The organism is Cupriavidus sp. 01T418, from assembly GCF_056398885.1.
Window position 1 is genome coordinate 1 of record NZ_JBFTQG010000043.1, and the last position, 53,026, is coordinate 53,026.

A 53,026-nucleotide genomic window follows, 5' to 3' on the forward strand; every position below is an offset into this window, starting at 1 on the left:
GAGCTGTGCCGCACTTGCCGAAAACACGGCCAGCGCCAGCGACAGCATGACCATGAGGATCTGGCATCCGGAGATCAGTCTGGAACGAGTGCGAGTTGGCATATCTGTCTCAGTGTCGTGCGCTTGCGATTTGCTGGCCGGCGCACGGGACATTGCACCTGCGCGCCAGCAGTGTTTCTAGGGTCGGAAAACTTCCTGGATCAGAACCTTGGTGTTGGGGTTGGCACCATAGCCGATCGCCGAAATGCGGTACACATAGTTAATCGGGCCGGCCTTGATACTTCCAGGACTGCTGTCGGCGATCGGTTCGATCAGGTAGTGCGGCTGCGCGGCTACGCCACTCAGGGGCGGCGCGCCGGTGATCGCCCCCAGGATGACGGAGTGATCAGAGTCCTCGATATACTGGTTCCATACAGGCTGACCTGTTGTGGCCGCCGTGCAGAATCCCTTGAATCCGGTGTAGTCGCAAGTCGGTGTGGCACCCGTGGCACCGGCGATGCCACGCGTCGTGGTGATATCTATCCGGGCATCGCGCAACGCGGCCTCCGCAGCCTGCAAAGCGATATTCTGGTCGCGCGAGTTGCGGGCCATGCGTTCGCCGGAGGTGCTCAGCAGGCTGGATGACACGCCGACCAGCGTCAATATGACGAGGAAGAGCAGCACCACTACCAACGAGGCACCTGCCTGCCTGGATGCCGGTGCCTGCTTCATCCCGTTACAACCTTTCGAGGCTCGCAGCGTCATCTGCCTGATCTCAGTTCAATCGATTGCGCAAGGCCACGTAGTAGGTAAAGTGCTTGCGCAGACGACCGTCCGCAGGCACCACCGATACGCTGCCGGTATCATTGTTGGGAGCGATGTTGCCGGGCGCATATTCGGTGCCGAAGTGATTCACGGTTGCCGAGGCTGCTGTCACATTCGAACGGTTGGTGCCACGTATCACGACCGAGATCTGGGCAACCCTGACGTTCGCCATATTTGCCACGCCCGCTGGGACGTAGCGGTCTATGGAGAGGTCACCATCGGTATCCTCTCCGAACAACACCTGAAATTGTTCCACGCCTGGAAACAGGGGCACGGCATTGCCGTTGACGCTGCACTGCAGCCAGGGTTCGCCAGTGGTCACGTTTGTCACCACGGAATAGGTCTCAAAGACCAGCGTCCCATTCTGGGCCGCGGTGCCCGTGCAATCGACAATCGAGCCGTCGGCCGTTGCCGCGCCCGGCGTGGACGAACCGTAGAAACGAAAGGACAGCGTATCGCTGCTGTTCGTGCCCAGGTCATTGACCGCATCGATGATATTGGTGGCGGCGTCGAAGCGGTTCAGGGTGACATAGTCGGTATAGCCTGCCTGGCGCGCATCGCGCTGAAGCAATTGTCCGATGGCGCGCGCGCTCTCCTGAATCAGGGACAAATCGGACTGGGTGTCGTAGGACCTCAGCTGGCCGAGGTAGAGCGACGCGATAGCAATGATCAGTAGCATGCTGATGATCATCGAGACCATCAGTTCGACCAGCGTGAAGCCAGCGGAAACGCGCACTCTGCCTGGCCGGGTTGGGTTCATGGCACTAGTGTCGTCACGAAGAGGGACAGCGGGGGAGTAGCGGAAGTGCTTGTGGTACCGCTATGCGTCAGATCGTCCTGCCACCAGATCTTGACAACGTAGGGCGCGCCGGGCGCATTGTCGCACTGGGGATTCGCGGGTGTCCCACCGCCGGGGGTCGAGTCGATGCAGACGGTGCCATAGCCGCCGGGCAGGGCAGAGCCCACTTCGTCGAGCCAGACCTTGTAGCTTGTGGCCGCCATCTGCTGCGGGGTGCAGCCCGCGGCGCTGTAGCACGCCGCCGTTGGCGTCGCGCCGGGAAGATTGTAGTATCCGGCGATTTGAGCGGTTGCATTGCTCCTGACCTGGTCCGCAAGGTTGTACGCCAGCATGGTGGCAATGTTGCGCATGGAGGCGCTTCTGCCGTCGACCAGGGTCTGGGCCTGCAGTCGTGCCAGTGCCAGCACCCCGATCGACATGATCACGATCGCGATCAGGGCCTCGATCAGCGTGAAGCCAGCCAGGCGTCTGGCTGGCTGGGACGGGCGGCGAAGGTGAAGTGCGCGGCGTGCCATGGTTCAGGGGCAGGCAACGGATTGGACAATGGGGCGCCCGCTACCGGATAGCGACAGGGCAGTGCCGCTGACAGTGGTGGCGGCGGTGCAGAGCTTCCAGTTTGCGAATGCGTCCGGCGGACCGTAGCTATTGAAGCGGATGATGCCCGGGTTGGCGAAGCCGCTGGCTGTGTATGTGATGTACGTGCTGGGCGTGTCGCTGACGCGCAGCAGCTCTTTAGTCGCATCGATAAAGACAATGCGGCGGTCGCTCCAGTTGCTGGTGCAGGTGGAGCCGTCGGACGTCGGGCAGACTGTTACCCGCGTGTTGCGCCGGGCGGCTTCGCTGCGGGCCAGCTCAATATCGGCAACCAGTGCGCTCGATTCGGTTCGCAGCCGGGAGCGTTGCAGGAACGTGGAAAAGTTGGGAATCGCGGCAGCGGCCAGTATCCCCAAAATGCTCAGGGTGACCAATAGTTCGATCAGGGTAAGGCCATTCGCGAAGCGTGCGGGCCGAATGCTGGCAATGCGAGAGGTCAGGCGAGGAGGCTCAGCGGAGAAGCGGGCAATCTTGCACGATGATACTTGTGGGAATTGCCGGTCAACGCAGCACGGCCCGAGGCAGGCCGAGGGCGTGAGCTTGCTCTTGGTGCTGCGTGCACAGACGGTGCACGCGAACGCCGCCGGCGCGCCAAGCATGGCGTAGCCGGCTGCCCCCCGGCAGCTAGACTGACCCATTCTGACCCTCGTCCGAAAAATGCTTCGTTATTTTTTCTGTTTGCTCTGACCGGGCTTGTTCATTTTGTTGGAGTATCAGCCCCGGACGTCGGCGAAATCAATTTAATTACGTTTTGGCAATTTTTGCTACCCCTTTCGCGGGGTGGACGTTGAAAACTCATCCAGCATGTCGCGGAATTCCGACACGTCCTCGAAGCTCCGGTACACCGAAGCAAACCGGATATAAGCAATCTTGTCGAGCCTGCGCAGCTCGCGCATGACCAGTTCCCCGACCTGACTGCTTGGGATTTCCTTCTCTCCCAGCGCCAGTAGTTTTTCTTCGATACGGGTGATGGCGGCGTCAATCGCTTCGGCCGAGACCGGGCGCTTGCGCAACGCCAGGCGCATGGAGTCCTTCAGCTTGTCGCGGGTGTAGTCCGCGCGGGAGCCGTTTTTCTTGACGATGGCGGGGAAGAACAGTTCGATCCGCTCATAGGTGGTGAAGCGGCGGTCGCAGGATTCGCAGCGGCGGCGGCGGCGGACGGTATCGCCTTCCTCGGACATGCGCGTGTCCAGGACCTGGGTATTGGAATGGGCGCAAAAGGGGCATTTCATGCCTGACCACCTCGAAGTTTGAACCGGGGCGCGGGGCTGCGCATGCAGCGTCTTGTCATTCTGTGTCGCGCCGGGCTGGGTTGGCAAGGCTCGCCAGCGGCGCTCGCGCGCCGCGGCGGGTTGCCGGGCCACCCGCGCGTGGGCGGGTGGCGCAGGGGGGATCAGCCGATCAGCCGTAGACCGGGAAACGCTTGGTCAGGGCCGCCACTTGCTCGCGCACGGCGGCGATCCTGGCTTCGTCGTGCGGATTTTCCAGCACGTCGGCAACCAGGTTGGCCACCAGGCGGGCTTCTTCTTCCTTGAAGCCGCGCGTGGTCATGGCCGGGGAGCCCAGGCGGATGCCCGAGGTGACGAACGGCTTTTCCGGATCGTTGGGGATGGCGTTCTTGTTGACCGTGATGTGGGCCTCGCCCAGGACCTTCTCGGCTTCCTTGCCGGTGATCTTCTTGGCGCGCAGGTCGACCAGCATCACGTGGCTCTCGGTGCGGCCGGAGACGATGCGCAGGCCGCGCTCGATCAGGGTTTCGGCCATCACGCGGGCGTTCTTGACCACTTGCTGCTGGTAGGTCTTGAATTCGGGCGACAGGGCTTCCTTGAACGCCACCGCCTTGCCGGCGATCACGTGCATCAGCGGGCCGCCCTGGATGCCGGGGAAGATGGCCGAGTTGATGGCCTTCTCGTGCTCGGCCTTCATCAGGATCACGCCACCGCGCGGGCCGCGCAGGCTCTTGTGGGTGGTGGTGGTGACGAAGTCGGCGTGCGGCACCGGGTTGGGGTACTCGCCGGCGGCGATCAGGCCGGCGTAGTGGGCCATGTCGACCATGAACAGCGCGCCGACCGCCTTGGCAACCTTGGCGATGCGTTCGAAATCGATGCGCAGGGCGAAGGCCGAGGCGCCGGCGATGATCAGCTTGGGCTTCTTTTCATGGGCCAGCTTTTCCAGCGCGTCGTAGTCGATGTCTTCGTTGGCGTCCAGGCCGTAGCTCACCACGTTGAACCACTTGCCGCTCATGTTGAGCGCCATGCCGTGGGTCAGGTGGCCGCCTTCGGCCAGGCTCATGCCCATGATGGTGTCGCCCGGCTTCAGGGCGGCGAAGAACACGCCCTGGTTGGCCTGCGAACCAGAGTTGGGCTGCACGTTGGCGGCTTCGGCGCCGAACAGCTGCTTGACGCGGTCGATGGCCAACTGCTCGACCACGTCGACGTATTCGCAGCCACCGTAGTAGCGCTTGCCGGGATAGCCCTCGGCGTACTTGTTGGTCAGTTGCGAACCCTGGGCGGCCATCACGGCCGGCGAGGTGTAGTTCTCCGAGGCGATCAGTTCGATGTGCTCTTCCTGGCGCCGGTCTTCCTTCTGGATAGCGGCAAAAAGCTCGGGGTCGATCTGGTCGATCGTATAGCGGCTGCGTTCGAACATGGCGAAAACTCGTCTGAAAAAAGGGGGATCCGAATCGGCTTCGGGGTAGGGCGCGCGGGGAAGGCACATGCGACCGGCACCGGCAGCCATGGCTGATCCGGCGCAGGGCGCACCCTGCTTCCCATTCGCTGCCCAGGCGAGCGGCAGGCGCTTGATACATCGCGCCAGAGAAACTTGCGCTTCCTCGTGGTAGTGCCCACTGACTTCGCCAGTCGCGCAAGATGGAATGGTTGGCGGCAGTTTAACGCGAGGCGCTGGCCTGCTGCAAGACGGTCGAGGCAGGGCTTTAACCCGGAAGTCAACGGCTAGTCTGTCAGCCAATGTAATTGTTGTAATGTCAGGCAAGGGTTAACACCGGGTTTGGCCTGCAGTCCGCTACAATCGCGGCCATGAGCAACAATGTGTGGGCCTTGCGGGTGTACTGGGAAGACACCGACGCGGGCGGCGTAGTCTTCTACGCCAATTACCTGAAATTCTTCGAGCGTGCCCGGACCGAGTGGCTGCGCTCGCTTGGCGTCGAACAGCAAGCGCTGGCCGACGAGGCCGGCGTCGTCTTCATCGTCAGAAGCACGGCGGTGGACTACAATGCCCCCGCCCGTCTGGATGACTTGCTTGAGATCCGGACCCGGATTGAACGGGTCGGCCCAGCGTCTGTCCAATTCGCCCAAGAAGCCTGGCGTGGCGAGCAATTGCTGGCTACCGGCGCCATCCGGGTCGGATGTGTCGATCGCAGCACGTTTCGCCCGGCGCCCATTCCCGCTCCCGTCCTAGCAACCATCAAGACCGCTCGATGAATCCCGTGACCGTCACGCAAGACCTGTCGATTATTTCGCTGGTGCTGCACGCCAGTGTGCTGGCGCAGGCCGTCATGGCCCTGCTGCTGGTGATGTCCCTGTTCTCGTGGACTTATATCTTCCGCAAGCATTTCTCGCTGCGCTCGGCGCGCACCCAGACCGAGGGCTTCGAGCGCGACTTCTGGGCCGGCGGCGACCTGCAGGCCCTGTACCAGAGTGCGGCCAACAACCGCCACAGCACGGGCGCGCTGGAACGGATCTTCGAGTCCGGCATGGGCGAATACCTGAAGGCGCGTGAACGCAGCAACGAAGCCGGCGCACTGCTTGACGCGGCGCGGCGCGCCATGCGCGCGGCCTACCAGCGCGAGATGGATGTGATGGAATCGCACCTCCCGTTCCTGGCTTCGGTGGGCTCGGTCAGCCCGTATATCGGCTTGTTCGGCACGGTGTGGGGGATCATGAACGCCTTCCGTGGTTTGTCCAACGTGCAGCAAGCGACGCTTGCCGCGGTTGCCCCGGGCATTGCCGAGGCGCTGGTCGCCACCGCCATCGGCCTGTTTGCCGCGATTCCCGCCGTGATCGCGTACAACCGCTACGCTACCGAGGTGGATCGCCTGGCGATCCGCTTCGAGAGCTTCATGGAAGAATTCCTGAATATCCTGCAACGGCAGACCCGCTAAAGCGTAGCGCGCCGAAACCACCAACGTCATCGGTCAAGGAGAACCCTGCAATGGCAGCGATACAGCGCCGCGGCGGCTCGCGCCGCCGGGCCAGCGCCGACATCAACGTCGTGCCTTACATCGACGTGATGCTGGTGTTACTAGTCATCTTCATGGTGGCGGCACCGATCGTGAACCCTGCCGTGGTCGACCTGCCGAGCGTGGCCAATGCCGCGCAGCAGCAGAAGGCGCCGCCCATTGTGGTGACCGTGCACGAGGATGGCGGGCTGACCGCGCGCGGCAAGGATAATGCCGGCAATGCCTTCGAGCGCAAGCTCGACAAGCAGGGCCTGATCGATTTCGTGCACCAGCGCCAGAACGAGAATCCCGACCAGCCGGTGGTGATCGCCGCCGACCGCTCGGTCAGGTACGAGGCCGTGCTCGACGTGATGTCGGTGCTCAAGGCCGACGGCGTGAAGCGCGTCGGCCTGATGGTCAAGCCCAAGTAAGCGCCGCCGCCCGTCATGAAGACCGCCGCCTATCCTTATCAGCCGGCCCCGGAGCGGGGAACCCTGCGTTCCTTCCTGCTCGCGGTTTTCATGCATCTGCTGCTGGGCATCGTGCTGTATTTCGGCGTGCACTGGCAGAGCAGCACGCCCGTCGGCGCCGAAGCCGAGCTTTGGGACGAGATCCCCGCCACCATCGCGCCGACGCCGCCTCCCGCTGCGCGGCCCGCGCCCGCCCCCGAGCCGGTGGTGCAATCGCGCCCGGCGCCGCCCGCGCCCGCGGTGAAGTCCCGTGCCGAGGAAGACGCCGAGATTGCCCTGCAGCAGCAGAAGCGCCGCCAGGCCGAGGCCGCTGCCCGCGAGGAGGCACGCAAGCAGGCCGACCTGCGCGCGCGCCAGGAAGCCGAGCGGCAAGAGGCGGCTCGCAAGGAAGCCCAGCACAAGGAAGACCTGCGCCGCGAAGAGCAGAAGAAGGACGAACTCAAGAAGGAAGCCCAGCGCAAGGAAGACGCGCGCAAGCAGGCCGCCATCCAGCACGAGCAGCAGCGCAAGGAACAGGCCGAGCGCGAGCGCAGGGACGCCGATGCCAAGGCCCGTGCCGAGGCCGATGCCAAGGCGCGGGCCGAGGCGGAAGCAAAGGCGAAGGCCAACGCCGAGGCCAAGGCGGCAGCCACCGCCAAAGCCAACGCCGAAGCCAAGGCCGCAGCCACCACCAAAGCCAACGCCGAAGCCAAGGCTGCCGCCAACGCCAAAGCCAGGGCGGATGCCGATGCCAAGGCCAGGCGCGACGCCGCGGCCAGTGCCCAGCACCACAGCGAACTGGCACGCCTGCAGGCCCTGGCCGGTGGTTCGGGCGCTGCCGGTGGCGCTGGCGGGGTCGGCAGCAGCGCAGGCAGCGGTGCTGGCTCGGGCGGCAAGGCATCGCCCGGCTACCCGGATCGCGTGCGGCGCCGCGTCAAGCCGAATATCGTGTTCACCGAAGACGTGCCTGGCAATCCGGCCGCAGTGGTGTCGGTCCAACTCGCGCCGGATGGCTCCCTGATGTCCTCCCGGCTGGCCAGGTCCAGCGGCAATGCCGCCTGGGACAACGCGGTGTTGCGCGCCGTCGAGCGCTCGGACCCGCTGCCCCGCGACGAGAATGGCAAGGCGCCGGCCAGCTTCACTATCACTTTCACGCCGAAGGGCTAAGGGCGACGGGATACGGGTGACGGCGATGACGCGGAAAATGACAAAATGCAACAGATTGCAACCTACGTCGATCCACGGTAGTCCCAGGGCTAGGATGACAGGTTGCCTGACGCAGCCGGCAAATGTGCCTGGTGCACGCGATACGGGCATGCGACATGCCTTCCGTATGCCTGCCCGTACCACGGCTCCAGTTTGCCGGCCGCGCTCGATGAATATTGATCTCGACTGAGGAGCAGCATGCGAAAGCTTTGGGCCCCCCTTTGGCTAGCCGCACGGCGCCACAACATCCGCGCGCACGCCGTGCTTGCCTGGCTGGCAGTGGCGCTGGCCTGTTCGGCCGGCAGCGCACAGGCGCAACTGAACGTTGAAATCACCGGCGTGGGCGCGAGCCAGTTCCCGATCGCCACCGCCAACTTCCAGGGCGAAGCACAGGCTCCGCAAAATATCACCGCCATCATCCGCAGCGACCTGCAGCGCAGCGGGCGCTTTCGCAATGTCGATCCGGCCGGCGCCACCGTGGCCGAGTCCGCCAATGCCGACCTCGGCAGCTGGAAATCGCGCGGCGCCGACGCCTTCGTGGCCGGCAGCGTGACGCCCACCGGCAACGGCCAGTACGACGTGCGCTTCCGCCTCTACGACACCGTCAAGGGTCAGAGCCTTGGCGGCCTGGCTTTCACGGTTGGGGCTAACCAGCTGCGCGTCACCGGCCACAAGATCGCCGACTACATCTTCGAGAAGCTGCTGGGCGAGCGTGGCGTGTTTGCCACCCGCCTGTCCTATGTCTCGCGCGTGGGCGGACGCTTCCAGTTGCTGATCTCGGACTCCGACGGCCAGAACTCGCAGGTCGCGCTGACCAGCAACGAGCCCATCATCTCGCCTTCGTGGTCGCCCGACGGCACCAAGGTTGCCTACGTGTCCTTCGAGGCCAGGAAGCCCGTGGTCTACGTGCATGACCTGGCGACCGGCCGTCGCACGCTTGTGTCCAACCAGAAGGGCAACAACAGCGCGCCCTCCTGGTCGCCCGACGGCCAACGCCTGGCGGTGGCACTGTCGCGCGACGGCAATACCCAGATCTATCAGGTCAACGCCGATGGCTCCGGTCTCAAGCGCCTCACGCGCAGCAGCGCCATCGATACCGAGCCGCAATATGCGCCGGACGGCCACAACATCTACTTCACCAGCGATCGCGGCGGCGCGCCGCAGATCTACCGCATGCCGGCCAGCGGGGAAGAGGGCGGTGCAGCCCAGCGCGTGACCTTCAAGGGCAGCTACAACGTGAGCCCGCGCATTTCCCCGGACGGCAAGCAGCTGGCCTATATCACCCGCAGCGGTGGCTTCAAGCTGCAGTTGATGGACCTCGGCAACGGCGATGTCACCTCGCTGACCGACACCGCGAACGACGAGGCACCCAGCTTCGCCGCCAACGGCAAGTACATTCTTTATGCCACCCGGGTGGGAGGTCGCGCGGTGCTGGCGGCAGTGTCCACTGACGGGCGTACCCGGCAGGTTTTGTCGCTCCAGTCCGGCGAGGTTCGCGAGCCGTCCTGGGGCCCATTCATGCAATAAACGAGGAGTTCCTAGCCATGACCCAAACGATGATCAAAACCCTTGCCGTTGCCGCCCTGCTGACCCTCGGCGCTTGCAGCTCCGGCGTCAAGCTGGACAACACCGGCGCCGGTACCAAGGGGGGTACGCCTTCGGCCGACGCTCGCAACGTGGCGCCGGTCGACGTCTCGCGCGATCCGCTGAACGATCCGAACAGCCCGCTGGCCAAGCGCAGCGTGTACTTCGACTTCGACAGCTACAGCGTCAAGCCCGACTATCAGGGCATGCTGTCGGAGCACGCCAAGTATCTGGGCGGCAACAAGGGCCGCCGCATCCTGATCCAGGGCAACACCGACGAGCGCGGTACCAGCGAGTACAACCTGGCACTGGGCCAGAAGCGTGCCGAGGCTGTACGCCGCTCCATGTCCTCGCTGGGCGTGCCGGAAAGCCAGATGGAAGCCGTCAGCCTGGGCAAGGAAAAGCCCAAGGCGACCGGCCACGACGAAGCCTCGTGGGCGGAAAACCGCCGCGCGGATATCACGTACTAATCTGCGGATAGTCACCCCATGAAAGCACGCGTCTCCAAATTGGTGTTGCTCACCGCGATGTCTTGCGCCAGCCTGCTGCCGTTGGCACAGGCGCGGGCCGGCGTGTTCGACGATGACGAGGCGCGCAAAGCCATCGTGAACATGCGGGACCAGTTCAACGGATTCCAGGCAACGGCGTCGCAGCGCATCGACCAGAACAGCCGCGCGCAGCTCGAGATGCAGAACCAGCTCGAGGGYCTGCGCCAGGAAGTGGCGCGGCTGCGCGGCCAGAACGAGATGCTGCAGAATGAGGTGACCACGCTGCAGAAGCAGCAGAAGGACTACTACGCCGACCTCGATGCGCGCCTGAAGAAGTTCGAGCCGCAGCAGGTTACCGTGGATGGCCGGGAAGGGCTGTCGCAGCCCGGCGAGAAGACGGAGTACGATGCCGCGCTCAAGCAGTTCCAGACCGGGGACTTCAAGGGCGCCGGCAGCGTCTTCTCTGCCTTCATCAAGAAGTACCCGCAAAGCCCGTATGTCCCGCTGGCGCAGTACTGGCTAGGCAACTCGCTGTATGCGCAGCGGGATTACCGCGGTTCGACCTCGGTGCTGCAGAACATGGTGCAGGCCTATCCGGATCACCCCAAGGTGCCGGATGCGCTGATCGCCATCGCCAACAACCAGATCGAATCGGGGCAAAAGCCCGCGGCCCGCAGGACCCTGGAGCAGGTGGTAGCCAAATACCCCGGTACCGAGGGCGCGCAGGCAGCGAGCAATCGCCTCAAGACGCTGAAGTAAGCGCCGCGCCGGCACCTGAGCCGGTGGCAGACTGAAAGACGAAGGCCCGCTTGCGCGGGCCTTTTGTCGTGGGCGCGCTAAAATACACGATTCGCCTCGAATTTTTGCGTGGTGCCGCCAGGCGCYGCGCCCTGCCATCATGAAAAAACGCGCTATCGTCCTGCTTTCCGGCGGCCTCGACTCCGCCACCGTCCTTGCCATGGCCAACGCGCAGGGCTTCGAGACCTACGCGCTGTCGATGCGCTATGGCCAGCGCCACTCCTCGGAACTGGAAGCCGCCAAGCGCGTGGCCGCCGCCCTCGGCGCGGTGCGCCACGAAATCATCGACCTCGACCTGCGCCGCTTCGGCGGCTCGGCCCTGACCGACGACAGCCTGGATGTGCCCACCGACGGCGCGGTCGGCGGGATTCCCATCACCTACGTGCCGGCCCGCAATACCATCATGCTCTCGCTGGCGCTGGGCTGGGCCGAGGCCGTTGGCGGCCGCGACCTGTTCTTCGGCGCCAACGCGGTCGATTACTCCGGCTATCCGGATTGCCGGCCCGAATACGTGTCCGCCTACGAGACGCTCGCCAACCTGGCCACCAAGGCCGGCGTGGAAGGCGAGCGCATCCGCGTGCATGCGCCCATCATCGACATGACCAAGGGCGAGATCATCCGCGCCGGCGTCAGGCTCGGGGTGGACTACGGCATGACGGTGTCGTGCTACAAGGCAGACGACGACGGCCGTGCCTGTGGCGTTTGCGATTCCTGCCGCATCCGCCGCGCGGGTTTCGAGGCCGCCGGCGTGCCCGATCCCACCCGTTACCAGGACACCGCCTGAGGGTGGCCGCAACGAGCGCGCGCCTGTTCGCTTGTTGCGTTGCGCGCTCGCCCTTGACACCGCACTCACCCGTTCCGTTTCCCCCGCCGGACACCCATGCCCGATATCGATATTGCCGCACTCAGCCATACCATCCTGGCGAGTACCTTCGTCCTGACCTTTCTGTTTGGGGTGGTGCTCCAGCGGACACATTTCTGCACCATGGGCGCGGTTTCCGACGTCGTCAACATGGGCGACTGGAGCCGCATGCGCATGTGGGCGCTGGCCATCGGCGTGGCCATGATCGGCACCGCCGCGCTGGCCGCGGGCGGCTACATCGATCCCACCAAGACCATCTACGCCGCCAGCAAGCTCAGCTGGCTATCCGCCCTGGTGGGCGGGCTGATGTTCGGCTTCGGCATGGTGCTGGCCTCGGGCTGCGGCAGCAAGACGCTGGTGCGCATCGGCGCGGGCAACCTGAAATCGCTGGTGGTGTTCATGTTCCTCGGGCTGTCCGCCTACATGACGCTGCGCGGCCTGTTTGGCGTGATCCGCGTGAATACGGTCGATGCGGTGGCGCTCACGCTGCCCACCACCCAGGACCTGCCCTCCGTGCTGGCGCATGCCAGCGGCATGGCGCGCGGCACGCTTCAAGTCGGCATCGCGCTGGTGCTGGGCGGTGCGCTGGTGACCTGGGCGCTGGCGGGACGCGGCTTCCGTACCTTCGATAACCTCTTGGGCGGCCTGGCAGTGGGGCTCATCATCGTGGCGATGTGGTACGTCTCGGGTCACCTTGGCTATGTGGCCGAAGATCCCAACACGCTCGAGGAACTGTTCGTCGGCACCAACAGCGGCCGCATGGAGAGCCTGAGCTTCGTCGCGCCGTATGCCTACACGCTCGACTGGCTGATGATGTTCAGCGACAAGAGCAAGGTGCTGACCATCGGCATCGTCAGCGTGCTTGGCGTGGTGGCCGGCGCCGCCGCCTATGCGCTGGTGACCCGCACCTTCCGCTGGGAAGGCTTCGGCGGTGCCGAGGACGTCGGCAACCATCTGGTGGGCGGCATCCTGATGGGCGTGGGCGGCGTGACCGCCCTCGGCTGCACCATCGGCCAGGGCCTGTCAGGCGTATCCACGCTGGCGATCGGCTCATTTATCGCGCTGGCCGGCATCCTGGCCGGCTCGTTGCTGGGCTTCCGCTATCAGATATGGCGGCTTGAGCGCATGATCTAGCACGAACTTCCGGCGGGTTAAGGTTGACTTTGCGGCCAAGATCTTCCTATAATCGCGGCTTCAGTTTTTCCGGGTCGTTAGCTCAGTCGGTAGAGCAGCGGACTTTTAATCCGTTGGTCGCGTGTTCGAGTCACGCACGACCCACCAGCATTGCGAAAAGGCGTAGCGGGCGACCGCTACGCCTTTTTGTTTTGGTGACCTGGTCAGAAAAACAGCCGGCAGGGAACAATCCAGCAGCGATCAGCCCTGCATTGCCAGATGCCTGGCAAGAAACGCTTCCATCGCCTCGTAGAAGTCGAAGCGGTTTTCCTCGTTGTGGAAGCCGTGGCCCTCGTTTTCCTTGAGCAGGTACTCCACATCCACACCGCGCGCGCGCAGTGCCTCGACAATCTGGTCGCTCTCGGCCTGCTTGACGCGCGGATCGTTGGCGCCTTGCGCAACCAGCAGCGGCGTGCGGATCCGGTCCGCGAAGAACACCGGCGAGGCATCGTGCATGGCCTGGCGGTCGGTTTCGTCGTTGGGGTTGCCGATCATCTCGTACAGCATGTCGAGCATCGGCGTCCAGTACGCAGGGATGGTCTCCAGCAGCGTGAACAGGTTCGACACGCCGACGTAGTCGATGGCCGCGGCGTAGCGGTCCGGCGTGAACGCGACGCCGGCAAGCGTCGCATAGCCGCCATAGCTGCCGCCAAAGATCGCGATGCGCTTCGGGTCCACGGTGCCCTGCGCGACGAGCCAGTCGACGCCGTCGTCGATATCGTGCTGCATCGTCTTGCCCCACTGCTTGAAGCTCGCCTCCCAGAACTTGCGGCCGTAGCCGGTCGAGCCGCGGAAGTTGATCTGCAGCACCGCGTAGCCGCGGTTCGCCAGCAGTTGCACCTCGGGGTTGAAGCCCCAGTCGTCGCGCGTCCAGGGGCCGCCGTGGGGGTTGACCACGAGCGGCAGGCCCCGGGGCGCGGCCTCTCCGGCGGCGGCGACCGGCAGCGTCAGGTAGCCGTGGATCCGCAGGCCGTCGCGCGAGGTGAACTGGATCGGCTGCATGGCGGCCATATCGGCTTCATCGAGCCACGGCAGTACCTTGCCAAGCGTGACCAGCTTGCGCGTGCCGCTGTCGTACAGGTAGCGCGTGCCCGCGGTCTTGTCGCTCGACGCGGAGACGATCATGCGGGTTTCGTCGCGCGTGAGGCTGGTGATGTGGTGCTCGTAGCCCGGCAGCTGCCGTTCCAGCTCGGCATGGATCTGCTCGGCGTGCGCGTCGAAGAAATGCCGGTGCGTCTTCCAGTCGGTGTACCAGGCGGCGCTCAGCACGCGGCGGTGGCGCGAGTAGCTCAGGCCGCCGGCATCGACTGCATCGTGCTCGAAGACCAGCCGGCCTTCCTGCGCCGTCTGCGGATCGAATTCGAAGATGGCCAGCTTGTCGCGGCCGCGGTTCGATTGCACATACAGCTGCTTGTTGTCGAAGGTGAAGAACAGCGGCGCGACCGTCTCGCGGAAATCGGTGGTCAGGATCGGGCGGAACGCCTGGTCCTCGGCGTCGCGATAGAGCAGGGTGGTATTCACGCCGTCGCTGGCGGTCGCCACGCGCAGGCGGCCCGCATGATCTGTGCCCCAGCTCATCACATTGCCGGGGTTCTCGGCGATCTGCACCGATTCGCCGGTCACCACGTCGACGCGCAGCACATCGAACACCTGCGGGTCGCGCTTGTTGTGCGACAGCAGGATATGCCGCTCGTCGTCCTCGAGGTCGTCGACGATCTCCGCCCGCACGCCCGGGTAGGGCGTCAGGTCGACCGGATCGCCGCCATCGATTGGCACCGACAGCACGTGGAAATTCTCGTCGCCGCCAAAATCTTTCGCATAGAGGATGTGCGCGTTGCCTTTCCAGGTGTGAAAGGGCAGGTCGCGCTCGGTTTCGCGGGTCAGCGGGCGGGCCTCGCCCAGCAGGTTGCCGTCAGCATCGATGGCTTGCACGAAGATGTTCTGGCGCCCCTCGTGCCTGGCGAGAAACGACAGGTGACGGCCATCCGGCGAAATCGAGAACTGGGAACGCTCCGGCTTGCGGAACAGTTCACGCACGCTGTAGTGCTTTGCCTTCGCGGGTGCCTGCGCACCGGATGTCTGTTGGTCTTGACGCAATGTTCACTCCTTGGTGGATTCGGGGCCGGCAACGGCGGCTACGCCCGGTGCCGGCGCGGGCGGCGCTGGATCCTTGTCCTGGGCGGCCTCCCGGCGCTCGATTTCATCGCGCGTCGAGGTGGAGAGGTCCCAGCTGGCGATAAACAGCGCGGCGATCAGCGGGCCGATGACGAAGCCATTGATCCCGAACAGCGCCATGCCGCCCAGCGTGGAGATCAGCACCACCCAGTCGGGCATGCGGGTGTCCTTGCCGACCAGGATGGGGCGCAGCACGTTATCCACCGTGCCGATCACCAGCACGCAGAAGCCGATCAGGATCGAGCCGTTGCCTATAGCGCCGGTCAGCAGGAAATAGATCGCTACCGGTCCCCAGACCAGGGCCGCGCCCACGGCCGGCAGCAGCGACAGGAAGGCCATCAGCACGCCCCAGAGCAGCGCGCCCTGGATGCCGAGTATCCAGAAGATCAGGCCGCCCAGTGCGCCCTGCACCGCGGCTACCACGATATTGCCTTTGACGGTAGCACGGGCCACGGTGGTGAACTTGCGCAGCAGGTGTTGCTTTTGGGGCTCGCTCAAAGGGATGGCCCGCATGATCAGCCGCGAAATCTGCGGACCATCGCGCAGCAGGAAGAACAGCAGGTACAGCATCACGCCGAAGCTGACCATGAACTGAAAGGTGTTCTGCCCGATGCTGAGCGCCTGCGTGGCGATGATCTGGCTGGCCTGGGCGGCGCTTTTGGTGAGTTTCTGCTGCAGGTCGCTGAGTTCGGTGAGCCCGAAGCGATCCAGCACCCGTCCCACCGAAGGCGGCAGCGCGTGCACGGCCTTCTGGAAGAAGGCGCCGAAGTTCAGCTGCCCCGACCTGATCTGCTGGTAGACCGTGCTGCCCTCCTGTATCAGGGAGCCGGTGACGAAGATCAGCGGCAGCACCACGATCAGCATGCACAGCGTCAGCGTGGCCAGCGACGCCAGGTTGCGCCGGCCGCCCATGCGGCGGGTCAGCCAGTTGTTGAGCGGCGTGAAGATGATGGCCAGGATGGTGCCCCAGAACACCGCGCCAAAGAAGGGCCAGAGGACAAGGCAAAAGGCGATCGAGACTACCGCCAGGAGCAGGTAGAACGCTTTCTGTTGCATATCCGCGCGTTGGGTCATTGCGCTTTCACCTCTGCATCAGGTTGCCTGTGCGCCGCGCGCCGAGGCGCATCGCGCACGCCGCGGGGCGGCGTGCTCCCGGAGCGCAAGGCCGGTGTGCCGGATGGCCTTGCCTGGGAGGATTGCGGGGCTAGCGTCCCAGCGGGTCGCGCAATCCGGTATCGGTATCGGTGGCGGGCGGAGTTTGCCGGGCGGCTGCCGCGCTGCCTTTCTGCCAGGTTTGATAAGCCCAGTAAACGGCCCCGGCCAGCATGCCGACCTTGGAGGCCTTCCAGGTCCAGCGCAGCACCGGCGTCTTGCGCAGCAACGGCAGCGCCAGGGATACGGCCGCGCTGAGCAGCGGGTAGTCCTTGGCCAGCCCCAGCAGCTTGAGCCAGGAGTTGGGCCTGATCAAGCGCGGCAGCCAGGCGCTGAACCGGCCGAGCCGGACCGCGTTGTCCCGCAAGTGGTGGAGTGCCTGGGCGCAGTCGTAGCGTTCCAGCGCGGCGCGCGTGATCAGCAGTTCCTTGCGCACGGCGAGGGGCAGGCGCACCTCGCCTGAGAAACGCACGGGGCGCCGATGCTCCCGGTGGGGGGTGCCGGCCACGTGTTGCGCGGGCTCGCTGGGTGTATTCGGGTTGCTCATCGGCGCAGGATCTCCCGGTCTTTATCGATCTCGGCCAGCGTGGCCTCGAACAGGGGCGGGGCATTGCGCGCCAGGTGGCGGGCGATCAGCAGGCAGGCCGCGCAGGCGGCCAGGTAGAACGCGATCAGCACGCAGAGGGCCTGCCAGCGGTAAGTGTCCCAGAACAGGATGGCGATCAGTACGGTCAGCGTGAGCATGGCCAGGCCAAAGAACACCAGGCCGAAACAGGCCAGCAAGGCCATCTTCATCAGCCGCGTGCGCTCTTCCGCGAGTTCCACGCTGGCAAGTTCGAGGCGCGTCTGCACCATCGCCGCCAATGATCCTGCAAGGCTGCGCAAGGCATCCATAAACTTGGGGGAAGAGGTGGGGTCGCTCATGCAATTCCGGCGAAGGCGTGCAGCGGCAAGGCGCTGCACCATCTGCAGACGGGTAGCCTCGCCACCGGTCTCGGACCACGGGCGGGACTATGCCCGGCACCGCCTCGCGAGCTACGGCGGGCTGGGTGCGGGGCCTTATGGTTCATACGCCAGGCTGGTGGCCTTGCGAATTACTTGCGGTTCAGCAGCAGGCCGATCAGCAGGCCAACACCGGCAGCCACGCCGACGGCGCGCCAGGGGTGGTCGTGTACGTAGTCGTCGGTGGCGCGTGCGGCCGCCTTGCTCTTGGTGACTACTGCGTCTTGCAGGTCCTGGGCCTTTTCCTTGGCTTGTTTCAGCAGGCCCATGCCGCGTTCGCGCAGTTCGGCAGCTTTCTCGCCGGTGGTCGAGGCCGCTTGCTTAAGCAGTTCTTCGGCATCGGACAAAACGGTCTTGACATCGCTCATCAGTTTCTCCTGTTTGCGGGCGGTGGTTTCGGATTGTGACATTTTGCCTTCCTCGCACGTTGTCGGGCAGCTTCTCGCCCTCTTTACTAGCATATGCGGGGAACCGCCGTGGTTTCAACACCACGAGTCCGACACCCTGTGTAGGACGGTGACGCAGGACAAAGGTCTTAATGCACAAAGGTGATTTTGTAGTGACTTTATATTCGTTTTGGTTGGATCGCAATCTCGCTGCACTGGTTCAACCCGAATTTGCGCTCTTGAGGACATAACTATGACCCTGAGTCCTGGCGACATCGCACCGGATTTCGAGTCGACAGCCATGGCGTGGCCACGCCGGGCAACTGGCAGGACGGCGGACGATGTGGTGGTTGTGCGCTCGCTGAAGGACGAGGCAGTGACAGGGCGGAAGTTTTCGAAGGGGTATACAGCCGTGCGGCCTTGCCTGCGGCTGACGCCGCAACCCTGCAAGTAAGCGACAGGCCGGCCGGGGACGCCGGCCGGCCTGTGCTGTAAAACGATGGTCGCGCCCGTCGTCTCCCCTTGGTCGTGTGCCTGGCCCGGCTTCGCAGCCGGATTTTTTATTTCTACGGGAGAACGGGCGGCTCCGGCGGGCGGACTTTAGAAGAACGCCTGGATGCCGGTCTGGGCACGGCCCAGGATCAGCGCGTGGATGTCATGGGTGCCTTCGTAGGTGTTGACCACTTCGAGGTTGACCACGTGACGGATCACGCCGTACTCGTCCGAGATGCCGTTGCCGCCGAGCATGTCGCGCGCGACGCGGGCGATGTCGAGCGACTTGCCGCAGGAGTTGCGCTTCATGATCGAGGTGATTTCCACTGCGGCGGTGCCCTCGTCCTTCATGCGGCCCAGGCGCAGGCAGCCTTGCAGGGCCAGCGTGATCTCGGTCTGCATGTCGGCCAGCTTTTTCTGCACCAGTTGGGTGGCTGCCAGCGGGCGGCCGAACTGCTTGCGGTCCAGCGTGTACTGGCGCGCGGTGTGCCAGCAGAATTCGGCGGCGCCCAGTGCGCCCCAGGCGATGCCGTAGCGGGCCGAGTTCAGGCAGGTGAAGGGACCCTTCAGGCCGGACACGCCCGGCATCAGGTTCTCTTCCGGCACGAACACCTGGTCCATGACGATTTCACCGGTGATCGAGGTGCGCAGGCCGACCTTGCCATGGATGGCGGGAGCCGACAGGCCCTTCCAGCCCTTTTCCAGGATAAAGCCGCGAATGGCTTCCTTGCCGTCGTCGCCGACCAGCTTGCCCCACACCACGAACACATCGGCGATCGGCGAATTGGTGATCCACATCTTGGCGCCGGTGAGCTCATAGCCGCCCGCCACCTTCTTGGCGCGCGTGACCATGGAGCCCGGGTCCGAGCCATGGTCGGGTTCGGTCAGGCCGAAGCAGCCGATCCATTCGCCGGTGGCCAGCTTGGGCAGGTATTTCTGTTTTTGCGCTTCGCTGCCGAATTCGTAGATCGGCACCATCACCAGCGACGACTGCACGCTCATCATCGAGCGGTAGCCCGAATCCACACGCTCCACTTCACGCGCGACCAGGCCGTATGCCACGTAGTTCAGGCCGGGGCCGCCGTATTGCTCGGGAATGGTGGGGCCGAGCAGGCCGAGCTCACCCATCTCGCGGAAGATCTCGATGTCGGTCTTCTCGTTGCGGAACGATTGCAGCACGCGGGGGGCGAGCTTGTCCTGGCAGTAGGCCTGGGCAGCGTCGCGAATCGCGCGCTCGTCGGCGCTCAGTTGCTGGTCCAGCAACAGCGGGTCAGTCCAGTTGAATTCGGCATTGGCAGCCATGTTACGTCTCCTTCGATAGTGCAGTTCGTAGTGCAGTTCGGCATGGGCGGCCGCGCGGGCCGGCCCGGGATCGATCAGTTATCGGCGCATTCCGCGGTCTGCCAAGCACTCTTGCAGTTCCGCATTGCGGAACTCTGTTCCGATGATGTAGTATATCGCAATGCGCGATCCGTGCAATAGGCACGCGCCTTCATCCCACCCGCGGAGACTTCTTTTGGCCACTGAATCGCAAGCCACGCCCGCAACAGATGCCGCCGGCGCCACACCGCGCGAAAGCGACCCCAATTTCGTCACCGCGCTGGCGCGTGGTCTTGAGTTGCTGCGGTGTTTCCGCACCGGCGAAGCGATGCTGGGCAACCAGGATTTCGTGCGCCGTAGCGGCTTCCCCAAGGCCACCGTGAGCCGGCTGGCCGGTACGCTGGTGCAACTGGGCTATCTGCGCTACGACGATAGCCTGGGCAAGTACGCGCTGGACGCCGGCGTGCTGGCGCTGGGTTATTCCTAYCTGTCCGCATCCAATGTGGTCGCGCTGGCGCGCCCGCATATGCTGGCGTTTGCCCAGGCGTATGGGGTGTCCGTGTCGCTGGGCAAGCGCGAGCGGCTGGAGGTGATCTATCTCGAATCGATCCGCAATGATGCGGGCGTGATGCTCGGGCTGGGTGTGGGGTCGCGCCTGTCGCTGGTGTCGAGTTCGATGGGGCGCGCCTACCTGGCTGCCTTGCCGGCGGTCAAGCGCGAGCGGCTGCTGGCGGAGTTTGCCCAGGCCTATCCCGAACAATGGAAAACCCAGGAGGCGGGCATGCGCACCGCGGTGGCGGAGGCTTCGACCCTGGGTTACGCGGCGTCATTCCGCGACTGGCACCCGGCGATACACGCGTGCGCGGTAGCGTTCCGGCCGGTGGGAGAGAAGGAGTTGCACATGCTGAGTTGCAGCGCATCCTATGGTTCGGTCGAGGAGGCGGTATTCCACGACAAGCTGGCGCCGGCATTGCGCGCGCTGGCGGCGCGGATGTCGGATCCGGCGCAGTGAAGTGCGCAAGGCGGTACCGGCCCGGCCGCTACCGCCTTGCGCTGGCTTACAGATCCGTGCGCAGTTTCCACAATTCCGGGAACAGCACCACGTCGAGCATCTTGCGCAGGTAGCTGACCCCCTCGGTGCCGCCTGTGCCGCGCTTGAAGCCGATCACGCGCTCCACGGTCGTGACATGGCGGAAGCGCCACTGGCGGAACGCATCCTCCAGGTCGACGAACTTCTCGCCCAGTTCATACAGTTCCCAGTGCGCTTCGGGCTGGCGATAGACCTCGAGCCACGCGGCTTCCACCGAGGCATTCTCGCCGGCCGGCCGGGTCCAGTCGCGCTCGATGCAGGCCGCATCGATGGCAAAGCCGCGCCGCGCCATCAGCCGGATCGCCTCGTCATACAGCGATGGCGTCTTCAATGCTTCTTCCACCAGCGCCAGGTGTTCGGGCTGGTGCGCGTGCGGGCCCAGCATGGCCGCGTTCTTGTTGCCGAGGATGAACTCGATCTCGCGGTACTGGAAGGACTGGAAGCCGGACGACATCCCCAGGTACGGTCGCATCGCCGAGTATTCTGGCGGTGTCATGGTGGCCAGGACATTCCACGCCTGCACCAGTTGCTCCATGATGCGCGAGACCCGCGTCAGCATCTTGAAGGCCGGCGGCAGCTGGTCCTGGCGCACGCATTCGCGCGCGGCGCGCAATTCGTGCAGCGCCAGCTTCATCCATAGCTCGCTGGTCTGGTGCTGCACGATAAACAGCATCTCATTGTGCTCGGGCGAGAGCGGATGCTGGGCGTTCAGAATCTTGTCCAGGCCCAGGTAATCGCCGTAGCTCATGTCCTTGGCGAAATCCATCTGGGCGTCGTGCCAGCTGGCGTCGCCGCCGCTGGTTGCATTTGCGTCCAGGCCCGCGCCCGACATCGGGCATCCCTTGTTGCTATTCATGTTGCATGCTCCTGCTCAGGTCACCAGGCCACGGGTCTGGTGGCGTTCGGCCTTGTGGCTCCCGCTGTCCAGCACGTCGCGCAGGATCTCCACCGCATCCCATGCCTCGGTGAAGCTCGTGTACAGCGGGGTGAAGCCGAAGCGCGCGATGCGCGGCTCGCGGTAATCGCCGATCACGCCGCGCTCGATCAGGGCCTGCACCAGCGCGAAGCCATCGGGATGGGCAAAGCTGACATGGCTGCCGCGGCGCGCATGGGCGCGCGGCGTCACCAGTTCGAGCGGGTGATGGCCGCAGCGTTCTTCCACCAGTGCGATAAAGAGGTCGGTCAGCAGCAGCGACTTGGCGCGCAGCGCCGTCATGTCGGTCTGGGCAAAGATGTCGAGACCGCATTCGATCATGGCCAGCGAGGTGATCGGCTGGGTGCCGCACAGGAAGCGGGAGACGCCTTCGCGCGGCCGATAGCCGGGTTCCATCGCGAACGGCGCGGCGTGACCCCACCAGCCGGACAGCGGCTGCCAGAAGGCGTCGCGCAACGCGGGCGCGACCCACAGGAAGGCGGGCGAGCCGGGGCCGCCGTTCAGGTATTTGTAGGTGCAACCGACCGCGTAGTCGGCCTTCGACGCATTCAGCGCCACCGGTACCGCGCCGGCCGAGTGCGCCAGGTCCCATACCGTGAGCACGCCGCGAGCGTGCGCCATCTCGGTCACGCCCGCCATGTCCAGCATCTCGCCCGTCTTGTAGTTGACGTGGGTCAGCATCAGCACGGCGGTGTCGGCGTCGACCGCCGCTTCGATTTCCTCGGGCGCATTCACCAGGCGCAGCGAGTAGCCCTGCTGCAGCAGGTCGGCCAGCCCCTGGGCGATGTAGAGGTCGGTGGGGAAGTTGCTGGCTTCCGACACGATGACCTTGCGCCTCGGGTCGCGCGCCTGCTGCACGCGCAGCGCGGCCGCCAGCACCTTGAACAGGTTGATCGACGTGGTGTCGGTGACGACGATTTCATCCTTGCCCGCGCCCACCAGCGGTGCCAGCATATTGCCCAGGCGTTGCGGCAGTTCGAACCATCCGGCCGTGTTCCAGCTGCGGATCAGGCCGGTGCCCCATTCCTCGGTCACCACGTCGGCGGCGCGCGCCGCGGCGCTGCGCGGGCGGGCGCCCAGCGAGTTGCCGTCGAGGTAGATCACGCCCTCGGGCAGTGCGAATTGTTCGCGCAGTTTGCGCAGCGGATCCTGCTGGTCAAGGGCGAGGCATTGCTCGCGGGTCAGTGCGGTCATGGGTGAGAGGTTTCCTGGGGGGCGATTCGGTTGGGCTCAGGTCAGGCTGCGCAGCACGGCGCGCACCGGGCTTGCATCGAGTCCGGCAAAGCGCAGGGGCAGCGCGATCAGTTCGTAATCGGCTTCGGGCACGGCGTCGAGCACGAGTCCTTCGAGGATGGCGAGGCGGTGCCGGCGCACCGCGCGGTGCGCGTCCATGGTCTTGGATTCCTGCGGGTCCAGCGAAGGCGTATCGATGCCGACCAGGGTCACGCCGTGCGCGGCGAGCAATGCGATCGTTTCCGGCGCGACCGCGCAGAAATGCGGGTCCCACTGCGCCACCGGGGCCTGGCGGTAAGTGCGCAGCAGCACGCGCGGCGGTACGCCTGCCAGCGCATGGTCGATGTGGCGGGGTTCGACCACCGGGGTGGCGCCGATGCAGTGGATCACCCGGCAAGGGCCGAGATAGGGCGTCAGGGCCACTTCGCCGATCGGCTGGCCGTCCGCGGCGTAATGCAGCGGTGCATCGGCGTGGGCGCCGGTGTGCGGCGACAGCGTGATGCGGCCGACATTGACCGGGCAGTGTTCGTCTATCTGCCAGGCGGCTTGTTGCTGGAAAGGTGTATCACCCGGCCATACGGGCGTGCCAGGCGAGAGCGGCGGGCTGATGTCCCACAGCTGGCGCTCGATGTCGGGGGTGCGGTGGTTTGTCATGAGTGGCTGACGCCGGGAGGCGGCGTTCCAGTGCTCTGCGTGGAGCGGATGACGGCATGATAGTCAATATTCCGGGCAAGAGGCTTGCTAATTGGCTGGGTCTTTCCCACAAATTTCGCATAGAATTTCAGTCGAGAAGAAAATTATGGAAGAATCTGCGAAATGAACCTCGACCCCATCGATTTGCGCATCCTGAGCTGCCTGCAGGAGAACGGGCGCATCAGCAACCAGGACCTGGCCGACCGCGTGGCGCTGTCGCCCTCGGCCTGCCTGCGGCGGGTCCGGCTGCTTGAGGAAAGTGGCGTGATCGGCGGCTACCGCGCGTGGTTCGACGCCGAGCGGCTCGGCCTTGAACTGGAGGCGATCGTGCAGGTGTCGATGCGCCCGGAGACGCAGGGATGGCACGACACCTTCAACGCGGCGGTGCAGTCCTGGCCCGAAGTGGTATCGGCCTACATCATCACCGGCGACAGCAATTACATCCTGAAAGTGCAGGCGCGCAACCTCAAGCACTACTCGGATTTCATCGTCAACCGGCTCTATCGCACGCCCGGCGTGATGGATATCCGTTCGAACATCGTGCTGCAGAAGATCAAGACCGATGGCTCGCCGCTGGCGGTGATCAAGGGCGAGCCGCTGGGCTGAGGCCGGGTCAGCGCGGTGCGTGCAGCGCGATCAGGCGGCGCAAGATGTCCTTGAGCTGGTCGGCTTGCACGGTGCCGAAGTCGTTCACCACCTGCTGTTCGTGCGCGGCGGCCTGGTCGAGCAGCGCGTGGGCGCGGGCACGGCCGCGCGCGGTGATCGACACCAGCGCATGGCGGCGGTCCCGGGCGCCGTTGCGACGCATGACGAGGCCGTCGGCGGCCATGCGGTCGACCAGTTTGGTCAGCGTGGGCTGCTTGGTGAGCGTGATATCGGCCAGCGCGCCGATGGTGCAGTCCGGCCGGTCTGTCAGCGTGGCCAGCACGCGCCATTCGGCCACGGAAAAGCCCGCTGCTTCCACCTGCCGGTGGAAATCGCCCGACACAAGGTGGCTGGCCCGCGCCAGCAGATAGGGCAGGTAGCCGTCAACAAAGGCAACCGAGGCGGCCGAGGCGGGTTTGGGCGAATCGGTCATGGCGGTACGCCGGGACGTCAGTCCGTCAGCGGCCTGGTGGTGGCAAAGCGGCCGTCGTGGAACACCAGCGGATTGCCGGCGTCGTCGTGCGCGCCGCAACGCTCCACCTCACCCACGAAGATGACGTGGTCGCCCTCGTCGTAGCGGCTGCGGTTGTGGCATTCGAACCAGGCCAGCGCACTGGCCAGGATCGGCAGGCCGTTCTCGGAGAGGCGGTAGTCGACACCGGCAAAGCGGTCGCCCTTGAGCGTGGCGAAGCGCTGGCACAGGTCCAGCTGGGATGCCGACAGCACATTGATGATGTAGTGCGAACCGTCGCGGAACATCGGCAGGCTGTTGGCGCGCGTGGCCATGCTCCACAACACCAGCGGCGGATCGAGCGAGACCGAGTTGAACGAGCTGGCGGTAATGCCCACGAAGGGCGCGCCCGGCGGCGAGCCGGAACCCGCACGGGTGGTGATGACCGTCACGCCGGTGGCGAACTGGGATAGTGCACGCCGGAAGTGCTGCGTATCGAAATCGGGAGAGGCGGCCTTGCGGGAGGCCTCAGGCATGCCCATCTTGCGGGCTCCACTGGAATTCATGAAATTTCATATATTATTTGCGCCCGCGACAAGACGCACAAGTACAAGCTAATGCGTCCGGCAGGCGCAATCGGTGGGCTGGCCCACCAAGCGCTTCCGGGACCATGCCAAGACACACGGCAGGATCGCTCCTGGAGGCGACAAAGGCGCATCGAGCAAATCGAGCTCCGCTGGCTGGCGGCTTTTCGGCGCACCCTTGAACTGTGCGCCCTGACCGCCCAGGAAGTCGTTGGGATTGTAACGGAGTCCCAATCCCGACTTGCCAATGTGGGGTTGGCGGAACTGGCGGTGCAATCGCCCGGCAAAGCGCTGCCACCTGGTGATCGATTGCATCGTGGAAGGACTGCTGCATGCGTCCGAACCGCCGCTGATGCTGAAAGGTTCGCACGGTATCTTCCCGGCCATACTTCGGCGGCAGGCCGGTTGCCGAACGAGTATGCTAACTAATGTCATAAGTCATAAGCCGGAGAGATCGCGATGGATAACGAGCGGGAAATTGCCACCCTGGGGGGAGGTTGCTTCTGGTGCCTGGAAGCGGTGTACCAGCAAGTCAAGGGCGTGCGTGCCGTTGAGTCGGGTTACACCGGCGGCCACGTGAACCATCCGACTTACGAGCAGGTGTGCGGCGGCGACACGGGACACGCCGAAGTGGTGCGCGTGAATTTTGACCCGACGGTGATCAAGTATCGCGAGATACTCGAGATCTTCTTCGCTATCCACGACCCCACCACGCTGAACCGGCAGGGCAATGACGTGGGCACGCAGTACCGCTCGGCCATCTTCACCCACACCGAGCCGCAACGTGCCATGGCCGAGTACGTGATGCGCGAGGTGGCCGCGCAGAAGCTCTACGATGCGCCGCTGGTCACGCAGATCGAACCCGCGCAGCCGTACTGGCGCGCCGAGGAAAGCCACCAGAACTACTACCAGAATCACCCTAGCCAGGGCTACTGCTCCTTCGTGATCTCCCCCAAGCTGGCCAAGTTCCGGCAGAAGTTCGCTCACCACCTGAATCGCTGAGGCACGGGCCGGCGGCTGGCTAGAGCCGGTCGGCGATGGCCTCGGCCAGACGCAGGCAGGTCAGCGGCGCGCTGCCTTCGGCCTTGTTGCTGACGATCACATAGGCCGGTTGGCCCGAGTGCAACGTGCGTACGACCTGGGCGGCGATCATCGCGCGGGTATCCGGGTCCTCGTCGATCAGCCGGTCGAACGGCGCATAGCGCGATTCGGCCTGCTGGTAGGCGAAGCCGGCATGCAGCATCCAGCGCAACACCAGTGGGCCGGGCTCGCCTTCGTCCATCAGTGCTTGCGCCGGCAATTGCCGTTGCGTGGGTGGCATGCGTTCGCGCGCCGACAGGCAAAAGCGCACGCCGCGTGCGCGCAGCAGCTTGATGAAGCGAGGTGTGAGCAGGCTGGCGTCGCGCAGTTCCACCGCGTAACGGGCGTGCGGCGTGGCGACGGGATCGAGCGGGGGCAGGGCGCCAAGGAATGCGTCGAGCCGCGCCAGGAAGCTGGCACTGTCCGCGGCCATCGCGCCCAGCGGCGAGAGCTGGAACAGCAAAGGCCCGCACTTGGCGCCAAGGCCCGCCGTGGCGGGGGCCACGAAATCCCGCTCGGCGATCCCGGCATCCAGGAAGCCGGCATTGGCGAGCCGCCCCGCACCTTCGGACGTGCGCAGCCACGGATCGCAGACGCTTGCGGGCGCCTTGACCAGGAAGCGGAAATGCGCCGGCACCTGGGCCGCATAGGCCACATAGTCGGCCAGCGGGATCGGCGCGTAGAAGCCGCGATCGATGCCGGCGGCGCGCAGCAGCGGATGCTGGGAGTAGGCGTCCAGGCCTTTGCGCGAGAGCAGGCTGTCGCTGTATTCCCCCTGGTAGACCAGTCCGTTCCAGCCGCCATAGGACCATGACGACGTGCCCAGATGCAGRCCGGGCGGCAGGCGTTCCGCCAGTGCCAGCAGGGCCGGGTCCGGCGGCGGCGCCTGCACGCTCTTGCCGCGCGCGGGTTTGGTGGCTGTGGTTGCGGTAATGCCGGGAGCGGGCGGTGCCGGTTGTTCCGGCAGGCCGCCGAACAGGTCTTCAGTCAAGCGGATTCAATCGAGCGCTTTGTCATAGATGTAGCGGCGCGACCAGGGCAGGCTCTGCGACGAGAGGCTGGCCCTGTGGCAGACCACCTGGTAGATCGACATCTGGTCGGTGTCGAAGGCATGCCCGCAGCCTGCCAGGTAGACGCGCCAGATGCGGTATTTCTTCTCGCCCACCATGGCGCGGATGGTCTCGCCCCGGGCCTCGAAGTTGTCCGCCCAGTGGCGCAGCGTGCGCGCGTAATGGCGGCGCATCAGCTCGACATCGGTGGCCTCCAGGCCGCCGCGCTGCAGCGTGTTGAGCACCATGCCGATGTGCGGCAGCTCGCCCTGCGGGAAGACGTAGCGATCCATGAACTCGGAACCGTCCATGGGCGTGGAGCCGCTGTCGGGATCGGGCGATGTAATGCCATGGTTCATGGCGAAGCCGTCTTCGGCCAGCAATTCACGCATGCGGCCGAAGTAGGCGGGCAGGTTGCTCTTGCCCACATGCTCGAACATGCCGACGCTGGTGATGCGGTCGAACTTGCCGGCTATGTCCCGGTAATCCTGCAAGCGGATCTCGATGCGGTCCGCAAGCCCTGCCTGCCTGACGCGCTCGGTGGCCAGGTCGAACTGGTTCTGCGACAGCGTGATGCCCACGCAGCGCGCGCCGAATTTTTCCGCCGCGCGCATCACCAGTGCGCCCCAGCCGCAGCCGATGTCGAGCAGGGTCTGGCCTGGCTGCAGCCGGATCTTGGTCAGGATGTGGTCGATCTTCTTGCGCTGGGCGGTGGCGAGGTCCTCGTTGCCATGCTCGAAATAGCCGCAGGAATAGACCATGCCCGGATCGAGCCAGAGCCGGTAGAACTCGTTGGAGACGTCGTAGTGATATTGGATGGAGGCCTTGTCGGCCGCCTTGGTGTGCGTGAAGTGCCGTGCCACCCGCGCCAGCGCGCCGCCGGCCTGCGCACTGGCGGCTGCCGAAAAGCGGTAGGCCACGGCAATGATGTCGCTCAGCTTGCCGTCCAGGTCGATCTTTTCCTGCACATAGGCTTCGCCGAGATTATCCAGGCTGGGGGTGAGCAGCAGGGACATCGCGCCCGCCTCGCGTACCGTGAGCGTCACCGCCGGCTGCTCGAAGCGGCCGAGCGGATACTCGTTGCCGTTCCACAGGCGCAGCTTGACGGGGAGATTGGCCCGCTCGCGCAGATCGGCGATCCAGTGGTCCAGTTGCTTGTCCAGTGCTTGCTTGAAAAACATGCGGCCTCCCTCCTGATGGTTGCGGCACACTCCTCGAACTCACAGCGGGCAGGTGCAGCCTGCTCGTGACGGCCGCCTCCTTGCAAAGGCGACCTCCATGCACTTTACGATAATTCCCAATTTTGTGCAGTGTGCGACCTTGATAGCCGGCACTGCGTTCATTCAGGGCGACAAGCGCACGATCTGCCAGGCGCCATCCGCCTGCAGCCGGTAGGCGATCCGGTCGTGCAGGCGCGACGGCCGCCCCTGCCAGAACTCGATCCGGGTCGGCACCACGCGATAGCCGCCCCAATGCGCCGGGCGTGGCGGGTTGTCGCCGAATTTGGCGCGGAAATCCGCTTCGCGCTGCTCCAGCACCGTGCGATCCGCTACCTCGCGGCTCTGCTCCGAGGCCCACGCGCCCAGGCGCGAACCGAGCGGCCGCGACGCATAGTAATCGTCGCTCTCGGCGTCGGTAACTTTTTCAACGCGTCCTTCCACGCGCACCTGGCGCTCCAGTTGCACCCAGTGAAACAGCAGCGCCGCGCGCGGGTTGGCGGCAAGGTCCAGGCCTTTGCGGCTTTCGTAGTTGGTGAAGAAGGTGAAGCCCGTTGCATCCATGCCCTTGAGTAGCACGATGCGTGCCGAGGGCTGGCCATCGGCGTCGACGGTGGCCAGTGTCATGGCGTTGGGCTCGGGCAGCTTGGCGTGTATGGCTTCATCGAACCAGCGCTGGAACTGGCTGATGGGATCGGGCGCCACATCGGATTCAGACAGCGATCCGAGTACGTAGGTGCGGCGGAGTTCGGCTAGTTGTGTCATGTCGGATCAGGTATCGAGTCAGCAGGCCGCGCGCGGGCAGGCGCCCTGCGCGTGCGGCCCGTCTGATTTGAGTATAGCGAAAGCGAAGCAAGCCGCATTTGCGTGTGCGCAAGTCACCGCCAGTGCCAGTGCCATGAGCGCACAAGAGAGATAGCGCGCGGCAATTGAATTGCGGCAATGCCCGACGCCAGGATGCCGAGCGAGCGTAACGGTAGATGCCTTGAGCGAGAGCGCGAACAACGCCACCACGCGGCAGGCATTGAGGGCCATGCGGCGTCATGCCGGGGCGGGAGCGGGGAGGGAATCGGGAAAAACAAGTGCGGCCGAGGCCGCACCCAATGGACGCCAGCTGCGAAATCAATCCGCCGCCGGACACCCGTTTCGTGCCATGTATTGAGAACTTCGTTATAAATGGCCGTTTAATTATGCGAGCGGCGTCGTCGATATACAACGACGGTCTGTGCTTACGCGCCAAAGTGTTGCGAAATCGCGTCATCGACGACGAGATGTCTCGCAGGCAGGCAACGGGCAGGTGACCAGCGCGTCGCGGCTCAGCCGCCCTGGTACATGGAGGTCCCCGGTGCCGAGCGCCGAGGCTCGCTCGGGCGCGTCGGCGCGGCTGGCTGAGACGGCGTCATGGCCGCAGGCGCTGCCTGTGCGGTGGGAGAGGGCGCGGGGCCGGCGCTCTGGCCGTTCTTGCCGGTAGCCGGATCGCGGTAGGGCTGCCCGGGCGGCGGCGCGGTGGGACGCTTGCGGATTTCCGCCAGCAGCCTGCCGCACTGACTGCTCTCGTCGGCTGTGGAAAGCTCGGTCAGCGGCAGGATGGCCGCGCCGATCGGTGCGGCCAGCGCCAACGCCGCCACGCCGCCGGCACGCAAGGCCAGCACGCCGATGTCCGGGCTGACCGATGGTTTCTTCAGCGTGCCGCCCACATAGAGCGGTGAGCGCAGCGAAAAGATGCGCAGGCCCTTTGACTCGGGCCGGATGGTGAGCGCAAGCCGCTCGCTGGCAAAGTCGACGGCGCCGCTGGTGTCGACCAACGCATCCTGGGTGTCGAGGACAAAGGTGCGCGCGCGCGCCACTCCCTTGGTGAACGTGAAGTCGCCGACGCCGCAGTTGATCTGCACCAGCTTGTCGCCGAACAGCTTGCGCACCACCACGCTGCCCACATTCAGGCCCATTGCCTCCAGCAGGAACTTGCTGACCGTGCCGTTTTCCACCAGCAGCCTGGCTTCGCCATTGGACGTACCCAGCAGCGCGGCGACCGAGTTGCCGGTAGCGCTCAGCCTGGCGCTGCCGTTGAGCTCGCCGACGCTCGCGTGCATCGTTTCGAATTTCGGGAACAGCTGCTTGAGCTTGAGGTGGCGCGCTTTCACGTCGACGGTGGCGGCCAGCGGCTCGCGCTTGCCGTCGAGCTGCAGCGACGACGTCAGGTTGCCGCCCGCCACGCCGAAATTGAGCGGGTCCAGCGTGAGCACGCCATCCTTGAGCTTGAGGTGGGTTTGGAGGTCGGTGATCGGCAGGTCGACGCTGCGGATGATGTGCTTGCCCGTGAATTTCACGTCGGCATCGATGCTGTCCCAGCGCTGCGTGCGGAATGGTGCCACGGGCAAGGCCTTGTCGGCGGGCTGGCGCACCGTGCTGTCCGAGGCTGCTTTCCCGGGCTTGGCGTCGGCGCCGATCAGCGGGGCCAGGTCTTCGAAGCGCAACTGGTTCGATTCCAGCTCGCCGGACAGCAGGGCGCGAGGCTGGCGCTGGGTGTAGGTGAGCGAGCCGTTCAGGTCGCTGCCGCCGACGCGGCCGGTGAACTTGTCGTAGCGGTACACCGACGCGCCGCTGCGCAGGGTGGCAACCAGCCGGCCACGGGTTTCGTATGGCGGGGTGCTCGGCAGCACGATGCCGGTCAGCGCATAAAGCTTGGCCATATTGTCGCCCGACAGTTGCAGGTGCATGTCGAGCGCGCCGAGGTGGGCGGGGTTGGTCAGCGTGCCTTCCACCGTCGCGCGCGTGCTGCCGACCCGCACATCGGCCTGCACGGGAAAGGGCACGTCGGCATCGCGCAGGCTCAATACGGTACCGGCCTTGCCGGTGGCATTGATAGTGGCCTCCCGGTAGCGGCCCGTGGCCTTCCAGCGGATACCGTAGCGCGGGCCGCCCGCCGCCGGGCCGGTGGAACCGGCGGCCCCCGTTCCGGCCGCGCCGGATGCCGGGGGCGCGATCAATGCGCCGTCGCGGGACTTCTCATAGAGGGCCGCGTCGCCGATCGTGTCCAGACGCGCCTGCAACTCCACCTTCATGGCCTGGTCGTTCAGGGCAAGGTCGCCGCGCGCCAGCGCCACTTCGCCGATGTCGAGCCGCCATTGCGACGGCGTCTTGCTGGCGGAGGTGGCGAAGGTCCAGTTGTTGCGCTGATCCGCCAGCCGCTCCAGCCATACCGCGGGGCTGTCGACAACAATGGCGGGAACGGAGATCCGGTGGGAAAGCAGGGGCAGGGGGCGCAGCACGAAGATCAGTTCGCGCACGGTGGCGAAGTTCGGTTCATGGGCCCAGTCGGGATTGCCAATCGTGATGTCGCGCGCGGAAAGGCGCGGCCAGGGCACCCAGGTATGCCAGCCGGTCTCGCCCTCGGCGCTGCGCCAGGTTACGGTCAGGTCGCCGTTGACGGCGAAAGGCCGGCCGATGGCCTCGGAGACTCTCTGGTTAAGCCACGGCTTGAGGCGGTTCCAGTCGAATATCAGGACAATCACGACGAGCACCGCGATGAGCACCAGCGGTGTCAGTACACTCCAGAGAACGGCCTTGCGGCGCACGGGCATGGGGTCGGGATCCTGATCGACGCGGGCAGCCGCGCGCTGTCTGCGAGACAATGCGGCGGTCGAACCACGTGTGGGTATTGTATAGTTGCGCGCCCCGCAATGCTGTCGGCGCCCGGCTGACAGGGTGCCGCAACGCACGTTTTACCAGCAGTGTCCTTCAAATCAGCAAGCTTCGAGCAAGAAATGAGCAACCACGTCCCGGAAACCGCCCTCCAGCAGGAACTGGCGCAACTGCCGCCGGCCCTTACCCACGAGAGCCCGGAGGATGACGACTATCACCGACGTTTCGGCGGTGTGGCGCGCCTGTACGGCACCGAGGGCCTGGCGCGGCTGGAGGCGGCGAACGTTTGCGTGGTCGGCATCGGCGGGGTGGGCAGCTGGGCGGCCGAGGCACTGGCGCGCAACGCGGTCGGCCGCGTCACGCTGATCGATCTGGACCATATCGCGCTGTCCAATACCAACCGCCAGATCCACGCGCTCGGCGATGCCTATGGCCGTGCCAAGGTGCAGGCGATGGCCGAGCGCATGGTGCAGATCAACCCGCGCTGCCGGGTGACGGAAGTGGACGACTTCGTAACCCCGGAAAACCTCGTCGAACTGCTCGACGGACACGACTACATCATCGATGCGATCGACTCGGTCAAGGTCAAGATCGCCATGCTGGGCTGGGCGCGCCGCGTGGGCCGGCGCATCATCACCTGTGGCGGCGCCGGCGGCCAGCTCGACCCGACCCGTATCCGCGTGGTGGATTTCTCCCGCACCGTCCAGGATCCGCTGCTGGCCAAGGTGCGCTCCAGCCTGCGCAAGGACTGGGGCTGGCCGCGTAATCCCAAGCGGAAGTTCGGCATCGACGCGGTCTACTCCGACGAGCCCCTGCGCTATCCCGAGCCCGAACAGCAGTCCTGCGAAATCGACGAGGCCCCGGAGGCCGCGGCAACCGGGCTGACCGAGCCAACCGCGCCGCCGGCCGGTCCGCAGGGGCTGGCCTGTGCCGGCTTTGGCTCCTCGGTGGCGGTGACTGCGGTGTTCGGGATGGTGGCGGCTTCCAGCGTGCTGGCCGCGCTCACGGCGCCGGACTGAGGTCCTGGCTGTCCCGGCTGTCTCGCCTCAATCCTCAGGCCGCAAGCAGCGCCAGCAGGGCGGCCAGTTCGGCCTCGCCCGGCGCGGTGTTGTCGAAGTAGGCCAGTTCGGGGTGCTGCTCGGGTGCGGGCATGAAGCGCCGCGTGCGGTAGTCATCCCAGTGCGCCAGTTTGTAGGCGTCGTTGGGGTTGCCGCGCCGGACGATTCGGGCATGGGCCTCGTCTTCCGGCAGGTGCACCCACAGTGTGCGCACCCGGGTGCCGACGGGCACGCGCAGCCACTCGGGATCGTGCAGCAGATGGTCGCGCACCTCGCGCGATAGCGGACCCACCACGATCGCGCTGATGCCCAGCGCCAGATTCTCGCGTGCGGTATCGAGCAGGCCGTGGTATTCCGCATCCCGCAGGTACTTGAGATAGGTCGGGCTGTCACGGTCGTTCGGGTCGCCGGTCAAGGCGCCCATCGCCGCGGCGCTGTAGCTGCCATAAAGCGTGTCCTTGTCGAGCAGGCAGAACGGCTCGCCGGTGGCCTGCATCAGCGGGCCGATCAGGCGGTGGGCCAGGGTGGTCTTGCCGGTGCCGGCATGGCCGCAGAAGAAGAGCAGTCGGGGCATGGGAAGCCAGGGGTCAGCCTGGTGCGATGAAAGAGCCAGTTCCGAGCATACGCCGGCAACTCTGGCGGCGCCGCGCTTTGTCCTGGAGTTTGTCGTGGATCCGGCCGAGCCCCTGCGGATTCGGTATCCTTGCGTTTTGCGCGATTTCGTCTTTCCGATATGACCGATTCCTCCATGCCGGGCACCGCCGCCCTGGCCCCCGACCTGTTGCTGGGCGAGCCCGTGACCGACGCCACCCACGCCGAATTCGTCCAGTTGCTGGATGCCGCCACGCGCGCGGACGATGCCCGCTTCCTGGCGGCGCTGGACGAGTGGATCGATCACACCCGCCATCATTTCGGGCAGGAGGAAGCGTGGATGGAGGCGATGGCCTTCGGCCCGCAGCATTGCCATCGCGGCGAGCACGAGCAAGTGCTGGCGGTGGCTGGCGCCGTACGCGAGAAGGCGGCCGCGGGCGACCTGACGCTCGGCCGGCGCCTGCTGGCGGAATTGCCGGGCTGGTTCGACCAGCATGTGAAGGGGATGGACGCGATGATGGTCAGCCACATGCGCGACAACGGCTTCACCCTGATCGAAGCGCCGTCGGAGCAGGCAGTCTAGTCTGCCTTGGCTGCCGCGCGGTCGAGCACGACAAAGTGCTTGCGCACCGCTTCGAGCACCTCGAACAGGCCGGTGAAGCCTGCCGGAATCACGCAGGCGTCGCCGGGGCCGAATTCGCGGGCATTGCCCGCGTCGTCGCTGATGCGCAGGCGTCCGCTGATGACGTGGAAGAACTCTTCCTTGCCGGCCGGAAAGGCAATGCGCCAGGCGCCTGGTTCGCAAGCCCATATGCCGCAATCGAAGTCACCCTGGCTGGCGGTGTAGTGCGTCCAGGTGGTGCGGTCCGGGTTGCCGGCGACCAGCCGGTCGGGGCGCGGGCGGTCGTGGCTGGGCAGTGGTTCGGCGTCGGTCTGGAAATCGATCAGGCGGGGCGGGGAAGCGGTCACGGCGGAACAGGATCGGGATCAGGATCAGGGGAGCGGGCACAGATGGAAAACGGCGGGCCGGGCCCGCCACGTGTACCCGCCAGTCTAATTGAGCGCCGAGGCCAGTAGCCGGCGCCAGCGCGAAACCACTTCGGGCTGGCCGCTCATCAACTTGAATATCGACAGCATTGCCGTGCGCCCGATATCGTCCTCGAAAGTCCGGTCCGTTCGCACGATGGCCAGCAATTGCTCCAGCGCCTTCTCGTACTGCCGATGCGCGATCAGCGCGCGCGCCAGGTCCAGCCGTGCCTGCAGGTCGCCGGGTGCCTCGGCGATACGGGCCTCCAGCGTGGCCGCGTCGGGCAGGTCGGAGGCGCCGCGCATGGCCTCGACCCGGGTGTGCAACGCCGCGTAGCCGTCTTCCTGCGCCGCTGCCGGCGACAGCATGCCGAATTCGGCCTGGGCCTGGTCCAGTGCGTCTTCGTCGAGCAGGAAGCCGATGTATTCGAGGCGCGCCGCGTCAAAGCCGGGATCGAATGCCAGCGCCGCCTGGAACTCGGACCTGGCGGCGTCGCGCCTGCCCGCGGCGGCGTGATCGCGCGCGGCGCCCAGTGCCACCAAGCCCGGATTTGGCATCACACGGCCAATAAACTCACGCAGGCCGGATTCAGGCAGCACGCCGGTGAACTGGTCGACCGCCTTGCCGCCGGCAAACGCCACCACGTGCGGAATGCTGCGCACGCCGAAATGTGCCGCCAGTTCCTGGTTCTCGTCCACGTTCACCTTGGTCAGCCGCCATTTGCCGGCGGCTTGCGCTTCGAGCTTTTCCAGCATGGGCCCAAGGGTGCGGCAAGGACCACACCAGGGCGCCCAGAAATCCACCAGCACCGGGATCTGGCGCGACGTCTCGATCACGTCCGCCTCGAAATTCTGCAAGGTTACGTCACTCATGGCTTAGTCTCGAAAAGTGGCACACCCGCGGCGGTGCCGCGAGGGATAACGCGCCTGGTGCATCGACCTTTCCTATCTTGGGGCGGGAGCCGCCAAATGCAACCGTGCCGAAGCGGGCGCGAAGGTGGACAAGGGTAAGCGAAGGATTGAAAATAGAACGGTCGTTCGGTTACATTACATCGCAGGATTCGCATTCCACGACCAGGTCGGACAGACCGCACAAGGAGACCTTTATGCAGACCCCTCAGCCCGCGCGCCCGCATTTCCAGTTCTGGCCCAAGCGCGTGCCCACCGAGATCGTGCTGCCGGAGACCTCGCTCTGGTACAACCTGGTGGTATCCGCCCATCGCTACCCGGACAAGGCAGCCATCCGGTATTTCGGTAACGCCATCCCGTTCCGGGCGCTGGAAGCCCAGGCCAGCGCCATGGCGGGCTGGCTGCAGCAAAAGGCAGGGGTGAAGAAGGGTGACCGCGTGCTGCTGTATATGCAGAACTGCCCGCAGTTCATCGTCGCCTACTACGCGATCCTGCGCGCGGATGCCGTGGTGGTGCCGGTGAACCCGATGAACCGCGCCGAGGAATTCAAGCATTACATCCACGACGCACAGGCCACCGTGGCGATCTGCAGCGCGGATCTCGCCGCCGGAGCCGAGCAGGCTAACGCCGAACTGCCGGCCGAACAGCGCCTGCAGCATCTGCTGGTCACGCAATACAGCGACGCGCTGCCGGCCAGCTACGAGAATCCGGAAGACGCCCCGGCGGCCTGGCTGACCACCCGGCATCCGCTGCCCGCCGGTGCCACGCCGTGGGCCGAGGCGCTCGCCGCGCAACTGGTGCCCGGCCCGCATACAGCCGGCCCGGACGACATGGCGGTGATGCCCTATACCTCGGGTACCACCGGTTTCCCCAAGGGCTGCATCCACACCCACCGGACCGTCATGCACAACGTGATCGGCGGGGGCACCTGGAGCGGCAGCGGCGCGGAGTCGACGATCCTGTCGGTGCTGCCACTGTTCCATGTGACTGGCATGCAGTACGGCATGAACGGCCCGATCTACAGCGGCGCCACCGTGGTGATGCTGCCGCGCTGGGACCGTGAAGTCGCGGGCCGGCTGATCTCGCGCTACCAGGTCACCCACTGGACCAACATCCCGACCATGGTGATCGACTTCCTGGGCAGCCCGAACCTGGCGCAGTTCGACCTGTCGAGCCTGCGCTATATCGGCGGCGGCGGCGCGGCCATGCCGCAGGCCGTTGCCGAGCGTCTGCAGCAGCAGTTCGGGCTGAATTACATGGAGGGCTACGGCTTGTCGGAAACCATGGCGCCGACCCACGGCAATCCGGCCGACCGGCCCAAGCTGCAGTGCCTGGGCATGCCCACCTTCAATACCGATGCGCGGGTGATCGACCCGGTCACGCTCCAGGAAGTGGGCGTCAACGAGGTCGGCGAGATCATCGTGCGCGGCCCGCAGGTGTTCAAGGGCTACTGGGGCAAGCCGGATGCCACGCGCGACGCCTTTATCGAGTTCGAGGGCAAGACCTTCTTCCGCACCGGCGACCTGGGCCGCATGGACGAAGATGGCTACTACTTCATCACCGACCGGCTCAAGCGCATGATCAATGCGTCGGGCTTCAAGGTGTGGCCGGCGGAAGTGGAGAACCTGCTGTACAAGCATCCCGACGTGCAGGAAGCCTGCATCATCGGCACGCGCGATGCCTACCGCGGCGAAACCGTGAAGGCGGTGGTGGTGCTCAAGACGCATGCCAAGGGCAAGACCACGCCGGAGCAGATCATCGAGTGGGCCAAGGAGAATATGGCGGCCTACAAGTACCCGCGCGTGGTGGAGTTCGTCGACGCGCTGCCCAAGTCGGGCACCGGCAAGGTGATGTGGCGCGCGCTGCAGGAAGACGAGAACGCGCGCAACCCAGGTTCCCAGCCGGCCGCAGCCTGAGCGCATGGCATGCCAGCGGGCACGTCAGTGCCCGCGCATGCGCATCAGCATCTTGACCATGGTCTTGTAGCTTCGCTCGCGCGCGTAGCGGGTCGGCGTAGTGCCGTCGCGGTCGGCAAGGTTGGCGTCCGCCCCCGCGTCGAGCAGCAACTGCACCGTGTCTTCATAGCGTGCGCTGCCATCGCCCATGACGATGGTCTCCAGCAGGGCGGTCCAGCCTTGGCGGTTGACATGGTCGACCGCGACGCCAGCCTTCAGCAGCACCTTCACCACTTCGGTATTGCCATGCTCGCAGGCCACGATCAGCGCGGTGCTGTCGTTGTGGTCGGTGCTGTCGAGGTCGGCGCCATGCGCCAGTGCCAGTTGCACCACCTCGAGTTGCCCGGTGGCCGCGGCCAGCAGGAAGGGGCTGTTGGATTCGCTATCCTTGCGGTTGACGTCGGCGCCGGCCGCCACCAGCGCCTTGGCCACTTCGGTATGGCGGCTATAGACCGCCACCAGCAGGGCGTTGCGGCCGCGTTCGTCGGTGGCCTGGGCCGAAGCGCCGGCAGCCAGCAAGCGCTTGACCAGTTCGAGATCGCCCAGCGTCGCCGCGACGATCAGGTTGCGGTCGAGCGCGCCCACGCTTTCGTGCGAGGCGGCGGCGGAGCCTTGCGCATGCGAGCGCGGCGAAGTCTGGGCCGGTCCAGTGCTGGCCGGGCGCGCCGCCAGGCTCGATCCGCCCGGACCGGCCAGCAGCGCACCGCCCATCAGCAATCCGGTCAGTCCCAGCACTTCGGCAAGCACCAGTCGGCGGGGGCGGGCGGAAGTGCGCGGCATCCTGGTCGTCCCTGGTCAGGCAGGTTCGCTCACCGCCGGTGCGGCATCCGTATCCTGCAGCCGCCGCCAAAGCCGGCCCAGGTAGGGGTCGTCGACGCCATTGGTGGCCAGGCCCAGCAGTGTCTGCTGCAGGTATTCGCGCGCCGGGCCATAGAGGCCGCAGGCGTGGCGCAGGCGTGCCACCACATGGTCGTCGGGCAGGCGCCCGGCATAGGCTTCATGCGTGCGGTTCATCACGAAGGCCAGTGCGCGCTGCGGCGGGCAGCCGGTCATCTTCACGTTGAGCCAGCGCGGATGATAGGCGCCGGTGAGCATCTCGCGGCGCCACAGCAGCCGGAATTCCTGCTCGATCATATGTTGGGGGATGCGGAATACGACGCCCTGGCACGAGCCGCCGCGGTCCAGGCCGAGCACCAGGCCGGGATTGTCCCAGGTGCCGCGATTGATGCGCGAGTACAGGTAGAAGCCGCGATGGTAGCCATGCACTGTGGCCGGTTGGCGGTCCGTATGGATCACCATCGGGTTCCAGATCAGCGAGCCATAGCCGAACACCCAGACATCGCCGGCCAGCCCGGGCGTATCCGGCCGCTGGTCCAGCGTGATGCGCAGCGAGCGTTCGAAAGCTTCTTCGGGAAGCAGCGAGGAAGCCACCGGCGTGCTGCAAAGTGCAGCACGCAGCCGATCCGTTTCGAGATCTTGTCGGGTGATGGCCATGGTGCAAGCATAATCCAAAGCTGCGCGGCAGGCGGCATGGAAACCACATGGCGTGCAGAAATCTCTGTAAGGTCCGGCAGGCTGTATGCGACTGACAACGGTCAGCCACGCTTCGGAGCTCCAGCATGCACAAGCATTTCGAACAGCCAGCAGGGACGGATGCCATGGTATCCCGGCATTCCCGACCTTGCCGGCCCGCCCTTCGCTCGCGGGCATGGTCGGCGCGCTGGGCGCCATTGCTGGTGCTTGCCGCGCTGGCCGGCCCTGCCCGCGCGGCGGCCGGCGCGGTGCCGGCCGCCTGCCTGCATGACAGTCCGCCGCAGCGGCTGGCACTGATCGAGCTCTATACCTCGGAAGGCTGCAACAGCTGCCCGCCGGCCGACCGCTGGCTCGGCGCGCATGCCGCGCGGCTACCTGCCACGCAGGCCCTGGCGCTGGCCTTGCATGTCGACTACTGGGACAGCCTGGGCTGGCGCGACCGCTTTGCCAGTCCGGTGTTCACGGCGCGCCAGCGCACGCTGGCCGCCGCCGTCGGCAGCCACACCGTCTATACGCCGCAGGTGTTTGTCGGCGCGCGCGAAGAGCGCCGCTGGCACGACGCCGGCCAAGTCGCGGCGCGCGTCTCCGAAATCAACGCGCAGGCGCCCGGCGCTTCGCTCCGGCTGGGCTGGCAGGCGCTGGCCTCCGGGCAGGCGCAGGTAGCGTTGAACGTGACGCCGGCGGCGCGTTCCGGTCCTTTGCAGGCCTATGCCGCGCTGGTCGAGGATGGCCTGGTGTCGTCGGTGAGCGCGGGCGAGAACTGGGGCGCCACGTTGCATCACGAGCGCGTGGTGCGGCTCTGGCTGGGGCCCTTCGCCGTGCCCGCCGAGGGACTGGCCTGGTCGGGCAGCGTGCCGCTGCCGGTGGGCTCCGATCCGCGCAAGCTGGCCTGGGTGGCCTTTGCACAGCAGCCGGGCGCCGAAGTGGCGCAGGCGGTGCTGGCGCCGCGCTGCGAGTTGCCGGGCTGACGACGGCGCAGAAGCCATGTGACAGTGTTGTCAGCCGGACAAGGTGGCGGTAACGGCTGCTATGTCTTTAGAATGTGGCATCAACCAGGAGATCAGGCTATGGCACGCACGCTCACGGTAGTGTTCGGTACCGGCAAGGAATTTGGCTTCACGATTGGGGACGCCGAGCTGGCGGCGGTTACCGAGGACGCAGGCTGGCACTGGTTCGACCGTGAGTATGCCGAACTCGATTGCCAGGCCTCCAGTCCTGTGGGCAAGGTGCTGGTAATCGACAAGATCCTCAGCGTGGCCAGGTTCTCCGGCGAGCAGCGTTTCGCCGGCGATGCCGCCTGGGCCCAGGACTACGCGCGCCATGCCGCGCGCCTGCTGGATCGCGACAAGGTGCGGGTCGACGTGAGCAACGCGGCAATCAGTTTCTGAGTGCCTGGCGGCGCTGGAATGCAAGAGGGGCGCCCGCGGGCGCCCCTCTTGCCTGCACCGTCCACGCGGAATGGCTTGCCGCTGGCCGCCGCCCTGGCGGCGGCCAGGCGATCAGACTGCCAGCAGTTCCACTTCGAACAGCAGCGTGGCGTTCGGCGGAATCACGCCGCCGGCGCCGCGCGCGCCGTAGCCCAGGTCAGCCGGGATCACCAGGCGGCGCGTGCCGCCCACCTTCATGCCTTGCACGCCTTCATCCCAGCCGCGGATGACGTGGCCGGCGCCCAGCGGAAACACGAACGGGTCGTTGCGGTCCTTGCTCGAATCGAACTTGCGGCCGGCCTGGCCGTTCTCGTAGAGCCAGCCGGTGTAATGCACCGTGACATGCTTGCCTGCCGTGGCTTCGGCGCCTTCGCCGGTGACGGTGTCTTCGTATTGCAGGCCGGAGGGGGTGGTATTCATGGATGGCTTCCTTGTGCTGTATCAGCGAGGGTCACGGGTTCGGTGAAGCCGGCGGCGTGCCGGCCGCACCGGGCGGATGGGTAATACTGAAACTGCAAATGCGGCATCAGCTGCGACATCAGCGGCGAAGTCGGCTGCGACATCAGCCGCGATACCGGCGAAACCGCCCGGCGCCGGGCTTAGCGCTGCGGCTGTTGCAGGATCTCAAGCGTGATGCGGACATTGTGGTCGTCGTCGCTGACCCAGATCTCGCTATCCTGGATCGTCACTGACAGCCGCATGGCGCGCTGGGCCAGGGCGGCGAGTGCTTCCACCGACTCGGCCGGCACATTGTAGATGGTCACGTTGCGCAGCTTGCCGGCCTTGCCGGCCATGCCTTTCCACCATTCACGCGCGCTCGCACCATTGTAGGTGAACACCGTGACGCGGTCGGCACGCGCGGCGGCGCGCTTCAGCCGCGACTCGTCCGGCTGGCCCAGCTCGATCCAGTGCGCGATCTCGCCGGTCAGGGTCTTCTCCCACAGGTCGGGCTCGTCAGGCTCGTCCAGGCCGCGGGTGAAGGCCAACGTCTCGCTGGCTTCGCAGGCAAAGGCCAGCAGCCGCACCATCATGCGCGCATCGTTCTCGGACGGGTGCTTGGCGATGGTCAGGGCGTGGCTGCCGTAGTAGGGCCGGTCCATGTCGGACACGGACAGTTCGGCCTTGTAGATGGTGGATTTAAGTGCCATGAAGGAAGCGGGAGCGGCAAATGCTGCGAGAAGCGAAAGGCCGCATCATACGTGAATCGGGCGCGGCAATTGCGGTGGCGCGCCAGCTTCAGCGGGATTTCCGGTAATCGCTCATGTAATAGCGCAGCAGCGCCGAGGCCAGGAGCAGGCAGAGAAAGGCGGTCGCCACCACCATGGCGTGGCCGGTGGAACTGTCGATCTGCCCCGACAGGGCCAGCCCTGCCAGCCAGCCGGCCACCGGCACGATCAGCAGCGGCACCAGCAGCGCGCGGCGGCCATAGGTACGCATCGCCCACGCCGGAAAATGGCGCAGGAATGCCATCGGGATGCTGCAGATCAGGCAGGCGCCCGCGGCAGCCAGCGACGCGGCCACCACATCCCCAACTTGAATTGTGATCATTGTCTTCGGGTCGCCGGAAAGTCACCAGCCGGAAAAAAGGCAAGCTGCTGATTCTACAGGATAAACCCGCTTTTCAGGCGTCGCCGGGGCGACATGCGGCGGCCGCATCAAGATGGCCGGTGACGCCGCTGTCACTCCAGCGTCGGCACGGTTGGCGTGGCTTCCACCGACATCGTCAGCACGACGGTATCGCCCACGTCCGGCAGGAAGCGCGTCATGCCAAAGGCGCTGCGCGACAGCACTGCGCGGAAGTCGCCGCCGCAAACGTGACGCTTGATGCCAAACAGCGAGATCTCGCCGCAACTGAAGCGCTCGGCTTCCAGCCGCAGCGGCTGCGTGACGCCATGCAGGGTCAGCTCGCCCTCCACGGCCACCAGCCGCTCGCCGTCCCGCACGAAGCGGTTGGCGCGCAGCCGGACCACGGGGAAATTCTGGGCGTCGAGAAACTGGGCCGAGCGCAGAATGCCGTCCAGGGTGCGGTTGCCGGAATCGACCGAATCGGCATCGACCGTGAAATCGATGGCGCCGGCGCCGCTGGTTTCGTCATAGCTGATGCGGCCATCGATCTTGCCGAAACGCCCACGCACCGAGGTGCGCTCGAAATGGCTGGTGGCGAAATACACGGTCGTATGGGTCGGGTCCACCGCGTAGTTGGCCGGCTCGGCCCGCGCCGCGCCCGGCAAGGCCGGTACCAGCAGGCTGAGGGCGCACAGGACGACAGGAAGGTACCGCATGATCCCTATCCTCAGTGGACGAACACGGGCAGCAGGAAGATACCGATCACCGACAGGAAGCCGATGGTCCAGCATAGCGTGCGCAAGGTGGCGCGATCGGCCAGGTAGCACACGGTGAACAGGATGCGCGCGACGATGAAAACCAGCGCCAGCTCGTCGATGCGCGCAGCCGGTGCCTGCAGATGGGTGGCGCACAGCACGGCCGCGGCGAAGAAGGGGAAGGCCTCGAAGTGATTGCGATGGGCCAGGTCGGCGCGCCGGGCGCGTCCGCCCTGATTTTCCAGCCAGCCGCGCGGGTCGTGGTTGTCGTAGGCGTTTCCGCTTGCCTTGGCGACGCCCACGGTCGCAACGGGCAGGATGCCTGCCAGCAGCACACACCAGAATGCGATCGGCATAGTCAGTTCCTTTGCTCGGAGGCAAGTGCCCGGTGGCCGGCTGGCCGGCCACCGGGCACACCGGAGGACAGGACGGTCAGGCCGCCACCACCCGGATCTTCACACCCGCCACGCTGACCACCTGGCCGGCGCGGATCTTGGCAGTCTTGCGCGATTCCACCGCGCCGTCGACCGACACTTCGCCGGCCGCCACCAGGGCCTTGCCGGCGCCGCCGCTGTCGCACACGCCGGTCACCTTGAGCAGGTCGTTCAGGGCGATATGCTCGCCCTCGAGCGGGAAGGTTACGTTTTGCATGGGCTTACTTTCCCCAGCTGTCGCGCAGGCCGACGATGCGGTTGAAGACCGGCTTGCCCGGCTTGGAGTCGACCCGGTCTGCCACGAAGTAGCCCTGGCGCTCGAACTGGAAGCGGTCTTCCGCCGCGGCTTGCTGCAGGCCGGGTTCCAGGTAGGCAGTAACGATCGTCTTGGAATCCGGGTTCAGCGCGTCGAGGAAGTTCTTGCCGCCGGCGTCCGGGGTCGGGTCGTTGAAGAGGCGGTCGTACAGCCGTACCTCGGTTTCATAGGCGTGCGCCGCGCTGACCCAATGGATATTGCCCTTGACCTTGACGCTGTCCGCGCCCGGCGTGCCGCTCCTGGTCTCGGGCAGGTAGTTGGCGTGCACGGCAATCACCTTGCCGTCCGCGTCACGGTCCACGCCCGTGCATTCGATCACATAGCCGTGGCGCAGGCGCACCTTGCTGCCCGGATTGCCGTCCTTGGGGGCGAACAGGCGGAAATAGCCCTTGGGCGGCGCTTCGCTGAAGTCGTCGCGCTCGATCCACAGTTCGCGCGAGATCGGGAACACGCGCACGCCCAGCTCCGGCTTCTTCGGGTGCACCGGGGCCGTGCAGTCCTCGCTCTGGCCTTCGGGATAGTTGTCGAGGATCAGCTTGAGCGGATCCAGCACCGCCGCGCCGCGCGCTGCGCGTGCGTCGAGGTCGTCGCGCACGGCGCCCTCCAGCGTGCTCATGTCGATCCAGCTATCGGACTTGGCCACACCGATGCGATCGCAGAACAACTGGATCGATTCCGGCGTGAAGCCGCGCCGGCGCATGCCCACGATGGTGGGCATGCGCGGATCGTCCCAGCCGTCCACGCGGTTCTCGCTGACCAGTTGCAGCAGCTTGCGCTTGCTGGTGATGGCGTAGGTCAGGTTCAGGCGGGCGAATTCATACTGGCGCGGCAGCGGGGCGTGGAACACGCCGCATTCGCGCAGCTCGGCCAGCACCCAGTCGTACAGCGGGCGGTTGTTCTCGAACTCCAGCGTGCACAGCGAGTGCGTGATGTTCTCCAGCGCGTCCGAGATGCAGTGCGTGAAGTCGTACATCGGGTAGATGCACCACTTGTCGCCCGTGCGGTGGTGATGCGCATGGCGGATCCGGTAGATCACCGGGTCGCGCATCATGATATTGGGCGCGGTCATGTCGATCTTGGCGCGCAGCACGTGTTCGCCGTCGGCGTACTTGTCGGCGCGCATGTCGCGGAACAGCTGCAGGTTTTCCTCGACGCTGCGCTCGCGGAACGGCGAGGGCGTGCCCGGGCGGGAGAAGTCGCCGCGGTTTTGCGCGATCTGCTCGGCGCTCTGGCTGTCCACATAGGCCACGCCGCGCTCGATCAGCTTTTCGGCGAAGGCGTAGAGCTGGTCGAAGTAGTCGCTGGCGTAGTACAGGTGGGGCTGCTTGCTGCCGTCCTTGCCGGTGCTGTCCCAGCTGAAGCCGAGCCAGTGCACCGCGTCGATGATGGAGTCGACGTATTCGGTGTCTTCCTTGACCGGGTTGGTATCGTCGAAGCGCAGATGGCAGCGGCCACCGTAGTCGCGCGCCATGCCGAAGTTCACGCAGATGCTCTTGGCGTGGCCGATATGCAGGTAGCCGTTGGGCTCCGGCGGGAAACGGGTGATGACGGGAGGCAACGGCTCGCCCTGGGCATCCTGGCGGCCGGCATAGGTGCCGGCGGTGAGGTCCTGGTCGATGATGCTGCGCAGGAAATTGGAGGCGGCAGGCGTGTTGTCGTTGGCTTTGGGGTCGTTGCTCATGGTGGCGCCGGTGGGCGGTTAACTCAGGGGCAGGCGGCGGCCGGCGTTCGGCGCGCAGCCCGCCGCGCTGCTCGATTGCATGGCGGAATGCCGGATCGGCTGATTTTACCGTGGCCGGCGGCCAGCGTCGTGCAAACGCGGCGCCACAGCGCAAAAACAGTCGCCGCAGCCTAGGATGGAGGGAGCGCATCCGCCCTCTGGAGCATCGCCGCCATGCTGACGCCAACCCCGACGCCAACCCCAACGCCAACCTCTCCCCCCTCCTGCCCAGCGCCGGGCGAGGCCCTATTCGGGCTCTGGCAGGCCGCCGGCCTGCCGGCCGCGGCCCTGGAGCGGCTGCAGCTCACCGGTGCCGACCCGGTGCTGCCGTCATCCTTTGCCGTGGGCTCCGCCGCCCAGGCCAGCCTGGGTGCCAGCGCGCTCGCCGCCGCCACGCTGTGGCAGCAACGCAGCGGACGCTGGCAGGACGTTGCCATCGACATGCGCCATGCCCTGGCCGAGTTCCGCAGCGAGCGCTACCTGCGCGTGGACGGCGGCCCGGCGGCGGAGATCTGGAACAAGATCGCCGGCACCTACCGCTGCGGCGACGGGCGCTGGGTGCGCCTGCATACCAACTTCCCGCATCACCGGGACGGCGTGCTGCGCATCCTGGGCTGCGCCCATGAGCGGGCGGCCGTGCAAGCCGCTCTCCAGAGATGGGAGGCCGAGGCGTTCGAGGCTGCCGCCTCCGAGGCCGGCCTGGTGGTTGCCGCCATGCGCAGCTTCGATGAGTGGGACCGGCATCCGCAGGGGCAGGCGCTGCGCGGCCTGCCGCCGTTGACGCTGGAGCGCATCGGCGAGGCGCTGCCGGAGCCGTTGCCGGCGCTGCCGGCCGCCGGTGCCCGCCCGCTATCGGGCGTGCGCGTGCTCGATTTCACCCGCATCATCGCCGGTCCGGTGGCCGGGCGCACCCTGGCCGCGCATGGCGCGGACGTGCTGCTGGTCACCTCCGCCCACCTGCCTGCCATCGAGCCGCTGGTGATCGACACCGGGCGCGGCAAGCGCGCCTGCCAGCTCGATTTGCGCGACTTCGACGACAAACGCGCCTTGCACAAGCTGTTGCACGGCGCCGATGTGCTGGTCCAGGGCTATCGGCCGCATGGCCTCTCCGAACTGGGCATGGGGCCGGAGGCGGCGGCGCGGGCACGTCCGGGTATCGTCTATGTGACGTTGAGTGCCTACGGGCACGTTGGGCCGTGGGCCGGCAAACGCGGCTTCGATTCGCTGGTGCAGACCGCCACCGGCTTCAATCATGCGGAAGCGCAGGCAGCCGGCAGCGAAGAACCGCACCCGCTGCCTGCCCAGGTGCTGGACCACGCCGCCGGCTATCTGCTCGCGCTCGGCGCCATGGCCGCGCTGCATCGGCGGGCCGTGGAGGGCGGCAGCTGGCACGTACGGGTTTCGCTGGCGCAGGTCGGCCAGTGGTTGCGCAGCCTGGGGCGGGTGGAAGAGGGGTTGATGGTGCCGGACCAGCATCTTGAGGATGTGGCCGACCTGATGGTGGCCTTGCCGTCGGGTTTCGGCGAACTCACCGTGGTGTCGCATGCGGGTCGTCTGTCCGAGACGCCCGCGCACTGGGCGCTGCCTTCGGTGCCGTTGGGCACGCACGCGCCGGAGTGGCTGCCGCGCGCCTGAGCGGCGCACGGTGGGTGCCGGCTTCAGGGTTTCATCAGTTCGCGCCCGTCATGCGCGCCATCCACGCCGCCATGTCGCGCTCGATCGGGCTGCCTTCCTGCTGGGCGGCGAGAATGCGGGCGCGGTCGGCGGCGGGGCGGTTCTGGCTGAGCTTGAATTTGGCTTCGACGCGCGTCGGCATGATGCGCAAGCCAACAATCGCACCCAGCATCTTGTGCTGGAAATCCTCCGGCAATGCCCGCCATTGCGCGGCGTAGCCGGGATCGTTCTGCGCGATCAGGCGCTTGAGCAGCGCATCCTTGGCGTCGGCGTCATGGATCGTGGCGATTTCCGCGTACACATGCACGGCGACGTAGTTCCAGGTCGGCACCGACAGCTTCTGCTCGTACAGCGCGGGCGAGACATAGCCGTGCGGGCCCTGGAATACCAGCAGCGCGCGCGGTGTCTGCTCCAGCCAGCGCCAGTGCGGATTGGCGCGCGCCATATGGCCTTCGATCAGCCAGGTGTCGCTGCCGCGCTCAGTCGCCACCGGCAGGTGCGTGGCGAACGGCAGCCCGTCGGCGTCATTGCCGATCAGCGTGGCAAAGGGATAGCGGCGCATGACTTCGTCGATGGCGTCGCTTTCGGTGCTGGCGAAGTGGGCTGGCGTGTACATGGGCTCAGTACAGGGTTTGCTCGTATTGGGCGTATATGGCGCACGGATGCGGGACCAACCGCGGCCTTGGCGCCCCGGACCGAACTCACTGTAATCCAGCTGTGCGCCCTTTGTCTCGCCCCGTGCGGTAGCGAGTTACAGGTTGATGGTGCCGCGGCCCAGTTCGATCACGCGTCCGCCCACGCGGATGGCCCGATCCCCGGTGACCTCCAGCCGCAGCGTGCAAGGCCGGCCGACCGCTTCGCCCTGCGCGATCTGGTACCCGGCCGGCAGCGCGTGGCTGTTGGCAATCAGCCAGCCGCCCAGGTTGGCGCAGGCCGATCCGGTGCCCGGGTCCTCGGCCACGCCGCCGCCCTGCTTGGTGAAGAAGTAGCGTGCCACCACTTGTCCCGGCCGCGCCGGATCGAAGGCGAACACGTAGGCGGTCTTGCGGCCCAGGCTGCTCTGCGGCCAGGCCTCCAGGCGCGCGCTGGCGGGCTGCGCGCGGCGCACGGCGTCGACGCTCTTCACCGCCACCAGCAACTGGTCGGCACCGGTGTCGACCCACATCGGCGAAGCCAGCAGGTCGCTCCCGGCAAGTCCGAGCAGGCAGGCCATCTCCGCATCCGGCAGGCCGGCCGGGGCGGTCTTCGGCTGGCCGGCATGCGGCGCGGTGAAGGTCCACACATCGCCCTGCGCGGTCACCGGCACCACACCCGCCTTGAATTCGAGCGTGAGCGCGTCGCCGGTAGCGGCGAGGTCGCGCACCACGTGCGCGGTGCCAAGCGTGGGATGGCCGGCAAAGCGCATCTCGTAGCCCGGCGTGAAGATCCGGACCTGTGCGCTGGCCTGTTCGGAGGGCAGGATGAAGGTGGTCTCGGACAAGTTGAACTGCAGCGCCAGGGCCTGCATGGTGGCGTCGTCCAGCCCGCGCGCATCCTCGAACACGCACAGCGGGTTGCCGCCGAAAGTGGACTCGGCGAAGACGTTGAGCAGGCGATAAGCGTAAGTGGTCATGGCTGTCGGGGTAGAGGCAAAGGTAGAGGCAAAGGCCTTAGAAACCTACTGCCTGCCCATCGCGCCGGCTGTCGCTGGCTGCCACATAGCCATGCTCGGCATCCTCCGACAGGCGCCAGATAAACTGGCCCGAGCCGAAATCCATGTAGGGATCGTCGACCGACTTGAGCTGGTGGCCGCGTGCCTTCAGGCCGGCGACGACCGCCGGGTCCATGGTCGATTCCACATCCAGCGTGAAGTCGCGGTTGACCTTCCAGCGCGGCGCGCAGCATGCGGCCTGCGGCTGCTGGTTGTAGTCCACCATGCGCACCACGGTCTGCAGATGCCCCTGCGGCTGCATGTCGCCGCCCATCACGCCGAAGCTCATCACCGGCCGGCCATCCTTGGTCAGGAAGGCGGGGATGATGGTGTGGAAGGGGCGCTTGCCGCCGGCCACCACGTTGGGGGATTTCGGGTCCATCGAGAAACCGACGCCGCGGTTCTGCAGGCTGATGCCGGTGCCAGGCACCACCACGCCGGAGCCGAAGCCCATGTAGTTCGACTGGATGAAGGAGATCATCATGCCGCTCTCGTCGGCGGCGGTCAGGTAGATGGTGCCGCCGACCTTGGGCATGCCGAAATCGAAATGCGTGGCGCGTTCCATGTCGATCAGCTTGGCGCGCGACTTCAGGTAAGCGTCGTCCAGCATCGCCTCGGGCGTGACTTCCATGCTGCCGGGGTCAGCCACGTAGCGGTACAGGTCGGCAAAGGCCAGTTTCATCGCCTCGATCTGCAGATGCTGCGAATCGACCGAATCCACCGGCAGCGCAGCCATGTCGAACTGGCCGAGGATGCCCAGCGCCACCAGCGCGGCGATGCCCTGGCCGTTCGGCGGAATCTCATGCAGTTCGTAGTCGCGATAAGCCTTGCTGATCGGCTTGACCCATTCCGGCCTGTAGTTGCGCAGGTCGTCGGCCGTCATGGCGCCGCCGCATTCGTTGCTGAAGGCGGCGATCTTTTCGGCGATCTCGCCTTCGTAGTAGGCGCGGCCGTTGGTGGCGCCGATCTTGCGCAGCGTGTCGGCAGCGGCCTTGAGCGTGAACTTCTCGCCAACGTTGGGCGCGCGGCCATTCGGCATGAAGGCATCGGCGTAGCCGGGCTGGTCCTTCAGTTCGGGCACCGCGGCGGCCCACTTGTGCGCCACCACCGGCGGCACGGCGTAGCCGCGCTCGGCGATCTCGATGGCGGGCTCCATCAGTTCGGCGAAAGGCAGCTTGCCGAAGCGCTCATGCAGCGCGGCCCAGCCGGCAATCACGCCCGGCACTGTGACGGCGTCCCAGCCGCGCACGGGGCGCTTGGCAATGCCGTTGGCGTCCACGCCGTACTTGTCCTTGAAGTATTCGGGATTCCATGCGGCCGGCGCCACGCCCGAGGCATTCAGGCCATGCATTTCCCGGCCGTCCCACAGGATCGCGAAGGCGTCGCTGCCCAGGCCGCACGAGACCGGTTCGACGATGGTGATGGCCGCCGCTGCCGCGATGGCCGCATCCACCGCATTGCCGCCCTTGAGCAGCATGCGCAGGCCGGCCTGCGCCGCCAGCGGGTGTGAAGTGGACACCACGTTGCGCGCGAACAGCGGAATGCGCACGGAAGGGTAGGGATTGGTCCAGTTGAAGTTCTGCATGCTTGCTCTCGGTTCGATTCGCTGGCGGCGCGTGCGGCGCACGCCTGAAGTCGCAATGACTTTATCGTTATTCCACGGTGATCTTGCGATCCTTGATCAGCTTGCCCCAGCGCGCGCTGTCCTGCCTGACCATTGCCGCGAATTGCGCCGGCGTGCCGCCGACCGGCTCCGCGCCCAGCTTGCCGAGGCGATCCTTCACGTCAGGCGACTGGATCGCCTTGTTGAATTCCGCATTGAGGCGGTTCACGAGATCGGCCGGCATTTGCCTGGGGCCATAGATGCCGAACCAGGTATCGGACTCGAAGCCCGGCAGGCCGGACTCGCTGGCGGTCGGGATCTCGGGCGCCAGCGGCGAGCGCTTGAGGCTGGTCACGGCCAGCGCCTTGAGCTTGCCGTCCTTCACGTGCGGCAGGCCGGAGACGATGCTGTCGAACAGGATCTGCACCTTGTTGGAGATCAGGTCGGGCACGGCCAGCGCGGTGCCGCGATACGGGATGTGCGTGATGAACACGCCGGCCTGCGCCTTGAAGGCCTCGGCGGTCAGGTGCACCACGGTGCCGTTGCCGCTGGAAGCGTAGTTCAACTCGCCCGGATGCTTCTTGGCGTAGTCGATCAGTTCCTTGACGTTCTTCACCGGCAGGCTGTTCGGCACCACCAGCACGTTGGTGGCGATGGCCACCTGGCCGATCGGCGTGAAGTCGGTCGCGGTGTTGTACGGCAGGTGGCTATTGATGTACGGCCCGATCGAATGCGTGCTGGTGGTGGCGATCAGCAGCGTGTAGCCGTCGGCCGGGGCCTTGGCGGCCATGTCGGAACCGATGGCCCCGCCCGCGCCTGGGCGGTTGTCGACCACGATCTGCTGGCCCATGCTGGTACCCACCTTCTGCGCGATGGCGCGGGCCAGCAGATCGGTGGCGCCGCTGGCAGGGAACGGCACGATCAGGCGTATCGGCTTGTTCGGGTAGGTGTCGGCGAGTGCCGGGACGGCGCCAAGGGCCAGCCCGGTGGCGAGGCTCGTGCCAACAAGGCGCAGCCAGTGTTTCATGGTGATCTCCGGATCGGGAAGACAAGTGCGGGCCGAGGCCGGCTTTCAATCGTGCTGCGCATTATTATTCCGTGCAGCCAGTCGTAATGAAAGCTAATATTTCTTTCTTATGTCTCAAGTTTTTCTTAAGTAATGGTGTGCCGGATAAGCCTTACGCCTCACCATTCCACTTTGGGTCTTCGCTGATGAGCACCATCCGTTTCCTGCGCACTTTCACTGCCGTGGCCGACCACGGCTCATTCGCCGCGGCCGCCGAGCGGGTGGCGCTCACCCAGGCTGCGGTCAGCCTGCAGATGCGCGCGCTGGAGACCGAGCTGCGCCGCGAATTGTTCGATCGCGGCGGCAGGGTGGTGGCGCTCAATGCCGGCGGCCGCGAGCTATTGCCGCAGGCGCGCCGCATGCTGGCCCTCTACGACGAGATGCGACTGGTGCCGGAGACGCCGGACGCCATGGCCGGCGCGGTGGCGGTGGGGGCCGTGGTGTCGGTGATGGGTGGGCTGTCGCATGTGGTGGCGCGCATGAAGCGCGAGCACCCGGCGCTGAACGTGCGCCTGGTTGGCGCCAAGTCGATCGAACTGGCGGCGCAGGTGGAGGCGGGCGAGCTGGACGCGGCGATGCTGGTGGAAGGCTCGGGCCGCCTGGCGGGCACGCTGGAGTGGACGCCGCTCTACCAGGAGCCGCTGGTGGCGATCGCCGGGCGCGACAGCCCGGGAGCCAGCGCGCGCGAGGCGCTGGCGGCCAACCCCTTCCTGCGTTTCGACCGCGGCCAGCGCACCGGCATGCAGGTGGAGCGGGCGTTGCGCCGCGCGCATCTGCGGGTCAACGAGTTCCTGGAGCTGAACTCCATCGAGGCACTGGTCGAACTGGTGCGCCAGCAGGTGGGCGTGACCGTGGTGCCGATGCTGCAGCGTGCGCGTTGGCGCGACGACAAGGATTTGCGCATCCTTCCCCTGGAAGCAGGCGGCGCCCCGGTGATGCGCACCATCGGCATGCTGGAGCGGCGCGACCATGCGCGCCGGCATGTCACGGCGGCGGTGCGGGACGCCTGCGCGGGATTGTTCGGCGCGCCTGGAGATGGGGCGGCAGTGCAGTTGTAAGACGAAGCTGCCCATTCCGCATGAGGCGCGGGGCAACGCCCGCGAGCCCCGCGGGCGGCACGTCGAGACGCCACATGCTTATTCGCTGCACAGTAAATATTTGGGGAATACTGAATATTTGCTATAATTCCATTATTCACTGAACAGTAAATAAGCTCCATCACGATGATGCTTGCGTCCTCCATGACCGAACGTCAATTGATCGAGCGGTTTCTCGAAGCCCTTCGGGAACTGCCGGAGGTGCACGCCGACCTGGGTCACCGGGAACCTGTCGGCTCGATCGGCGACCGCAGGCATGACGCCCAGATCGACCTGCACGTAGGGAGCAAGTCCTTCATCTTGATGATCGAAGCCAGGAAAGCCGTCTATCCACGAGACGTCCGTCAGATTCTCTGGCAGCTCAGGGAAGCCCGCCATGGCCGGCCTAAGGGGCAGGGCAAAGAACCCCTGTCGCTCCTGGTCGCCGAGTCCATTTCCCCGGGAGCCAAGGAATTGCTCACAGATGAGCGCGTCGGCTACTACGACAGCGGCGGAAGCCTGTACTTGCCCGCGCCGGGGGCCTA

At 66.0% G+C, this 53,026-nt stretch carries 57 protein-coding genes, 1 tRNA gene, 1 pseudogene and 1 riboswitch (1 of these 60 cut by a window edge); of the genes and pseudogenes, 22 read left to right on the forward strand and 37 right to left on the reverse strand.

Annotated elements, in window-relative coordinates; translation table 11 throughout:
• Positions 1–177: 177 nt before the first annotated feature.
• The 6 genes from AC1DQ3_RS28760 to glyA all read right to left on the reverse strand — a co-directional run bounded on the left by AC1DQ3_RS28760 (position 178) and on the right by glyA (position 4,846).
• Positions 178–744 (reverse strand): pilus assembly PilX family protein, encoded by a 567-nt coding sequence (locus AC1DQ3_RS28760; protein ID WP_477123549.1) that lies wholly within the window; start codon positions 742–744, stop codon positions 178–180.
• A gap of 10 nt (positions 745–754) precedes the next feature.
• A complete protein-coding gene (locus AC1DQ3_RS28765; protein WP_477123550.1) occupies positions 755–1,564 on the reverse strand; it encodes a PilW family protein in 810 nt (269 codons plus the stop codon).
• Positions 1,561–2,118, reverse strand: coding sequence for a type IV pilus modification protein PilV (gene pilV / locus AC1DQ3_RS28770; protein ID WP_477123551.1), 558 nt, complete (start codon positions 2,116–2,118; stop codon positions 1,561–1,563). The genes AC1DQ3_RS28765 and pilV overlap by 4 nt, the downstream gene beginning before the upstream one ends.
• 3 nt (positions 2,119–2,121) lie before the next feature.
• Positions 2,122–2,796, reverse strand: a complete 675-nt coding sequence (locus AC1DQ3_RS28775) for a GspH/FimT family pseudopilin (protein ID WP_477123552.1) — start codon at positions 2,794–2,796, stop codon at positions 2,122–2,124.
• A 165-nt stretch (positions 2,797–2,961) separates the two neighbouring features.
• Entirely contained in the window at positions 2,962–3,429 is a 468-nt protein-coding gene (nrdR, locus tag AC1DQ3_RS28780; protein WP_477123553.1) for a transcriptional regulator NrdR, read from the reverse strand.
• Positions 3,430–3,598: 169 nt separating this feature from the next.
• Positions 3,599–4,846 (reverse strand): serine hydroxymethyltransferase, encoded by a 1,248-nt coding sequence (glyA, locus tag AC1DQ3_RS28785; protein WP_477123554.1) that lies wholly within the window; start codon positions 4,844–4,846, stop codon positions 3,599–3,601.
• A gap of 123 nt (positions 4,847–4,969) precedes the next feature.
• Positions 4,970–5,072, reverse strand: a riboswitch (ZMP/ZTP riboswitch).
• 163 nt (positions 5,073–5,235) lie between these two features.
• Between glyA and ybgC the strand changes: the two genes are divergently transcribed.
• The 10 genes from ybgC (at position 5,236) to AC1DQ3_RS28835 (ending at position 13,045) form a co-directional block, all read left to right on the forward strand.
• The gene (ybgC, locus tag AC1DQ3_RS28790) at positions 5,236–5,640 is read left to right on the forward strand and encodes a tol-pal system-associated acyl-CoA thioesterase (protein ID WP_477123555.1); all 405 of its coding nucleotides are present in this window, start codon (positions 5,236–5,238) and stop codon (positions 5,638–5,640) included.
• Positions 5,637–6,320, forward strand: coding sequence for a protein TolQ (tolQ, locus tag AC1DQ3_RS28795; protein ID WP_477123556.1), 684 nt, complete (start codon positions 5,637–5,639; stop codon positions 6,318–6,320). The genes ybgC and tolQ overlap by 4 nt, the downstream gene beginning before the upstream one ends.
• Positions 6,321–6,370: 50 nt before the next feature.
• Complete coding sequence (gene tolR / locus AC1DQ3_RS28800) at positions 6,371–6,808, forward strand: protein TolR (RefSeq protein ID WP_477123557.1); 438 nt, start codon at positions 6,371–6,373, stop codon at positions 6,806–6,808.
• A 15-nt stretch (positions 6,809–6,823) separates the two neighbouring features.
• Positions 6,824–7,993 carry a cell envelope integrity protein TolA gene (gene tolA / locus AC1DQ3_RS28805; RefSeq protein ID WP_477123558.1) on the forward strand — a complete coding sequence of 390 codons (1,170 nt, stop codon included), beginning with the start codon at positions 6,824–6,826 and terminating at the stop codon, positions 7,991–7,993.
• A gap of 237 nt (positions 7,994–8,230) precedes the next feature.
• Positions 8,231–9,559, forward strand: coding sequence for a Tol-Pal system beta propeller repeat protein TolB (gene tolB, locus AC1DQ3_RS28810; RefSeq protein WP_477123559.1), 1,329 nt, complete (start codon positions 8,231–8,233; stop codon positions 9,557–9,559).
• A gap of 17 nt (positions 9,560–9,576) precedes the next feature.
• The gene (gene pal / locus AC1DQ3_RS28815; RefSeq protein ID WP_477123560.1) at positions 9,577–10,086 is read left to right on the forward strand and encodes a peptidoglycan-associated lipoprotein Pal; all 510 of its coding nucleotides are present in this window, start codon (positions 9,577–9,579) and stop codon (positions 10,084–10,086) included.
• A gap of 18 nt (positions 10,087–10,104) precedes the next feature.
• Positions 10,105–10,863 carry a tol-pal system protein YbgF gene (gene ybgF, locus AC1DQ3_RS28820; RefSeq protein ID WP_477123561.1) on the forward strand — a complete coding sequence of 253 codons (759 nt, stop codon included), beginning with the start codon at positions 10,105–10,107 and terminating at the stop codon, positions 10,861–10,863.
• A 139-nt stretch (positions 10,864–11,002) separates the two neighbouring features.
• Positions 11,003–11,686 (forward strand): 7-cyano-7-deazaguanine synthase QueC, encoded by a 684-nt coding sequence (gene queC, locus AC1DQ3_RS28825; RefSeq protein WP_477123562.1) that lies wholly within the window; start codon positions 11,003–11,005, stop codon positions 11,684–11,686.
• 96 nt (positions 11,687–11,782) lie between these two features.
• The gene (locus tag AC1DQ3_RS28830) at positions 11,783–12,898 is read left to right on the forward strand and encodes a YeeE/YedE family protein (RefSeq protein ID WP_477123563.1); all 1,116 of its coding nucleotides are present in this window, start codon (positions 11,783–11,785) and stop codon (positions 12,896–12,898) included.
• A 71-nt stretch (positions 12,899–12,969) separates the two neighbouring features.
• A tRNA-Lys gene (locus tag AC1DQ3_RS28835) sits at positions 12,970–13,045 on the forward strand.
• A gap of 93 nt (positions 13,046–13,138) precedes the next feature.
• Here the strand turns inward: AC1DQ3_RS28835 and AC1DQ3_RS28840 are convergent.
• The 5 genes from AC1DQ3_RS28840 to AC1DQ3_RS28860 all read right to left on the reverse strand — a co-directional run bounded on the left by AC1DQ3_RS28840 (position 13,139) and on the right by AC1DQ3_RS28860 (position 17,676).
• Positions 13,139–15,034, reverse strand: a complete 1,896-nt coding sequence (locus AC1DQ3_RS28840; RefSeq protein WP_477123564.1) for a S9 family peptidase — start codon at positions 15,032–15,034, stop codon at positions 13,139–13,141.
• 3 nt (positions 15,035–15,037) lie between these two features.
• Complete coding sequence (locus AC1DQ3_RS28845; protein ID WP_477123565.1) at positions 15,038–16,186, reverse strand: AI-2E family transporter; 1,149 nt, start codon at positions 16,184–16,186, stop codon at positions 15,038–15,040.
• Between the two features lie 130 nt (positions 16,187–16,316).
• Entirely contained in the window at positions 16,317–16,811 is a 495-nt protein-coding gene (locus AC1DQ3_RS28850) for a DUF3318 domain-containing protein (RefSeq protein WP_477123566.1), read from the reverse strand.
• Complete coding sequence (locus tag AC1DQ3_RS28855; protein ID WP_477123567.1) at positions 16,808–17,188, reverse strand: phage holin family protein; 381 nt, start codon at positions 17,186–17,188, stop codon at positions 16,808–16,810. Before AC1DQ3_RS28855 ends, AC1DQ3_RS28850 begins: the two co-directional genes overlap by 4 nt.
• Positions 17,189–17,358: 170 nt before the next feature.
• Positions 17,359–17,676, reverse strand: a complete 318-nt coding sequence (locus tag AC1DQ3_RS28860) for an ElaB/YgaM/YqjD family protein (protein ID WP_324291756.1) — start codon at positions 17,674–17,676, stop codon at positions 17,359–17,361.
• 270 nt (positions 17,677–17,946) lie between these two features.
• Between AC1DQ3_RS28860 and AC1DQ3_RS28865 the strand changes: the two are divergent.
• A pseudogene (locus tag AC1DQ3_RS28865) lies at positions 17,947–18,106 on the forward strand (peroxidase); the annotation flags it as partial.
• Between the two features lie 146 nt (positions 18,107–18,252).
• Here AC1DQ3_RS28865 and AC1DQ3_RS28870 read toward each other — a convergent pair.
• Positions 18,253–19,446 (reverse strand): acyl-CoA dehydrogenase, encoded by a 1,194-nt coding sequence (locus tag AC1DQ3_RS28870; protein ID WP_477123568.1) that lies wholly within the window; start codon positions 19,444–19,446, stop codon positions 18,253–18,255.
• Positions 19,447–19,660: 214 nt separating this feature from the next.
• Between AC1DQ3_RS28870 and AC1DQ3_RS28875 the strand changes: the two genes are divergently transcribed.
• Positions 19,661–20,476: an IclR family transcriptional regulator gene (locus tag AC1DQ3_RS28875; protein ID WP_477123569.1), complete on the forward strand. Its 816-nt coding sequence runs from the start codon at positions 19,661–19,663 to the stop codon at positions 20,474–20,476.
• A gap of 46 nt (positions 20,477–20,522) precedes the next feature.
• Here AC1DQ3_RS28875 and kynA read toward each other — a convergent pair whose 3' ends face one another.
• From kynA to kynB, 3 genes are read right to left on the reverse strand one after another with little or no spacing between them, the layout of a single operon-like run.
• A complete protein-coding gene (kynA, locus tag AC1DQ3_RS28880; RefSeq protein WP_477123570.1) occupies positions 20,523–21,410 on the reverse strand; it encodes a tryptophan 2,3-dioxygenase in 888 nt (295 codons plus the stop codon).
• 15 nt (positions 21,411–21,425) lie between these two features.
• The gene (gene kynU / locus AC1DQ3_RS28885; RefSeq protein WP_477123571.1) at positions 21,426–22,682 is read right to left on the reverse strand and encodes a kynureninase; all 1,257 of its coding nucleotides are present in this window, start codon (positions 22,680–22,682) and stop codon (positions 21,426–21,428) included.
• A gap of 36 nt (positions 22,683–22,718) precedes the next feature.
• Positions 22,719–23,375 (reverse strand): arylformamidase, encoded by a 657-nt coding sequence (gene kynB, locus AC1DQ3_RS28890; RefSeq protein ID WP_477123572.1) that lies wholly within the window; start codon positions 23,373–23,375, stop codon positions 22,719–22,721.
• 162 nt (positions 23,376–23,537) lie between these two features.
• Here kynB and AC1DQ3_RS28895 point away from each other — a divergent pair, with 162 nt between their 5' ends.
• Positions 23,538–24,020: an Lrp/AsnC family transcriptional regulator gene (locus tag AC1DQ3_RS28895; RefSeq protein WP_477123573.1), complete on the forward strand. Its 483-nt coding sequence runs from the start codon at positions 23,538–23,540 to the stop codon at positions 24,018–24,020.
• Between the two features lie 7 nt (positions 24,021–24,027).
• Here AC1DQ3_RS28895 and AC1DQ3_RS28900 read toward each other — a convergent pair whose 3' ends face one another.
• Together AC1DQ3_RS28900 and AC1DQ3_RS28905 are read right to left on the reverse strand one after the other, a co-directional pair.
• A complete protein-coding gene (locus AC1DQ3_RS28900) occupies positions 24,028–24,492 on the reverse strand; it encodes a MarR family winged helix-turn-helix transcriptional regulator (protein ID WP_477123574.1) in 465 nt (154 codons plus the stop codon).
• Between the two features lie 17 nt (positions 24,493–24,509).
• The gene (locus tag AC1DQ3_RS28905) at positions 24,510–25,052 is read right to left on the reverse strand and encodes a flavin reductase family protein (protein ID WP_477123609.1); all 543 of its coding nucleotides are present in this window, start codon (positions 25,050–25,052) and stop codon (positions 24,510–24,512) included.
• Between the two features lie 501 nt (positions 25,053–25,553).
• On the opposite strand from AC1DQ3_RS28905, the gene msrA reads away from it, so the two are divergent.
• A complete protein-coding gene (gene msrA / locus AC1DQ3_RS28910) occupies positions 25,554–26,096 on the forward strand; it encodes a peptide-methionine (S)-S-oxide reductase MsrA (RefSeq protein WP_477123575.1) in 543 nt (180 codons plus the stop codon).
• Positions 26,097–26,115: 19 nt separating this feature from the next.
• Here msrA and AC1DQ3_RS28915 read toward each other — a convergent pair whose 3' ends face one another.
• From AC1DQ3_RS28915 to AC1DQ3_RS28930, 4 genes are all read right to left on the reverse strand, one after another.
• Entirely contained in the window at positions 26,116–27,165 is a 1,050-nt protein-coding gene (locus AC1DQ3_RS28915) for a DUF72 domain-containing protein (protein ID WP_477123576.1), read from the reverse strand.
• Positions 27,166–27,171: 6 nt separating this feature from the next.
• Complete coding sequence (locus tag AC1DQ3_RS28920) at positions 27,172–28,404, reverse strand: class I SAM-dependent methyltransferase (RefSeq protein WP_477123577.1); 1,233 nt, start codon at positions 28,402–28,404, stop codon at positions 27,172–27,174.
• Positions 28,405–28,566: 162 nt separating this feature from the next.
• Entirely contained in the window at positions 28,567–29,205 is a 639-nt protein-coding gene (pdxH, locus tag AC1DQ3_RS28925; protein ID WP_477123578.1) for a pyridoxamine 5'-phosphate oxidase, read from the reverse strand.
• Positions 29,206–29,756: 551 nt separating this feature from the next.
• Positions 29,757–32,021, reverse strand: a complete 2,265-nt coding sequence (locus tag AC1DQ3_RS28930; RefSeq protein ID WP_477123579.1) for an AsmA family protein — start codon at positions 32,019–32,021, stop codon at positions 29,757–29,759.
• Positions 32,022–32,204: 183 nt separating this feature from the next.
• On the opposite strand from AC1DQ3_RS28930, the gene AC1DQ3_RS28935 reads away from it, so the two are divergent.
• Positions 32,205–33,101 (forward strand): tRNA threonylcarbamoyladenosine dehydratase, encoded by an 897-nt coding sequence (locus AC1DQ3_RS28935; RefSeq protein WP_477123580.1) that lies wholly within the window; start codon positions 32,205–32,207, stop codon positions 33,099–33,101.
• Between the two features lie 34 nt (positions 33,102–33,135).
• On the opposite strand, the gene AC1DQ3_RS28940 is transcribed toward AC1DQ3_RS28935, so the two are convergent.
• The gene (locus AC1DQ3_RS28940; RefSeq protein WP_477123581.1) at positions 33,136–33,714 is read right to left on the reverse strand and encodes a P-loop nucleotide/nucleoside kinase family protein; all 579 of its coding nucleotides are present in this window, start codon (positions 33,712–33,714) and stop codon (positions 33,136–33,138) included.
• A gap of 159 nt (positions 33,715–33,873) precedes the next feature.
• Between AC1DQ3_RS28940 and AC1DQ3_RS28945 the strand changes: the two genes are divergently transcribed.
• Positions 33,874–34,314 carry a bacteriohemerythrin gene (locus AC1DQ3_RS28945; protein ID WP_477123582.1) on the forward strand — a complete coding sequence of 147 codons (441 nt, stop codon included), beginning with the start codon at positions 33,874–33,876 and terminating at the stop codon, positions 34,312–34,314.
• Here the strand turns inward: AC1DQ3_RS28945 and AC1DQ3_RS28950 are convergent.
• Both AC1DQ3_RS28950 and trxA read right to left on the reverse strand, forming a co-directional pair.
• Entirely contained in the window at positions 34,311–34,700 is a 390-nt protein-coding gene (locus AC1DQ3_RS28950; protein WP_477123583.1) for a cupin domain-containing protein, read from the reverse strand. The genes AC1DQ3_RS28945 and AC1DQ3_RS28950 overlap by 4 nt on opposite strands.
• 84 nt (positions 34,701–34,784) lie before the next feature.
• Positions 34,785–35,630: a thioredoxin gene (trxA, locus tag AC1DQ3_RS28955; RefSeq protein WP_477123584.1), complete on the reverse strand. Its 846-nt coding sequence runs from the start codon at positions 35,628–35,630 to the stop codon at positions 34,785–34,787.
• A gap of 233 nt (positions 35,631–35,863) precedes the next feature.
• Between trxA and AC1DQ3_RS28960 the strand changes: the two genes are divergently transcribed.
• Entirely contained in the window at positions 35,864–37,582 is a 1,719-nt protein-coding gene (locus tag AC1DQ3_RS28960; RefSeq protein WP_477123585.1) for a long-chain fatty acid--CoA ligase, read from the forward strand.
• Positions 37,583–37,606: 24 nt separating this feature from the next.
• On the opposite strand, the gene AC1DQ3_RS28965 is transcribed toward AC1DQ3_RS28960, so the two are convergent.
• Both AC1DQ3_RS28965 and AC1DQ3_RS28970 read right to left on the reverse strand, forming a co-directional pair.
• Positions 37,607–38,401: an ankyrin repeat domain-containing protein gene (locus AC1DQ3_RS28965; protein WP_477123586.1), complete on the reverse strand. Its 795-nt coding sequence runs from the start codon at positions 38,399–38,401 to the stop codon at positions 37,607–37,609.
• Between the two features lie 15 nt (positions 38,402–38,416).
• Positions 38,417–39,115 (reverse strand): gamma-glutamylcyclotransferase, encoded by a 699-nt coding sequence (locus AC1DQ3_RS28970; protein WP_477123587.1) that lies wholly within the window; start codon positions 39,113–39,115, stop codon positions 38,417–38,419.
• A 125-nt stretch (positions 39,116–39,240) separates the two neighbouring features.
• On the opposite strand from AC1DQ3_RS28970, the gene AC1DQ3_RS28975 reads away from it, so the two are divergent.
• Positions 39,241–40,122 (forward strand): DUF1223 domain-containing protein, encoded by an 882-nt coding sequence (locus AC1DQ3_RS28975; RefSeq protein WP_477123588.1) that lies wholly within the window; start codon positions 39,241–39,243, stop codon positions 40,120–40,122.
• Between the two features lie 99 nt (positions 40,123–40,221).
• Entirely contained in the window at positions 40,222–40,542 is a 321-nt protein-coding gene (locus AC1DQ3_RS28980) for a hypothetical protein (RefSeq protein ID WP_477123589.1), read from the forward strand.
• A 111-nt stretch (positions 40,543–40,653) separates the two neighbouring features.
• On the opposite strand, the gene AC1DQ3_RS28985 is transcribed toward AC1DQ3_RS28980, so the two are convergent.
• The 7 genes from AC1DQ3_RS28985 to AC1DQ3_RS29015 all read right to left on the reverse strand — a co-directional run bounded on the left by AC1DQ3_RS28985 (position 40,654) and on the right by AC1DQ3_RS29015 (position 45,333).
• Positions 40,654–41,001 (reverse strand): FKBP-type peptidyl-prolyl cis-trans isomerase, encoded by a 348-nt coding sequence (locus AC1DQ3_RS28985; RefSeq protein WP_035864016.1) that lies wholly within the window; start codon positions 40,999–41,001, stop codon positions 40,654–40,656.
• A 179-nt stretch (positions 41,002–41,180) separates the two neighbouring features.
• Positions 41,181–41,729 carry a YaeQ family protein gene (locus tag AC1DQ3_RS28990; protein WP_477123590.1) on the reverse strand — a complete coding sequence of 183 codons (549 nt, stop codon included), beginning with the start codon at positions 41,727–41,729 and terminating at the stop codon, positions 41,181–41,183.
• 88 nt (positions 41,730–41,817) lie between these two features.
• The gene (locus AC1DQ3_RS28995; RefSeq protein WP_477123591.1) at positions 41,818–42,129 is read right to left on the reverse strand and encodes a hypothetical protein; all 312 of its coding nucleotides are present in this window, start codon (positions 42,127–42,129) and stop codon (positions 41,818–41,820) included.
• A gap of 131 nt (positions 42,130–42,260) precedes the next feature.
• Positions 42,261–42,863: a YceI family protein gene (locus tag AC1DQ3_RS29000; RefSeq protein WP_477123592.1), complete on the reverse strand. Its 603-nt coding sequence runs from the start codon at positions 42,861–42,863 to the stop codon at positions 42,261–42,263.
• An 11-nt stretch (positions 42,864–42,874) separates the two neighbouring features.
• On the reverse strand, positions 42,875–43,258 hold the full coding sequence (locus AC1DQ3_RS29005) for an MAPEG family protein (protein WP_477123593.1): 384 nt from the start codon (positions 43,256–43,258) through the stop codon (positions 42,875–42,877).
• A gap of 76 nt (positions 43,259–43,334) precedes the next feature.
• Positions 43,335–43,553, reverse strand: a complete 219-nt coding sequence (locus tag AC1DQ3_RS29010; protein ID WP_477123594.1) for an RNA-binding S4 domain-containing protein — start codon at positions 43,551–43,553, stop codon at positions 43,335–43,337.
• A 4-nt stretch (positions 43,554–43,557) separates the two neighbouring features.
• A complete protein-coding gene (locus tag AC1DQ3_RS29015; protein ID WP_477123595.1) occupies positions 43,558–45,333 on the reverse strand; it encodes a glutamine--tRNA ligase/YqeY domain fusion protein in 1,776 nt (591 codons plus the stop codon).
• 213 nt (positions 45,334–45,546) lie between these two features.
• On the opposite strand from AC1DQ3_RS29015, the gene AC1DQ3_RS29020 reads away from it, so the two are divergent.
• Complete coding sequence (locus tag AC1DQ3_RS29020) at positions 45,547–47,007, forward strand: CoA transferase (RefSeq protein WP_477123596.1); 1,461 nt, start codon at positions 45,547–45,549, stop codon at positions 47,005–47,007.
• A gap of 34 nt (positions 47,008–47,041) precedes the next feature.
• Here AC1DQ3_RS29020 and AC1DQ3_RS29025 read toward each other — a convergent pair whose 3' ends face one another.
• The 4 genes from AC1DQ3_RS29025 to AC1DQ3_RS29040 all read right to left on the reverse strand — a co-directional run bounded on the left by AC1DQ3_RS29025 (position 47,042) and on the right by AC1DQ3_RS29040 (position 51,366).
• Entirely contained in the window at positions 47,042–47,662 is a 621-nt protein-coding gene (locus AC1DQ3_RS29025; RefSeq protein WP_477123597.1) for an FMN-binding negative transcriptional regulator, read from the reverse strand.
• 135 nt (positions 47,663–47,797) lie between these two features.
• On the reverse strand, positions 47,798–48,658 hold the full coding sequence (locus tag AC1DQ3_RS29030; protein ID WP_477123598.1) for a PhzF family phenazine biosynthesis protein: 861 nt from the start codon (positions 48,656–48,658) through the stop codon (positions 47,798–47,800).
• A gap of 37 nt (positions 48,659–48,695) precedes the next feature.
• Positions 48,696–50,321 (reverse strand): gamma-glutamyltransferase, encoded by a 1,626-nt coding sequence (ggt, locus tag AC1DQ3_RS29035; RefSeq protein WP_477123599.1) that lies wholly within the window; start codon positions 50,319–50,321, stop codon positions 48,696–48,698.
• Positions 50,322–50,388: 67 nt separating this feature from the next.
• A complete protein-coding gene (locus AC1DQ3_RS29040; protein ID WP_477123600.1) occupies positions 50,389–51,366 on the reverse strand; it encodes a Bug family tripartite tricarboxylate transporter substrate binding protein in 978 nt (325 codons plus the stop codon).
• 185 nt (positions 51,367–51,551) lie between these two features.
• Here AC1DQ3_RS29040 and AC1DQ3_RS29045 point away from each other — a divergent pair, with 185 nt between their 5' ends.
• On the forward strand, positions 51,552–52,463 hold the full coding sequence (locus AC1DQ3_RS29045; protein ID WP_477123601.1) for a LysR substrate-binding domain-containing protein: 912 nt from the start codon (positions 51,552–51,554) through the stop codon (positions 52,461–52,463).
• Between the two features lie 183 nt (positions 52,464–52,646).
• On the forward strand, positions 52,647–53,026 hold the beginning of the coding sequence (locus AC1DQ3_RS29050; protein ID WP_477123602.1) for a hypothetical protein. Its footprint extends 700 nt past the window's final position; only the first 380 of its 1,080 coding nucleotides appear in the window; it begins with the start codon at positions 52,647–52,649; its stop codon lies beyond the right edge, outside the window.

Excerpts from the sequence above, each read along its gene's own strand:
- AC1DQ3_RS28760 (WP_477123549.1), bottom strand. The coding sequence starts at position 744 with ATGACGCTGCGAGCCTCGAAAGGTTGTAACGGGATGAAGCAGGCACCG.
- AC1DQ3_RS28765 (WP_477123550.1), bottom strand. The coding sequence starts at position 1,564 with ATGAACCCAACCCGGCCAGGCAGAGTGCGCGTTTCCGCTGGCTTCACG.
- pilV (WP_477123551.1), bottom strand. The coding sequence starts at position 2,118 with ATGGCACGCCGCGCACTTCACCTTCGCCGCCCGTCCCAGCCAGCCAGA.
- AC1DQ3_RS28775 (WP_477123552.1), bottom strand. The coding sequence starts at position 2,796 with ATGCTTGGCGCGCCGGCGGCGTTCGCGTGCACCGTCTGTGCACGCAGC.
- nrdR (WP_477123553.1), bottom strand. The coding sequence starts at position 3,429 with ATGAAATGCCCCTTTTGCGCCCATTCCAATACCCAGGTCCTGGACACG.
- glyA (WP_477123554.1), bottom strand. The coding sequence starts at position 4,846 with ATGTTCGAACGCAGCCGCTATACGATCGACCAGATCGACCCCGAGCTT.
- ybgC (WP_477123555.1), top strand. The coding sequence starts at position 5,236 with ATGAGCAACAATGTGTGGGCCTTGCGGGTGTACTGGGAAGACACCGAC.
- tolQ (WP_477123556.1), top strand. The coding sequence starts at position 5,637 with ATGAATCCCGTGACCGTCACGCAAGACCTGTCGATTATTTCGCTGGTG.
- tolR (WP_477123557.1), top strand. The coding sequence starts at position 6,371 with ATGGCAGCGATACAGCGCCGCGGCGGCTCGCGCCGCCGGGCCAGCGCC.
- tolA (WP_477123558.1), top strand. The coding sequence starts at position 6,824 with ATGAAGACCGCCGCCTATCCTTATCAGCCGGCCCCGGAGCGGGGAACC.
- tolB (WP_477123559.1), top strand. The coding sequence starts at position 8,231 with ATGCGAAAGCTTTGGGCCCCCCTTTGGCTAGCCGCACGGCGCCACAAC.
- pal (WP_477123560.1), top strand. The coding sequence starts at position 9,577 with ATGACCCAAACGATGATCAAAACCCTTGCCGTTGCCGCCCTGCTGACC.
- queC (WP_477123562.1), top strand. The coding sequence starts at position 11,003 with ATGAAAAAACGCGCTATCGTCCTGCTTTCCGGCGGCCTCGACTCCGCC.
- AC1DQ3_RS28830 (WP_477123563.1), top strand. The coding sequence starts at position 11,783 with ATGCCCGATATCGATATTGCCGCACTCAGCCATACCATCCTGGCGAGT.
- AC1DQ3_RS28845 (WP_477123565.1), bottom strand. The coding sequence starts at position 16,186 with ATGACCCAACGCGCGGATATGCAACAGAAAGCGTTCTACCTGCTCCTG.
- AC1DQ3_RS28850 (WP_477123566.1), bottom strand. The coding sequence starts at position 16,811 with ATGAGCAACCCGAATACACCCAGCGAGCCCGCGCAACACGTGGCCGGC.
- AC1DQ3_RS28855 (WP_477123567.1), bottom strand. The coding sequence starts at position 17,188 with ATGAGCGACCCCACCTCTTCCCCCAAGTTTATGGATGCCTTGCGCAGC.
- AC1DQ3_RS28860 (WP_324291756.1), bottom strand. The coding sequence starts at position 17,676 with ATGTCACAATCCGAAACCACCGCCCGCAAACAGGAGAAACTGATGAGC.
- AC1DQ3_RS28870 (WP_477123568.1), bottom strand. The coding sequence starts at position 19,446 with ATGGCTGCCAATGCCGAATTCAACTGGACTGACCCGCTGTTGCTGGAC.
- kynA (WP_477123570.1), bottom strand. The coding sequence starts at position 21,410 with ATGAATAGCAACAAGGGATGCCCGATGTCGGGCGCGGGCCTGGACGCA.
- kynU (WP_477123571.1), bottom strand. The coding sequence starts at position 22,682 with ATGACCGCACTGACCCGCGAGCAATGCCTCGCCCTTGACCAGCAGGAT.
- kynB (WP_477123572.1), bottom strand. The coding sequence starts at position 23,375 with ATGACAAACCACCGCACCCCCGACATCGAGCGCCAGCTGTGGGACATC.
- AC1DQ3_RS28895 (WP_477123573.1), top strand. The coding sequence starts at position 23,538 with ATGAACCTCGACCCCATCGATTTGCGCATCCTGAGCTGCCTGCAGGAG.
- AC1DQ3_RS28900 (WP_477123574.1), bottom strand. The coding sequence starts at position 24,492 with ATGACCGATTCGCCCAAACCCGCCTCGGCCGCCTCGGTTGCCTTTGTT.
- AC1DQ3_RS28905 (WP_477123609.1), bottom strand. The coding sequence starts at position 25,052 with ATGGGCATGCCTGAGGCCTCCCGCAAGGCCGCCTCTCCCGATTTCGAT.
- msrA (WP_477123575.1), top strand. The coding sequence starts at position 25,554 with ATGGATAACGAGCGGGAAATTGCCACCCTGGGGGGAGGTTGCTTCTGG.
- AC1DQ3_RS28920 (WP_477123577.1), bottom strand. The coding sequence starts at position 28,404 with ATGTTTTTCAAGCAAGCACTGGACAAGCAACTGGACCACTGGATCGCC.
- pdxH (WP_477123578.1), bottom strand. The coding sequence starts at position 29,205 with ATGACACAACTAGCCGAACTCCGCCGCACCTACGTACTCGGATCGCTG.
- AC1DQ3_RS28930 (WP_477123579.1), bottom strand. The coding sequence starts at position 32,021 with ATGCCCGTGCGCCGCAAGGCCGTTCTCTGGAGTGTACTGACACCGCTG.
- AC1DQ3_RS28935 (WP_477123580.1), top strand. The coding sequence starts at position 32,205 with ATGAGCAACCACGTCCCGGAAACCGCCCTCCAGCAGGAACTGGCGCAA.
- AC1DQ3_RS28940 (WP_477123581.1), bottom strand. The coding sequence starts at position 33,714 with ATGCCCCGACTGCTCTTCTTCTGCGGCCATGCCGGCACCGGCAAGACC.
- AC1DQ3_RS28945 (WP_477123582.1), top strand. The coding sequence starts at position 33,874 with ATGACCGATTCCTCCATGCCGGGCACCGCCGCCCTGGCCCCCGACCTG.
- trxA (WP_477123584.1), bottom strand. The coding sequence starts at position 35,630 with ATGAGTGACGTAACCTTGCAGAATTTCGAGGCGGACGTGATCGAGACG.
- AC1DQ3_RS28960 (WP_477123585.1), top strand. The coding sequence starts at position 35,864 with ATGCAGACCCCTCAGCCCGCGCGCCCGCATTTCCAGTTCTGGCCCAAG.
- AC1DQ3_RS28965 (WP_477123586.1), bottom strand. The coding sequence starts at position 38,401 with ATGCCGCGCACTTCCGCCCGCCCCCGCCGACTGGTGCTTGCCGAAGTG.
- AC1DQ3_RS28970 (WP_477123587.1), bottom strand. The coding sequence starts at position 39,115 with ATGGCCATCACCCGACAAGATCTCGAAACGGATCGGCTGCGTGCTGCA.
- AC1DQ3_RS28975 (WP_477123588.1), top strand. The coding sequence starts at position 39,241 with ATGCACAAGCATTTCGAACAGCCAGCAGGGACGGATGCCATGGTATCC.
- AC1DQ3_RS28980 (WP_477123589.1), top strand. The coding sequence starts at position 40,222 with ATGGCACGCACGCTCACGGTAGTGTTCGGTACCGGCAAGGAATTTGGC.
- AC1DQ3_RS28985 (WP_035864016.1), bottom strand. The coding sequence starts at position 41,001 with ATGAATACCACCCCCTCCGGCCTGCAATACGAAGACACCGTCACCGGC.
- AC1DQ3_RS28990 (WP_477123590.1), bottom strand. The coding sequence starts at position 41,729 with ATGGCACTTAAATCCACCATCTACAAGGCCGAACTGTCCGTGTCCGAC.
- AC1DQ3_RS28995 (WP_477123591.1), bottom strand. The coding sequence starts at position 42,129 with ATGATCACAATTCAAGTTGGGGATGTGGTGGCCGCGTCGCTGGCTGCC.
- AC1DQ3_RS29000 (WP_477123592.1), bottom strand. The coding sequence starts at position 42,863 with ATGCGGTACCTTCCTGTCGTCCTGTGCGCCCTCAGCCTGCTGGTACCG.
- AC1DQ3_RS29005 (WP_477123593.1), bottom strand. The coding sequence starts at position 43,258 with ATGCCGATCGCATTCTGGTGTGTGCTGCTGGCAGGCATCCTGCCCGTT.
- AC1DQ3_RS29010 (WP_477123594.1), bottom strand. The coding sequence starts at position 43,553 with ATGCAAAACGTAACCTTCCCGCTCGAGGGCGAGCATATCGCCCTGAAC.
- AC1DQ3_RS29015 (WP_477123595.1), bottom strand. The coding sequence starts at position 45,333 with ATGAGCAACGACCCCAAAGCCAACGACAACACGCCTGCCGCCTCCAAT.
- AC1DQ3_RS29020 (WP_477123596.1), top strand. The coding sequence starts at position 45,547 with ATGCTGACGCCAACCCCGACGCCAACCCCAACGCCAACCTCTCCCCCC.
- AC1DQ3_RS29025 (WP_477123597.1), bottom strand. The coding sequence starts at position 47,662 with ATGTACACGCCAGCCCACTTCGCCAGCACCGAAAGCGACGCCATCGAC.
- AC1DQ3_RS29030 (WP_477123598.1), bottom strand. The coding sequence starts at position 48,658 with ATGACCACTTACGCTTATCGCCTGCTCAACGTCTTCGCCGAGTCCACT.
- ggt (WP_477123599.1), bottom strand. The coding sequence starts at position 50,321 with ATGCAGAACTTCAACTGGACCAATCCCTACCCTTCCGTGCGCATTCCG.
- AC1DQ3_RS29040 (WP_477123600.1), bottom strand. The coding sequence starts at position 51,366 with ATGAAACACTGGCTGCGCCTTGTTGGCACGAGCCTCGCCACCGGGCTG.
- AC1DQ3_RS29045 (WP_477123601.1), top strand. The coding sequence starts at position 51,552 with ATGAGCACCATCCGTTTCCTGCGCACTTTCACTGCCGTGGCCGACCAC.